The following is a 57671-nucleotide window of genomic DNA, read 5'->3' on the forward strand; positions in this document are numbered from 1 at the left end:
GGCGCGGCGATTACGAACACAGCGACGGCTAATGCAACGCCGTCTGGCGGGACTTATACACCTGCGACAGATACGGAAACAGTTACGCCTGAAACACCAGTGCCTGCTATGACTCTTGCCAAGACAGCCTCTGATACAACAGATGTTCAAGCAGGCGATGTCATCACATATAGCTATGCTGTGACGAACACAGGTAATGTGAGCATGAGCAATGTCACGATCTCTGACGCCCATAGCGGGGCAGGGACTCTCTCTGCAATCTCTCCTGCCAGTGTGGCCACGCTTGCACCTGGTGCTAGCACGACCTTCACAGCAACCTATACAGTCACGCAAGCTGATATTGATGCCGGAGCTGATATTACAAATATAGCGACCCTCAACGCGGACCCTTCAGGCGGAACATATACGCCTGTGACAGACGATGAGACCGTGACCGTAGAAGCGCCTTTGCCTGATGTCACTCTGGCAAAAACAGCGTCTGATACGACAAATGTTCAAGCCGGAGATGTGATCACTTACACATATGAGGTGGTCAATACAGGTAATGTGTCCTTAAGTGACGTCACGATTTCTGACGCCCATAGCGGTACAGGCACTTTATCTGCCATCACGCCTGCCTCAGCAACTTTGGCCATTGGTGAGAGCGTTACATTCACTGCCACTTATACGGTTACGCAAGCTGATATTGATAGCGGCGCGGCCATCACGAACACAGCCACAGTGAATGCGACTCCTGCCGGCGGCACATTTACGCCCGAGACTGATGATGAAACTGTAACAGTTGATGCTCCAGTTCCGTCTATGAGCCTTGCCAAATCAGCCTCTGATACAAGCAATGTCCAAGTAGGTGACGTTATTACTTATACATATGATGTTGTGAACACAGGTAATGTGACCCTTAATAATGTCAGCATTTCTGATGTACATTCTGGTACGGGAACGCTTTCTGCTATTAGCCCGGCTTCACTTGCCAGCCTTGCGGTTGGTGATAGCGCAAGCTTCACAGCGACTTATACGGTTACGCAAGCCGATATTGATAGCGGCGCGGCCATTACAAATACAGCCACGGGTAATGCCGATCCTGCAGGCGGAACATTTACGCCGCCGACAGATACTGAAACAGTTACGGTAGATACGGCCGGTCCGTCTCTTGATATGACAAAGACACCGTCACAAACGAGCGATGCGGCTGTTGGTGATGTGATCACTTACACATATGTCGTAGTTAATGATGGTAACGTCACGATGTCAGATGTTACGGTATCTGATGTCCATAATGGTAGCGGCACACTTTCAGCCATTACGCCGGCCTCAGTTGCAAGCCTCGCAGTAGGCGATAGCGCGACTTTCACAGCGACATATACTGTGACGCAAGCCGATGTCGATAGCGGCGCACCTATTACGAATACAGCCACAGCGGACGCAGTTCCTGCAACGGGTAGCTTTACACCTGTTACGGATGATGCCTCGGTTTCAACAGAAGCGGCAGCGCCTGATTCAACGCTTACAAAAACGGCGTCTGCTGATACAGATGTGTCCGTTGGCGATGTGATCACTTACACCTATGTCTTTACCAATACAGGTAATGTCAGCCTGGCAAATGTATCTGTTTCAGACGTTCATAACGGCACGGGCACGCTCGGCGCAATTTCGCCAGCAAGTGTGGCTTCAGTTGCCGTAGGTGAAAGCGTGAGTTTCACAGCGGATTATACAGTCACGCAAGCTGATATTGACAGCGGCGCGGCGATTACAAATACGGCAACAGCCGATGCCACACCTGCTGGCGGCACTTACACGCCCGCGACAGCAGATGAGTCTGTTACGCCGCAAACACCTGCCCCTGATATGACACTGGTCAAAACAGCGTCAGACACAAGCGATGTGTCTGTCGGTGACGTGATTACTTATACATATGAGGTGGTGAACACAGGCAATGTCACAATGAGTGATGTGAGCATTACGGATGTGCATTCGGGCTCAGGAACATTGTCAGCCATTAGCCCAGCGGCGCTTGCGAGCCTAGCTGTTGGTGATAGCGCGACCTTCACGGCGACTTATACAGTCACGCAGGATGATATCGATTCCGGCGCGGCCATTACAAACACAGCTACGGCGAATGCTACGCCTGCGGGGGGCACTTATACGCCTGCCACGGATGATGAGAGCGTAACGCCGGATGCGGGCGCACCTGAAATTACCTTTACAAAGACAGCTTCAGATACAAGCAATGTCCAAGTGGGTGATATTATTACTTACACATATGTCGCCGTTAATACGGGTAATGTTACAATTAATAATGTCAGCGTTTCTGATGTTCACGGCGGTAGCGGAACTTTATCCGCTATCACGCCTGCGACTGTTGCAAGCCTGTCCGTTGGACAAACAGCGACTTTCACAGCGACCTATGAAGTTACGCAAGCTGATATTGATGCGGGCGCCCCAATTACAAATGAGGCGACGGTCTCCGGTACGCCGAGCCAAGGCACATTACCGCCTACAACAGATACAGAAAGTGTCACGCCAGATGGCGCGGCGCCAGAATTGAGTATTGATAAGCGCGCTGTAAGCACTGATTTTGCTGCTGTGGGTGATGTCCTGTCATATGAATATGATGTGACGAACACAGGCAATGTGACGATCTCAGGGCTTTCAGTCTCAGATGATAAAATTGCGACTGTTAATTGCCCTGTGACAACATTGGCGCCAGGCGAAAGCACGACTTGCCTAGCGGATTACACCGTCACTCAAGATGATCTTAATACAGGCTCTGTTACAAATATTGCCTCTGTTGACGGCACCCCAGCCGGAGGTACATTGACGCCTCCGACAGATACGGAAACAGTCGGCGGCACACAAAGTCCTGCCTTTACGCTAGCGAAATCTGCTGTTGATACAGACTTTGCAGCTGTAGGGGATACCTTGGATTACGAATATCTCGTGACCAATACAGGTAATGTCGAGATCACAGGGATTGCTGTTTCAGACGATAAAATTGCCTCTGTCACATGTCCTGTGACAACGTTAATGCCAACAGAAAGCGTAACCTGTACCGGGACTTACACCGTGACGCAGGCAGATCTTGATGCTGGCTCTGTTACGAATATCGCTGAAGCTACAGGCACACCAGCGGGCGGTACGTTAGACGCTGCGGGTGATACAGAAACTGTTTCAGGCACACAATCACCTGAGCTTGCTATTGCAAAAACAGCCTTGAGCACAGATTTTGCGGCTGTTGGCGACATTCTTGATTACGAATATGTTGTGACCAATACGGGTAACACAACAATCATTGATGCAATCACTGTTGATGATGATAAAATCACGCCTCCGGCTATTGTGTCATGTCCTGCGCTTCCAGCGGGCGGCCTTGCTCCAACAGCAAGCCTGACATGTACGGCGAGCTATAGCGTTACGCAGGCTGACTTGGACTCCGGTTCAGTAGTCAACGTGGCGAGCGCAACTGACGGAAATGTCACCTCAGCGCCTGACACAGCGACCGTAACAGGTACGCAAACGCCGTCTATGACGCTTGTGAAAACACCTGTTGAAACAACTTATAACGCTGTTGGTGATATTCTGACTTATGAATACACCGTTACGAATACAGGTAATGTCTTGATGACAGATTTAGTTGTCACAGATGACTTAATCGACACAGTCACGTGTAATGTTCCGGCCATAGGAAATGGCGATGCGAATTTCGATCCGGCTGAAGTCGTTGTCTGTACAGCGAGTTATGAAGTTACCCAAGCTGACTTGGATAATGGGTCCGTTACAAATAATGCGACCGCTGACGCGACACCTGCTGGCGGAACACTAACACCTCCAACAACAGATGCGACAGTTGACGCCGAGCAGCTTCCTGCCATGACTATGGTGAAGTCAGCGATTGAAACAACATTTGATAGCATTGGTGATGTTCTGACTTATGAATATGAAGTCACAAATACAGGTAATGTCCTGATTGCTGACTTGGCCGTCACGGATGATAAAATTGATACAGTTGTTTGTGATGTTACTGCCATCGGCAATAATGATGCGAATTTTGATCCTGCTGAAGTCGTTATTTGTACAGCGAGCTACACCGTGACCCAAGATGATTTGGACGCGGGAAGTGTTATCAATAATGCCGCGGCCACAGGTACACCTGCGGGCGGGACTCTGGTGGATGCCACAGCGGATGAAACTGTTGATGCAGACCAAAATCCTGCGATGGAAACCGTTAAGACAGCAACGGATGTTAATTTTGAAGTTCCGGGTGACATCACGACTTATGAATATGTCGTCACCAATACGGGTAACGTCACAATCACAGACCCGATTACAGTTACGGATAACCTGATTGATACGATTAACTGTCCTGCACTTCCGGCTGGAGGTCTTCTGCCGGGTAACAGCTTAACCTGTACAGCCAGCTATACAGTGACACAGGCTGATTTGGATGCTGGTTCTGTCACAAACTTGGCCTCTGCGACTGATGGGACGACGACCTCTCCGCAGACCTCAGAAACAATTCCAGCGGATCAAAATCCGGGACTCTCTGTTGTAAAATCAGCCTTGTTTACAGATTTCACCACAGCAGGCGAGGTTGTCGATTACAGCTTTGAGATTACAAATGATGGTAACCTCACGCTGACAGGCACAACACGTATTGAAGATGATAAAATCGGAACGATTGACTGTTTTGTAGGTAATTTCGTGCCGGGCTCGACACAAACATGCACAGCCTCTTACACAATAACGCAAGCCGATGTGGATGCTGGCTTTGTCACGAACCAAGCCTATGCGCAAAACGGCTCTGTTACGTCAGCCCCTGTTGACGCAACAGTTTCAGCAACACAGACGCCGTCTCTTGGATTTGTGAAACGTGCTGTTACATCGACATTTGTCAATGCAGGGGACGTTATCTCTTATGAGTTTGACGTTGAAAACACCGGTAATGTGACGCTTACAGGCGTGTCTATCTCGGATGATAATATTGCCTCAGTTAGCTGCCCGAAAACCGTCCTAGCACCAGCTGAGACAATGGTGTGTAGCGCTGATTATACAGTCACCCAAGCCGATGTTGATGCTGGCAGTGTTGTTAATAACGCCTCTGTCTCTGGTAACTCTCCAGATGGCGGTAGCGTCGATACACCTAGTAGTGCGACTGTTGATAGTGACCCAATGCCGTCAATGGCGTTTGAGAAGCGTGCGATTAGTTCAGACTTTGCGCAGGTCGGCGATATTCTCAGCTATGAATTTGATGTTGAAAATACAGGATCTGTAACCCTTAGTAATATCGTCATTACAGATGATTTGATTGCGAGCGTATCCTGTCCGCTCAGCAGTTTGGCACCAAGTCAGTCTATGGTCTGTTCGGCGAATTATACCGTTACGCAAGATGATGTGAATAATGGCTCTGTCACAAATAATGCCTCTGCTGCTGCTGACCTGCCAGATGGAACGGCCCTTCCGCCTGTAGCTGACACAGCCATAATTGATGGTACACAAACGCCGTCTCTGGACATTGATAAGCAAGCCGTGGATACAAGCTATGCAGCTGTCGGTGATGTGCTAGATTATACATATCGTGTGCGCAATACAGGCAATGTTGATATTACAAATATATCTGTCACAGATGATTTGATCCCAAGCCTGTCTTGCCCAGCAACAGCTTTGGCTCCGGCTGAAGAGTTTACCTGTACAGGATCTTATACTGTGACGCAGGATGACATTGATAATGGCTCTGTCACGAATATCGCGACTGCGAATGGAACACCTGCCGGCGGGACCTTACCGCCTGCAACAGACCAAGCGACTGTCGATGCTGACCAAAACCCGGCTTTGACAACGGTCAAGACAGCCACAACATCTGATTATGATTCTGTCGGCGATACGATTAATTACGACTATCTTGTAACGAACTCAGGTAATACAACAATCATCGACCCTATCACTGTGTCAGATGATAAAATCGCCTCAATTTCATGCCCAGCCCTGCCAAGCGGCGGGCTCTTACCCACACAGTCTATTACATGTTCGGCGACATATGTTGTCACGCAGGCTGATATTGACGCCGGCTCTGTGACCAACGTTGCGACATCCTCAGATGGCACCGTGACGTCACCGCCAGTCGATGAGACAGTCGGCGCGACTCAAGCTCCGTCTATCTCAATGACAAAAACAGCAACGCCGCAAAGCTTTGACACTGTGGGCGACACAGTGAGCTATGAATATGTCATTACCAATACAGGTAATGTAACATTGACAGATGCTCTGAGTGTTTCCGATGACCGTATTGCAGCCGTGACATGTCCGGCGCTACCTGCGGGTGGTTTGGCCCCGGGGGCGAGCTTGACTTGCACAGGAACGGATACTGTTACGCAGGCAGATATTGATGCGGGTTCAATCACGAACACAGCAAGCGCAACAGATGGATCTGTGAGCACGCCGCCTGTCTCTGAGACAGTGTCTGCTGTTCAAACACCATCGCTCGCGATTGATAAGACAGCTTTGACAGCTGACTTTGCTTCTGTCGGCGATCTGGTAGATTACGAATATCTCGTGACGAATACGGGTAATGTTACGATCACAAACCCGATTTCTGTCGCGGATGATAAGATCTCTTCAGTGTCGTGTCCGCCGCTACCAAGTGCCGGTTTAGCGCCTAATGCGACGCTGACATGCACAGCGACATATTCAGTCACTCAGGCTGACATTGATAATGGCTCAGTGACCAATGTGGCAACAGCTTCAACACCGGGCGCAACGTCTACCCCGGATACAGAAACTGTTGATGCTGTTCAGACGCCTGAACTTGCCATTACGAAAACAGCGGGCGAGAGCAGCTTCGATGCCGTTGGCGATGTTCTGACATATGAATATCTTGTTCAAAATACAGGTAATGTGACGCTAACAGGCGCAATCACAGTTGCAGATGACCGCATCAGCACTGTTGCCTGTCCTGCGCTTCCAATGGCTGGTCTCGCGCCAAATGAAACCCTGACCTGCAGCGCGACATATGTCGTCACACAGGCGGATATTGATGCAGGTGAAGTTATCAATGTGGCGTCAGCTTCTAATGGCGGCACAACGTCTCCGACAGATAGCGCGACCGTTACAGCAGATCAGCTTCCGGCTCTGACAACAATTAAGTCAGCTCTCAGCAACACATATAACGTGCCAGGTCAAATGATCGACTATGAATATGAAGTCATCAACTCGGGTAACACAACGATTACAGACCCGATCACAGTCGCGGATGATAAGATTGCATCTGTGAGCTGTCCAGCGCTTCCGGCGGGTGGTCTTGTGCCCGGTGCGAGCCTGACATGTACGGGCACTTATGAAGTCACTCAAACTGATATCGATAACGGCTCAGTTGAAAACATCGCCTCTGCAACAGACGGCAATGTAACGTCGCCTGAGGTGAGCAAGAGAGTCTTTGCAACGCGTACCTCTACGCTTCAGATTGAAAAGACAGCCACGAATGTGAACTTTACTCTTCCGGGCGACATCACGACTTATGAATATGTCGTCACCAATACGGGTAACACAACCATCACAGACCCGATTACGGTCAATGATAACCTGATCCCGAATGTGAATTGTCCGGCTCTACCGGCGGGCGGATTGCTTCCAGGTGATGCTATCACTTGTAGCGCGGATTATGTTGTGACGCAGGATAATCTGGATGTTGGCGTTGTAACAAATATTGCGTCAGCCACGGACGGAACGATTACCTCTGCGCCTGACTCAGAGACTATTCCGGCTAATGCTAATCCTGCCATTGAAGCGCGCAAAGCGTCTGACGATGTTTCTTATAACTTTGTCGGTCAGGTTCTGACTTATAGTTATGAAATTGAGAACACAGGTAATGTGACCCTGACAAATGAGTTTGAGATTGTTGATAATAAAATCGGCACATTTGTTTGCTTCACAGGAAACCTCATCCCGGGTCAAATTGAAAGCTGCACGGCGACTTATACCGTCACGCAAGAAGATATTGACAACGGCTCTGTGACCAATGACGCTTATGCCATGCATTCGCGTGCCAGTTCGCCGCCTGTATTTGTGACAATTCCTGCCGAGCAGAATCCTGAGCTTAGCCTCGCGAAAACAGCTCTTACTGCAGATTTCACAAATGTCGGTGACGTGCTTGAATATAGCTTCGAGGTTACGAACACAGGCAACACAACAATCACTTTCCCGATTGAGGTGTCTGATAACCGTATCGCGGACGTTATGTGTCCAGCACTGCCCGCGGGTGGTCTGCTCCCAGGCGCAAGTCTAACCTGTACAGGCACGGATACCGTTACGCAGGCTGATATTGATGCAGGTTCTGTTGTGAACACAGCTTCAGCGACAGATGGTAACGTGACTTCAGCAGACGATATGGCAAGCGTAAATGGTGTTCAAACACCATCTATGGCCGTCAATAAAATTGCCGGTAATAACGACTTTACGATGGTCGGTGATGTGCTGAACTATACCTTTATTGTGACCAATGACGGTAATGTGACACTCACACAGCCTATCTCAATCGAAGATGACCGTATCGGAACAATCTCATGTCCTGCGCTTCCAGCAGGCGGTCTTGAGCCGAACCAGACGCTGACATGTACAGCGTCAGATACAGTCACTCAGGCTGATATTGATGCTGGCTTTGTCACCAATACAGCGACAGCGACTGACGGAACAACAACATCTCTACCGGATGACGAGACTGTTACAGGTACGCAAGATCCGGCTCTGAGTATTGTGAAGACAGCAAATGAGACAGAGTTCTCAGCTGTCGGTGATATCCTGACATATGATTATGTTGTCACCAACACGGGTAATGTAACCCTCATAGACGCCATCACAGTCTCTGATGATAAGATTGCGACGATCAATTGTCCTGCGCTTCCTGCAGGAGGTTTGCCGCCAACAGAATCCATCACATGTAGCGCAAGCTATGAAGTGACACAGGCTGATGTGGATGCGGGATCCGTGACCAACGTTGCGAGCGCAACGGACGGAACAACAACGTCGCCCACAGATGATGCGGTTGTCTCGGCAACGCAAACACCCGAGCTGTCTGTTGCGAAAACAGCTACGACGACAGAGTTTAATATGGTGGGCGACACCCTTAGCTATGACTATGTCGTGACCAATACGGGCAATGTAACAATCACAAGCGCCATTACGATATCTGATGACCGTATTCCGAATGTGACTTGTCCAGACCTCCCTGCGGGCGGCCTGATGCCGGGTGCAAGCCTAACCTGCACAGGAACCGATACTGTCACGCAAGAGGACATTGATGCCGGTTTCGTGACGAACACTGCCAGTGCGACTGATGGCACAACAACATCAGAGCCTGTCAACGAGACCGTTACTGGTGATCAAGAGTCAAACCTAAGTCTTGATAAGGTGGCAACATCCAATGACTTTACAATGGTTGGCGATGTTCTCAGCTATGACTTTGTCGTGCGAAACACAGGTAATGTGACCGTGACAACACCGATCACAATCCAGGATGACAAGATTGGAACGATTACATGTCCGGCGCTACCAGCGGGCGGTCTTGTTCCTGGCGCAACGCATACATGTTCGGCTGATTATGTCGTGACCCAAGAGGATATTGACGCGGGTGAAGTCATTAATATCGCGACCGCAGAAAGCGGAGGCACAACATCTGCGCCGGATACGGCAACGATCACAGGCACCCAAGAGCCAAGCCTGACACTTGTCAAATCTACGACGTCAACAGAGTTTACGGCTGTTGGTGATATTCTCAGCTATGAGTATCTGATCACGAACACAGGTAACGTGTCTATCACGCAGCCTTTGACGGTCTCAGATGATAAGATTGCGGATGTCACATGTCCTGCGCTTCCGGATGGCGGTCTTCCGCCTGCAGGAACGCTGACGTGTAGCGCTGATTATGTCGTGACCCAGGCTGATATTGATGCCGGATCTGTCACAAACATTGCGAGCGCAACGGACGGAACAACAACATCTGATACAGATAGCGTAACGGTCGACGCGATTGTCACCAATGGTCTGTCCATCGTGAAACGCGGGGTGACTGAAGGCTTCTCAATGCCGGGCGACATCGTGTCGTATGAATATGACGTCACCAATACAGGCAACGCAACGCTTCTAACCGAAGTCACCGTTACGGATGACAAAATTGATACAGTTATCTGTCCTGCCCTTCCAGATGCAGGACTCATGCCACAAGCTGTCCTCACATGCCGTGCGGATTATGAAGTGACGCAAGAAGATATCGACTCAGGTTCTGTGACAAACCTCGCGACTGCGACATCTGGTGATGTCACGTCACCTGAGGTGTCTGAAACAGTTGAGGCTGTGCGTGAACCGTCTATGTCCGTCACGAAATCTGTCTCAGAGATCGTTCAAATTGGCGGCCCGATTTATGACGTCACATATCAGATCGTGATGGAAAATACAGGGAATGTCAGCCTGACTGACGTTCAGCTTGAAGATAATCTTACAGCAGCCCTGTCTCCGGCAGAAATATATGCCGCCCCAACAGCTAATATAAGCGGCTTTACAGGTGGTAGCGTCAATGCTGATTATGATGGTGTGTCCGATATCCTTCTCCTCTCTGGCGAGCCTGAGCTTCCTGTCGGTGATGCGGGTGTTGTGACAATTATTGTCCGCATCGACACAACGAATGGCGGTCCAGCGCAAGGTAATACAGCGGTGGGTAGCGCACCTGAGCTCCCGGCTGATGTTCCGTCAAATGATCCGAACGTCACGCCAGATACAGCTGACGATACCAATCCAACACCGCTCTCTATCATTGATACAGATGGTGACGGCGCACCTGATAACTTTGAGAGTTCGACGGAAGACCGTGATGGTGACGGAATCCCAGACTCCGCTGATTATGATCCAACGGGTTACTTCTATTGTGAAGAGAACGGCACGATCCTGACAGGCGGCGGAATCTCAATCTCTGGCCCGAATGGTGTTAATAGCAGCGTCGGTACAGCCAATGACATTGTTATCGTCCATGATGGGTCTAACGGGTTCTTCCAGTTCTATGTCACGGCGCCGGGTAATTACACAATGACGCCAACATATCCTGAAACTGGCGTTCCAAGTACGGACCGCGTTGTTCAGTCAGACGCTTTGGACGCGACAAGCTTGCTACCGGCAAATCCGGCTGTGCTTGGCTCTTCCGAAGTTGGTGATACAGGTGTCCTCGCCGATGCTTCAGCTGCGGCGAACCCACGCTTCTACTTTGACTTTGAGTTTGAAGCCGGAGATCCGTCTATCCTGATGAACAACATTCCGATGAAGTTCTGCGGCGTCTCAGAGTTGAGCCTTGCGAAATCAGTTATCGGTGATCCGATCAGACAGGGCGATGGTCGTCAGCTTATCACTTATGAGTTCGACATTTCGAACACAGGTGAAACGCAGGTCGACTCCATCCAGATCTCTGATGACTTGGGTGATGTTTATGGCGATGCAAATGTTGTGGTTCAGTCAAATGAAATCACAGAAGAGCCAACAGCCTTTACCGGAGCGGAAAACACAGCCTATGACGGCGTGAATGACATTACGGTTCTAGATGGTCTCGGCTCACTGAATGCAGGTGAAGCCATGACGGTACAGTTGCAGGCACTTGTCGCGCCTGAAACGGCTAGCACTTTCATCAATAAAGCGACTGTCGAAGGGGCTAACCCGCTGACAGGGGACGTTGTCTCTGCTGATGATACAGCTGCGATCGAGCTTATTCCTGCGGCTAAGGTCAATGACCTGATTGTCAGAAAGACAGCACGCCCGAGAACCGTACAAATTGGTGACCCTGTGCTCTACACAATTGAGGTCACGAACTCTGGTGTCGGTACAATCTCGAATGTCGATATTGTTGACCAAATTCCATATGGCTTTGCTTATATTCCAAATAGTGCAAATGTTTCAGATGGCACCACAACTGTTACTCTTGAGCCAAATGTGGCTGAGAGACGCAGACTGAACTGGACAGTTCAGCCAGGCGCGGAAGCTCCGCTTGATACACTTGCGCCAGGTGAAACGATCTCTGTGAATCTTAACCTCTTAGCTGGTCCAAATGTCGAGTTTGGCGCGCATGAGAACCAAGCCTTTGCACAGAGCCTTGATACAGGCGAGCGATCAGAAATTGCCACTGCAATTGTGGACTACATTCCTGAGCCAAGCTTTGATTGTACGCCTGTTATTGGACGCGTCTATGATGATGTGAACCATAATGGTTACCCTGATGACGGCGAACCCGGACTACCGGCTGTGCGTCTCGTGACGGTGAATGGCGATATCATCACAACAGATGAATTTGGCCGCTACCACATTCCATGTGCTATCATCGCCAATAATGAGCGCGGCTCTAACTTCCTGCTCAAGACTGATGTGCGTACATTGCCGCTAGGTTATTCTCCGACAACCGAGAACCCGCGCGTCGTTCGCGCTACACGCGGTAAGTTTGTGAAGATGAACTTCGGTGCTGCGCATCGTCCTAAGCTTCGCATCGACCTATTCACAGCGGACTTTGATGCAGAGTCAGGTTTACTTATGCCTGAAGCTGCTCGCCGTATAACGTCGATCCTTGCAGAAGACAGAATTTCTGACCGCGCTATCATCGTTTACCATGCGGATGAGCTTGAAAATGTCGATACAGCTCAAAATGCGCTGTCACTGACAATGAGAATGGTCCGTGATGTAGCACGCAAGCAGTTTAAAGACATTGCGATGGAAGCCAGCTGGGGGGATGCGAAACCCTTTACGCGGGATGGAGACTTGTCTCTTGGCCAAGTCTTTGATGGACCTGCCGAAGGTGAAGTCCGTGACCGTGTGGCCTTCTTTGCCAATGATAATGGTAATATTGAGCGCACCGATGCGGATGAGTTTGATGAAAGAGCCAGAGGCCGCGAAGCAGGTCTGCGCGGCGGCGAAGGCTCTGAAGCTCTCGCCGGCGACACACGCCGCTCACCGAATAGTTTCGGGGGACGCCGTGATGCAGGTGAAGCTGAATCGGCACGTCCAGGACGTCTAACACGTTGGGTCGGATGGGGTAATAAAACCACATCCTATGCTGAAGGCATGGAAATTGAGACGACAACCACAGCGCTAGATGTTGTGAAGCGTCTTAATGCTCAAGCTAATGTTGTTGCGACGCCTGAGGGCCGCGTTATCCGCGCTGAGGGTTACTGGAACTATGATGCCTTTATCGAACGTGCTGAACTTCGTATCTTTGATGCGGATAAATCAACACGGGGTGCACCTGTCCAGAAAGCCAGCTTCTATAATGGCACGGCAACACTGAACGTGAATAGCAGCTCAGATGCGGCTGGAGACAATACGCCTGAAACTATGGTCTATGTTTTGCGGGCTTATTCCGCGGATGGAAGCTTTGATGAGACGGCGCCGAAAATATTGGTTCTGGGCGAAGCTGAGTATGATCTGACAGAGGAAGAGTGGAACGCTGAGTCCCGCACAGCCTTTGGCCAGAATACGCTTCAAGTTGATAATATCCGTGTTCGCGGTGGATCAGTACGGGTTTACGGCCGAAATGTTGGCGGAGAAACCGTTCAGGTCATGGGCCAAACGCTGACTGTGGATGCTGATGGTAAATTCATCACGGAGCAAATCCTTCCAATGGGTGAGCAATCTGTTGAAATCAAAGTTGCAGGTGAGAATGGAACAGAAAACCGTATCTTGCGCACTGTTGATGTTAAAAACAGAGACACATTCTATGTTGCGCAGATCGAAGCCACGATTGGCCAGAACATTGCTGAGGATGCCGCAGGTGATCGCAGCTTCGAAGAAGGCCGTGTGGCGTTCTATGTCCGTTCACGCCTGAATGACCGCTGGGCTGTTACAGCCACGGCTGATACAGGTGAAGCTGAGATTGAAAACCTCTTCAGCGGATTGGACGATAAAGATTTAGGGCAGCTTCTACGCCGTCTTGATCCAGAGCGCTTCTATCCGACTTATGGTGATGACAGTACGATTGAGCAGGATGCCCCGACATCTGGGAAATTCTATGCTCGCCTGGAACGTGATGATGACTATGCCTTATGGGGTAATTATCAGACCAACTTCAACGACACTGAATTCGCCCGTGTCCAGCGTACACTCTATGGTGCCAAGCTGCATTGGGATGAGAATGGCAATACGACTAAGTTCGGTGATGACCGTACACGCTTGACCGCCTTTATTGCGGAGGGTGGATCTCGCCAGGGCCGTGATGAGCTTCAGGGAACCGGCGGTAGTGTCTATTATCTACGCAATGGTGATATTGCGATTGGCTCAGAAATCCTGCGCGTTGAAACACGTGACAGTGTCTCAGGCCTCGTGATTGAAAGCCGCCGTCTGGCTTATGGGACTGATTATGACATGGACTTTATCCAAGGCCGCGTCATCCTCAACCAGCCTCTCGGTAGCCGTACAGATGATGGCCGACTCTTCAGAGATGGTAGCCAGTCAGGTAACGAAACTATCCTTGTCATTGATTATGAGTTTACGCCTATCTTTGGCGAAACAGATGATGCCGCCGTTTACGGTGTGCGTGGATCGCGTTGGCTCGGTGACCACATCAAGCTTGGCGCAACCTATAATCACGATACGGATGGCGGCGTAGAGTCTGATCTCTATGAAGTTGACCTGACCCTGCAATATGCCGCCGGGACTTACATCAAGGGTGAATTTGCCAGAACAGAAGGTCTGGGTGTCCAAACCTTCCGCTCTATCGATGGCGGCTTTACCTATAATCCTCTGGATCGCGGCGGCTTAGCAGATAACACATCTGCGGATGGCTATGCGGTGGAAGCAGCTGTTGATTTCACTGAAATTGACGGGTTCAATCTGGATGGTAATTCCTATGCTTACTGGCGCAAGCGTCAGGCCGGATTTGCGGGTTACTCTGAAACAACTAATCAGACGATCGAGCAATTTGGCGGCGGGTTGAATGTGAACCTCTCAGAGGGCCTGAACCTGACAGCACGTGCGGATGTGTCTGATGACAAGACTGTTGGAACAAATAGTTTTGCAGAGGCTCGCCTGGATTATGAAGCCAATGAGAATATCACAGCCTCTGTTGGCCTGTCCTATAATGATGATGCCCGCGGAAACTCAGGTACATCTGTTGGTGCACGGGTTGATTACGAGTTCGATGATGAGAGCAAAATCTATGCTTATGGCCAAGTTGGTATTGAAGGTGAAAACCTCAGAACAACTGACCGTATGGGTGTTGGCGCGGAAGTTCGTCTGTCCAAGAATGTTCTTGGCGGCGGCGAAGTGTCCACGGGCGAAGATGGCCTCGGAGCACGTGCATCACTGCGCTATCAGTATGAAGATGGTGACGAGTATTACCTCGCCTATGATCTGCCGCTGAATGCTCAGGCTCAATCAAATCTCGGAACGTTTAACTTTGGAGCTCGCCGCCGTTATAATGACGTCCTGTCAATCTATGGCGAAGAGCGTCTGCAGTTTAACGACCTTGGACTGAACGGTGTGACCCATGCTTATGGCGTCGATTATAAGCCGGGTAATTGGAACTTTGGTCTCTCAGGAGAAGTTGGCCGTGTTGATAATCTTGACCGCGAAGCTTTCTCTGCAAGTGTTGGATATGCGTCTGAGCGTATGAAAGCCGGCTTTACAGGCGAATGGCGTGAAGACGAGAATATTGATACAGGTGATGAGCGCCGCACATGGCTCCTACGCTCTACAGCTCGCTACCAAGCGAGTGAAGAGCTCAGCCTGCAAGGTAAGCTCAATCTGGCCTTCTCTGATCAGTCGCGTCCAGATGCTGACCTTGGACCACAAAGCTTTAATGAAGCTGAGTTCAAAGAAGCATCTCTTGCGGCGGCATACCGCCCGATCTGGGATGACCGTTTCAACTTACTCGGCAAGCTTGTCTGGCTAGAAGATCTGTCTCCAACGTCACAGCGCTTTAATGGCGAATCTCTTAACTACCGCCAGAAGAGTACAATTGCGTCGGTTGATACAAGTTACGATGTCTCGCCAAGATGGACGTTGGGCGGCAAATATGCCTATCGCTCAGGGTCAGTCACAAGCAATCGTGAGAGTCTTGACTTTACAAAGTCCGAAGCTCAGCTAGGTATCCTACGCCTGGATTACCACGCGACCCATAAATGGGATGCTGTCCTCGAAGGTCGTATCCTGGATATCGGTAATGGTACGATTACCCGTCAGGGCGGCTTGGCTGGTGTCTATCGTCACGTAAATGACAATGCCAAAATCGGTGTTGGCGTGACATGGGGCGGCATCGAGGAAGAATATCTCGCAACGATAGGCGAGGAGGACGATCTCGGATGGTTCCTCAACGTTGTCGGTAAATTCTAAAAACGGGACCATTTAAACCTAAAAGCCGTCCGGTTCTCCGGGCGGTTTTTTTATGTTTGAATTGATTTTATGCCAGCCCTTCGAAATCTCTGAAGACGCGTTAACCTCTCTTTAACCGTTTATTATGGTTTATAGAGTATTGACGTTAGGGATCATAATTGGAGGACGTTTCAATGAAACCTTATGTCATTCAGGCGATTGCCGCCCTTTCAGTTTGTTTTGCGGCTTACGCATCACCGGCCAACGCGCAAAGTAATACGTCTGCAGATACTGCGAATAGCGCCCCGGAGCGCTCAACAACACGCCGTATTATTAAAAAAATAGAGCCAATACCTTATTGGGTTGATGCGGATCAGCTTCGTGTCAGAGATAATCCCGTGGCCGGAGATGTCATTGGCATGCTCAAATTAGGCGAAAAAGTAAAAGCCTATGACGTTTTTGAAAACTGGATTCGCGTGAGTAAGCCCGGCGGAAATGAGCAATGGGTCAATTCTGACTTCTTAACGAGTAACCAAGTGACATGGGCACGGTTTAACAATGATACACGCCGGCGTAATATCGGCTTTAGCCGCGCCACAGCTGCCAATGATGTCACATTAAAGCGGATCAGGGTTGAAGGAGATAAAGACGCTCGGATTTATGCAGCAAGCCTAAAGCGGACCTCAAATAATAACCGCGTTATCGTTACCCGTCAGAACTTTCGCTCCGGCCCTTATTTCGAAAAGCGTCTTGTGGCTTGCGGCGCGGATAAGTCCGCAACTCATTTTCAGCTGCTAGGCGAAGGCTATAATTACATCATGATGGAAAAAGACATTCGGGCCCAGACTGTTGACGTAAACTCCGCGCAGCCGCGTGTTGAGGTTACAAGTAGTGATGCCAGCCCCAAATCTGTTGCCATTGCGAATTTCAGCTGCAAGACCTCAAAGCTAAAATAAATCAGATTATTTTATCTCTTCTTGAGCGTTCATAATTATAAGGCCTGAACTCGTCTTAGCAGGGAATTGAGCCGTTTTAGCTTGTGCCTTTTCAGAGGCAGGACTTCCGATATTTACGGCAAGAGATAATGTGCGGCGGCTGAGCGCACCTTGCGGGCTCTCATAGATGGCATCTAAACTAATAAAATGCGTTCCGTTTTGACGTGAGGAAAACTGAACAGGTATAGAGAGCTTGGATCCTGGCGTAAGCCGAAGGCTTTGCGGCGTTGTACTCGACATCATATCAAGGCCTTGACCTGTTTTTAGAGACAAGCTCAGAAACCCGTCTTGATATATATACTCAAGCCTAAGAGTGATATATTCAATTTCTCCCGGCTCTGTGTGTCCATCATAATCATGCGTCATAGAGACAGCCGCGCCAGGTTTAACAAATTCTGTATGCGAATGAGCGCCTAATGCGTGAGGTTTGTCCTCCGCATAGGATGCATTAGAAAACGCGGCGGAGCCTAATAAAAAAACGGCTGATATGATTACATTACGTCTCATAGTCTTACCCAGTCACGCTAAGATTAAAGCAGCCATCTCCGCGCTTTGACCCTGTTCCGTTAATATTGAAAAAATCAAAAGCCTCGATGATATATTCCCCAGCAGCCAAGCGGTCTGAAAAGGTTTCTTCCCCTTTTTTGGAAGAGGTGGATTCGCTGATAAGTTTATTGCCTTGCCAAATTTTGAAATCCGGATCGCGGTTTTCATCGCCGCTTATTTTTTCCGCTTTAATCGTCACATCTGTTGCAGTTGGCAGGTTTAGGAAAATAAACTCCCTATTGCCCAATTTATTGAATGTGCCGGCATCATCTACAGAGCAAAGCTGAGCAGGTGTGCCGTTTAAGCTTACCTCTTTATAAACGGGCAAGGCAGAACGTATGGCGCCGCTATTATTTTCTCCTTGGCCATTGGGGCCTTCGCCAGAGATTTTGTGACTCTCCAAAAGCCTGTTTAAGGCCGCAAGATCAACACCTGCTTCTTTGCGTAACCCATCCGCAAGGGAAAAAATCGTAGAGAAAACGCTATCCGTCTTAAAAGATTCGCTGCGCATAACAGCGTAAAGCGGTTTAAGGCCAGCGGATATTGTGTCGGAGCCATCGGCGGCGTCATCATAAATATCATATAAAACGGTACTGATTGTGGCCTCATTAAACCAGCCCGGCATATTTACAGTCTTTGTTTCAAGATTAAATGAGAAGCCAGAATTTTGGGCGTTGCCTGAACTGTCCCGATAGACAGGATTACCCGTTATTATGGCCGATAAAGCATTGCTCCACCCTTCACTAAAGGCCACGCGTGCATCGAGCCTGTCTTGAAGAGAGTGTAACCCGCCAATCGAATCTTTGCGGGAGAGTTGATCCTCGAAATAATGGCCCCATTCATGAAGAATAACATGTGGGTCATATTCATCTGTATCGCGGTTTTCTTCGCCCAAAATATAAATTGCGCCGCCGCCTTCTGCCGTTGAATAGGCGGATGTTCCGATTTGCCCTAAAGATTTTTGCCCTATCACGGTGCGGTTGTTTGGGCTCCAACGGAGCTCCAAAGGCGGAAAGTCTATGGCGGGATCAATGGACGTAAAAGCCTCCACCGCGCTATAGATCGTATCAATAATAGCAAAAGGCGCTGCGGCTCTGACCTCTGTATAGGATTGCCCTGACCATCCATGCGGGGCATGAAGATTGCGGGTTTGTTGCGCTATTCCGCCTGTACTGGCTAGGCTGCCCTGCAAAACATAGAGCTGATTTTCCTGCGTATTATCTGTGACTTTAAAATCCCAGGATGCTGTACTTTGCGATAATATCTGCGCTTTCGTACGAATACGGATATCTATATTAGGATCGAGTGTGAGTGTGTATTGCCCGTTACTGTCGGCTGTTGTTGCAGCCACTATTTCATCAGCTGAGTTGAGCGCCTCAATAACAACGCCGCGCGCGGGGCTTTTGGCTGTATTGGCGTAATCTAATCCTGATGTGGATGTGTGCGGAACTCGGTCATATGTGATTTGACCTGAGACTTTAACAGAGCTGACGGGCTGAGATGCAGGAGAAGGCGTAGCGGCGACGCTTTGCGGCGCAGGGCTGCTGCTCCCGCCGCCGCAAGCGCTCAGTAAAACTGTAAAGGCCCCGCATGCGGCTAATTTTATGTTGTGCACCGACTTCTCCTGAATCGCCCGTCACGAAGACGATGCAATTCAGATGCCAAGGCGCCATCTAACCCTTGCGAGGTTTGGATCTATTACGAGTTAAGATGTAAGAGAAAAATGGTTATTCTGCTTGGCGTGCCGCGCGCACCCGCACCAGACCTGCTTGTGCATCCTTGTAGGTTGGGTAGAGTTTTAAGACGCCATCAAAATGCCATTCAGCCTGATCCAGATTCCCTCTGAATAATTCCAAATATCCATAAGAGACGCGGATATCGGCATTATCCGGATAAAGATAGGCCAGAACCTTAAATTCGCGTTCAGCATGGTCATATAACTTTGCCCATGTCAGGATGCGGGCTTTGGTAAAGCGAAACTCATATTGCGTTTTTATCGCCGGATCTGCGCTTTCAAGACGGCTGAGCGCGGCCGCATAATGACGGGTTTTCGCAAGCTCAAGGGCTGAGGCGACGACGTCTTTATCTGAATTTGTTGGGCTTTGATATTGCCCAGCCGCAAGCGGGGCAAACCCTAAAGTGAGCAAAAAGGTAGCCTTAATAATATGAAGCTTTGTCGTTTTCATTTATATAATTAGCCAGCCCATATTGTGATGCTATTAACGTCTATCGCATGTAATTTATAATATAGGGTTACGATTGATTTAATTAATTATAGCAGAACCCCCATAATATTGGAGGTTTATGAAACCCGGCTCAAAATATTTCTATTTTCTTAACTAAAAACTCTAAGCGTTTGAACATTTTCCTATGGTTTAACTGACCTATGGGAACTGCATGAACTCATTTGAGTTTGTGAATACTTTGGGAAATATATTGTGGCTTTTGCTATGCAGCAAGCCAGGCACAATCAAGTCAGTCAATATTACTTTGGCTATTTGTCCGATGCCGTGGCAAAATTAGAGAGCGCTTTACCGCGTTTGCCATCGCGCGAGCATTCGCACGATGCCCTAGCTCTTGCCACAGACATAGCCCACCGCATTAAAGGCAATGCGGCCATGTATGGATATTCAGAGCTAGGCCTATCTGCTGCTAAGCTCGAAACACTCTTAAGAACACAAGAAAAAAATATAGATGCGGCGTTAATCGCGCCGAAGATTGAAACCTTTATTGGTGACATCAAAAATATTTGCCAAGGTCTTGGCAATGTTGAGACGCCTGCTTGGGGCAAACATATCCCCACGCCAGATACTCTTACGATCAAAAAGCCGATCCAAAAACCGGTCATACAAGAAACCGCAAGGCCTTCTGATCGTAAGAGTATAATTGTGGCTTATCGCGATATTTGGTTATGCGACTTAATGGCGAGCCTGTTAGAGCCTGAGTTTAATGTGATCAGCTGTAATACTGAAAATGAACTGGCTCTTGCCTTGAGATTTCCGGTCATAGATATGTTGGTACTTGAACACAGCTTCGGAGATGTGTGCGGTATTGAACGCATTAAGACATTGAAAGCTTCGCGTAAAACTAACAAGCTTCCCATATTTTTGGCGCTTGATCCCAATAGCCCTGATGAGATCGCTGAAGCTATCAGTCTTGGCGTTGAGGGGTTTGCTGAGGATAAACACGAAATCCTGGATATCGTGAATTCAACTAAGGGCTTTCTGAAGCAGCCGGCCAAGCGTGTGCTTGTCGTTGATGATGACCCTGTCGTGAGAGAGATTCTGACTCATGCGCTTAAGAGTGCGGGTATGACCGTTGACACGGCCAAAGATGGCTTGGACGCACTTAATTATCTGTCTGAGGAAGAGCCCGATCTTGTGCTTTTAGACCGCTTTATGCCACGCCTTGAAGGCGGGACTGTTCTCTATGAGATTCAACAAAAAATTAACCTAAAATCCATTCCTGTTCTGATACTTACCAGTATGGTCAATCAAGGTGAGGCCCAAAGTTGGTTTGCACGCGGTGCAGCAGACTTTATTCCGAAACCCTTTGACCCTGAGGAAGTAATAATGCGCGTGAAGCAGCATTTAGACAGAAGGCAAAGTGCAAGATGACACCCAGCGCATTGAAGAGCTTTATAATTGCCCTTTCATTGACGTTTACACTCGCAGAAACAGCGCTCGCTAACCAGGTCAATGACCGCGCAATGGAATTGGCGGGCCAGCAAAAGTTTGATGAGGCCTTGGTGCTTTTATCACAGCAAGATTCTGCTCTTGTGACAGGATATGAACACCGGTTCTTGAAAGCCAGAATTCTGTCTTGGGCCGGGAAATACGCCCAAGCCGAATCTGTCCTGAACAGCCTCATTGCAGAAGACCCTGATAATCCGGATCTTCGCCTCGCTATGGGCAATCTGAATTACTATCAGGGGCGCTTAAAGGAGGCGGAACGAGATTATCAGCAGGTTCTAAAAGATTATCCTGACTATCAAGATGCCCGAAACGGCCTTGCAAACGTTCGGAAGGCCCAAGACGCGGCACAACGAGACCTTGGTTTTGCGGGGGATCATGTTTGGCGTATTGACGGCGGAGTGGGTCTATCTGATTTTGACCGAGATGACATCCCTGAATGGGATGACCAGTTCCTGCGCGTTGAATATAGCCCACATAGCCTCGCTTATCACGGATCAGCACAGCGTTATAAGCGGTTTGGAATTACCGATATTGAGTTTAAAGCGGGGATAGCTGACGCTGTTCGAGGCGGATGGGATTGGGGACTGGAAGCGGGGTTTACGCCAAACGCGACATTCAGGCCTGACTTTAATTTTGGCGGGCGGCTTGGCCGGGCCATCCAAACACAAAAAGGCACAACCTTCTATCCGCAACTAACATATAGCTATGACGATTATGCGGCTGGCGTGATTCATAATATTCAGCCCGGCCTGACGAGTTATCTTGATAACGGCTTGGTTCTGAGCGGCCGCTTAATTGCGACGCTGCAAGAGGCCGAAAAGGATCAGCTTGGCTGGCTAATTGAAGGCCGCGCCCCGATTGCGGACAGGTGGCAAATACGAGCAGGTTATGCAAATGCGCCTGAAGCCATTGACGGCATCGCGATTACAACCAAAAGCTTCTTTGGCGGACTCACTTATATGGTCAGTGATGACTTGGACCTTCACCTCAATCTTGCCCGGGATGACCGCGAGGATAGCTTTGTAAGGACCAGCGGAAATGTCGGCTTCACATATAAGCGCTAATAACGACCTGCTTATAATATTTTGGGTGATAACCCTCTCAATGTTAGGGGCTGCCTTTTTTCTGTGTTTTGGCGTGATTATTCGGCGCATTGTTAGAAATCATCAAGCGGTCACGCGCGCTCAAGAAAAGGCGATATTTCAAACCTATTTAAAAGAAGCCTTAAAGCGTGATGTAGATGAGCAAGGCCGATTGGAAGATGCTCCATATTGTAGCCCGTCTGAAATGGCGGATGTCTTGCTCCACTATTTCAGAACATTAAGGGGCGAAAAACTTGAGCAGTTAAAGGAAATGACGTCTGGGTCAGTTTTGGAAGACAGCTTAGTCAAAGAAACCTTTAAGGGTATTCGGGGTTCCAGAATGAGAGCGCTCAGAACCTTATCCTATCTAAATTCACAAAAATCCCTTCAGGTTATTGTTGATAATCTGGACTCGGAGGATAAATATGTTCGCCTAACAGCTGCGCGCTGCCTCGTTCTTCGCGAGAGTGATTGGTATTTAAATTCGATCCTAGAATCAATTCATGAGGCTTTCCCGCAAGATTACAAATTACTGGCGGGTATCTTGGAAGGGTTTGGCGCAGACATTGTCGAGCCCTTAGAAGATTACATCGTCATGACAGAAAATAATGTTCTTAAAACAGCCTGTCTAGAAACCTTAATTTTAATACGCCCGCCCCAGACCTCTTTGGACCTGAATGCGCTTATGCATAATGACGCCGAAACAGTTCGGGCGGCGGCGCTCGCATTATCTACGATGGCCCGTTATGACTCAGGCCGCGGTTCGGCCGAAGAAGACCCTCTGCGATTGGGACTCAAGGATAAGGCCATATCTGTCAAAATCCGCGCCGCTAAAATGGCCTGTGCGGTAAGAAGGCAAGACATTATTTCAGACCTTTATAAACTTACCGAAGACCCGGTCATGTGGGTCAGATATTGGGCGTTGCGAGCGATTTGGATGTCAGGTCAATCAGGGCAAAAATTTGTGGAATCTCTGGTTAAATCAAATGATATGGCCGGCAGTGTCGCGCGGGAAATGACCTCCGGTTATGTTTGATCTTATTCAAGACGCTGCGGCCAATCCGAATTTTAGATCCTTTGTGTTTTGGGTCAGCCTTTTTGTTGTCGGCATAGGCTTTCTACAAAACCTCATTTACGCGTGGTGTATTCCGCAGGCCTGGATGGAGCTCAATAAGCATAGCCAGAGAGAAGATGATTATGCAGGATGGGAAATTCTGCGCTCAAGATCTGCTATGCCCATATCAATTGTTGTGCCCGCTTATAATGAAGCCAATACAATTCGCGAGAGCGTTATGGCACTCCTTGCGCTCCATTATCCCGATTTGCGGATCATTGTTGTCAATGATGGGTCCTCCGACGCCACAGCAGAAACTATGGTCAAAGCTTTTAACATGACTGAGACTTATGTCGTGCGCGAAACTGAAACGATTACCCATAAACCTATCCGCCAAATTTACCGCTCCCATATTTATCCATCACTCTTATTTATCGATAAGGAGAACGGCAAAAAAGCGGACGCGATCAATGTCGGCCTGACATGCGTTAGGACGCCTCTATTTTGCGTTATTGATGCAGATTCTCTATTGGAGCCAACAGCCCTGTTAAAGGCAGTGCGCCCCTTTATGGAGACGTCTGATAATGTTATTGCGGTTGGCGGCACAGTAGGGATTGTTAATGGCTGTAAGGTCGAAAACGGACAGGTCACGGATTACAAGCTTCCCAAAAATTTCTTAGCGCGATTACAAGTGGTCGAATATATTCGCGCCTTCTTAATGGCGCGTCTGGCGGCGAGCCGTAAAGGCAGCCTTGCGATTATTTCTGGGGCATTTGGCATTTTCCGGCGCGACATCGCTGTCGCCGTAGGCGGCTATGACACGACAACGGTCGGTGAGGACATGGAACTTGTGCTGAAAATGCACCGCATGATGTTGGAATCAAAGACGCCCTATGCTGTACGTTATGTGCCTGAACCCGTTTGCTGGACCGAAGCGCCTGAAAGCTTTAAATTCTTATCCAATCAGAGAACGCGATGGCAGCGCGGCGCATTAGAGTGTTTGAGTCGTCACCGCAAAATGCTTTTTAATCCGCGTTATGGGCGTTTGGGCATGATCACTCTACCGACATTTCTTTTAACGGATCTTATCAGCCCAATAGCCGAAATTTTGGGCTATATGTTGATGATTATTTTTGTCTGCTTGGGCTGGCTGGATGTGAGGTTCTTCATAGTCATTACCGCGTTGATTTTCAGCTATGGTGTTTTGATATCTGTTTTATCACTCTTATTGGAACAAGATGAGATCGAACGTTTTACCCATCCCAAGGATTTATTCTTTGTGTTGATAACTGCTATTGTTGAAAATTTTGGCTTTCGCCAAATCTGCTCTATCTGGCGCATTAGGGGCCTTATACAGCATTTCCGCGGCATGAAGCCCACTTGGGGAACCATGGAGCGGCGCGGTTTTAGCGTCTCTTCTGATTGAACAATATGACATTATTTAGTCGCTTTTATTCTTATATCCTTATTTTGGTTTTCGGGGCTTTTTTACAGGCTTGCGGACAAACTGTCTTCGTCTTTGATGATTTGGAAGGCCCTCAGACACAGGCTGTTATGATGGAGCCTGAGGATTTAGGTCCTCGGCAATTTGATGACGGGCAGGCCAGCCGTTTGGCGGTCCTCATTACAGAGGATGACTCACATTGGCTGGCTCTCGCCACGGGTTTAAAAACAATTGGAATTCCTTTTAGAATGACCACCGATGTTCGAGAGGCATTGGCCCACGATATTGTCATGATTTATCCGCAAGTCACGGGGTTGAATTTGTCAGGTGGAGAACTCGGCGAAATACGGGATTATGCCAAGCAAGGGGGAACCCTCATTGGCACAAATATATTAGGCGGCGGGTTAGCTGATATGTTTGGGTTTCAATCCATAGCGGAAAGTAAATCGCGCTATTATTTATCTTTCTGGGAAGGACATGTTGAGACAGAAGAATTCTCTGAAAAGGGTCTTACTGATATAAAGATAGGGAGCGCTGAACAAATCGATGCCAACCCTGGGACAAATAGCTATCTTGGCATAAGCGGCGAGGTTTTAGCGGCCTATGAAAATGGCGAAGCCGCTATTGTTAAAAGTCAATATGGGACAGGAACAACCTATGCCTTGGGCCTCGATATTGGGCAATTATTATCCAAAGGTTATAATAGGCGCCAAGTTGATATTCGCCAATACTATGCCAATAATTATCAGCCAACTTTGGACGCGCTTTTAATACTTCTTGAAAATATCTATAAGCAGCAAGCCTCCCTGAAAGTCACATTAGGAACTGTGCCTGATGGGAAGTCTCTGAGCTTTATCATGTCCCATGATATAGATTTTTCGAGGAGCCTCATAAATGCCATTCCTTATGCAAAGCAACAAAAGGAGGCAGGGATTTCCGGTACATATTTTATTCAAACAAAATATGTGCGTGATTATAACGACGAAATATTTTTCAGCGATGAGGGCGCAAGTCTCGTGCGAGAGCTTGACGCATTGGGTGCTGAAATTGCAAGCCATAGCGTTGCGCATTCTAATGCGATGTGGGACTTTGAGATTGGTGATGGCTCTGAAGCCTATCCGGAATACCGCCCTTTTGTTCGCACAAAAACACGAACAACCGGCGCAACGCTTATTGGCGAAACCCGCATTTCCAAATTCTTGCTTGATAACTTTACGCGTAAGCAAGAGGTTGAGTCTTTCCGCCCAGGGTTTTTAAGTAATCCCAGTCAAATGCCTCAAGTACTGGCTTCGACCGGATATAAATACTCTTCCTCTTCAACGGCCAATGTCTCGCTAACTCATCTGCCGTTTCAGCTCAGTTATAACCGCGCCTTTTCTGCTTTCACGCCAGTCTTTGAATTTCCCATCACGGTCGAAGACGAAATTGAAGCTCCGATGATAAACCGTCTGGATCCAGCGATTAAGTTGGCCCGTCAGATTGCGAAAATTGAAGGCCTTTATGTTGTTTTGATACATACAGATGCGGTAGATACACGGCTGGATTTTCAAAAAGCCATTATAGACGAAGTGCGGCCCTATGCCTGGATGGGCACATTGCGTGAGTTTGGGCAGTGGTGGACGGCCAGAGATGATGTGAGCATTGATATAAAAAATATGGGCTCTAGGCTTTACCAAATTTCACTGAATTCTGAGACGTCCATTAAAGGTTTAACGCTAGAGCTCAACGGCCCCGCCAAACTTATAGAGAGCTCGATACCGCTTGAGCAAATCCAAGTCTTCGAGCAAGGATTATTACTGCCGAAATTTTCAGGACCCCAAACGCTTATGGTTCAGCGTTAAGCCCAATTTTTAGTCTCTATCCAGAGTGCGCTTAATCACATCCGCATGGGCCGCGTCATAATAAATAAGAGGCGCCGCGCCTATATCAACGTGATGCGTAGTGAGCTGCCCACTTTTCCAATGATGCAGCGTATAGCTTGGAGGACTATCCTCTACGAGCGCGCGCCCATCGACTTTGTTCGGGTCAATGGCAGAGAAATCAAGGCTGACTTGAGGGGCCACCGCGCCTGCAACTGACAGCGTCGTACCCGCATAGCTTAAAAATATCGAGCGGTGAATGTGCCCGCACATAATGTGAACGACATTTTTATGCTGCTGAATTATAGTTTTAAACCGCTTGGCCCAAGGTGAATCTTCGCGTGTTGTCATCCATTCAATACCAATATCCGCAGGCGGGTGATGCATGGCGATAAGCGTTGGCTTGGAGCTTTCCTTACCAAGCTCTTTATCCAGCCAATCAGCGCGATTCTCGCAAAAAGCGCCCCCATGACGGCCAGACAATGTTGTATCTAAAATGATAAACCGCAGATCTGGAAAGTTTATGCTGTAATTTAGAAACCCATCCGCAAGTTTTACGTAAGGAAAACAAGCCGCCAGATTTGCGGCATTATCGTGATTTCCCATCGCTAAATAATAAGGAATGCCCAATAATGTGAGTTCGGTCTTGAGCGCTTTATAAGACGCCGGATGACCACCTTCACTTAAATCACCTGTGATCAGAATTGCGTCAATCACATGGGGGCTGTCTTTGATGTGTTTTAGAACGCGCCGTAAGCGGTCAATATTTTGGCAAGACGAAGTCTCGCCTGGCGTTAAATGCAGGTCTGTTATTTGCGCGATCAGCACATGGCCCTCTTCCCTCACATGAAATTTGTGTCGTGTCTCATGACAGGCGAGAGCATCGGTTTCTGTGACTTAGGTCACAATATTTATCCAAAGCCGAACTTGTCAGCAGGCCCGCAACATGGTTCTCTGCAAGTCTTGGAGGGGATTATGAAAAAAATACTACTGTCGCTTATGGGGATAATAGCATTGGCTGCGGCATATCTGGCGCTTTGGCCTGTTCCTATTGACCCCATATCTTGGGATGCGCCAGAAAATAAAGGCTATGTCGGGGATTTTGCCCCTAATGCGGATCTGGCCAATTTAGAGCGCCTCTCTATTGGGAATATTCATGGCCCCGAAGATGTCGTCATGCATGAAGGTAAGCTGTTCGTGAGCTCTCAAGAAGGCAAGATCATCGAAATTGATCCAGTTGCGAACACACACAGCGAATTTGCGGATACAAAAGGTTCAGCGCTCGGCATGGAAATGGACGCGCAAGGTCACCTGATTATTGCGGATGCCTTTCGCGGATTACTTTCCGTTTCGCCTAGCGGTATCGTGACTGTCTTGACCGATGAGGTAAACGGCACGCCCATAGCCTATGCGGATGATTTGGATATTGGCGCAGATGGCGTGATTTATTTTTCAGATGCTTCGGTAAAATTTGGCGCTGAGGCTATTGGCACAACATTAGAGGCGAGCCTTCTTGAGATTATGGAGCATCAAGGCACGGGACGTTTACTGGCCTATGACCCGGCTACGAAGCGTACGCGTATTGTCCGCGACGGCTATGTTTTTTCCAACGGCGTGGCGATGACGTCTGATGGTGATATTCTCATGAATGAGACAGGCACCTATCAACTCCACCGTATTTCGCCTGACGGCACGTCCCGCGTGATTATGGATAACCTTCCGGGATTTCCTGATAACATCAATCGCGGTCCCAAGGCAGCGGATGGCTCTGATACATTTCTTCTAGGGCTAATTTCGCAGCGCTCAAAATGGCTTGATGATAATTCAGCCAATACGGGCGCGCGAAAAATAGCAATGCGGCTGCCGGCCTTTATGCGGCCAAAATCGGTTAGCTATGGCCTGATTGTCCATATTGACGGCGAGGGGAATGTACTTAGGACTTGGCAGGACCCTAGCGGTGATTATCCTAATGCGACGGGCGCAATCATTGCACAAGACGGTTATATGTATGTGTCCAGCCTAACCGCGCCTGATCTGGGCCGCTTGAAACTAAAATAGGAGATTGAGAATGAAACGCGGATTACAGATTGTCTTAGCTATATTGAGCCTAATCCCTTTATTTTTTGCAGTGATGGGGTTGATTGGCGGCGCAGAAGCCAACAATGCAGGCGAAGCTGTTACGGCGGGACTGGATAATCAATTTAGATATTTATCGGCTTATTATCTTTCGCTCTTCTTTTTGATTTGGTGGGTTTTACAAGACCTTGAAAACCGTGGTGCTGTCCTGCGTTTACTTGTTTTAGCTATTTTCTTGGGCGGACTTGCGAGGCTATTCAGTTACCTTACGGTTGGCCCGCCGCCAGCAAATGCGATGATGGGGATGGTATTAGAGCTTGGTTCGCCCTCGATTGTACTTTGGCACAATATAGTGGCTAAAAAAGCCTAATCATTTGCGTCCCTAAATCTCATATGCAATAAGTTGCATATACTTAGAAAAAGAAGAGAGAAATTTATGTCGCGTGAATTTGATGTTGTTGTTTTTGGAGCCACAGGTTTTACGGGCCGCTTAGTCGCTGAATATCTAGAGGGCCAATACGGATCTGATGTCTCTTGGGCGATGGCAGGGCGGTCACAAGAGAAACTCGAATCTGTACGTGATGAAATGGGCGTCTCTAAAGATGTTGCGCTTATTGTGGCGGATTCCTCTGATGCCGCGTCACTTAACGCTATGGCTGCGCGAACCAAAGCTGTTTGCACCACGGTCGGGCCTTATCAGCTGTATGGCGACTCCCTTGTCGAGGCCTGCGTCAAAGCAGGAACAGATTATGTTGATCTGTCCGGTGAGCCGCCATGGATGGTTGATACGATTGCAAAATATAGCGATGCGGCCAAAGAGAGCGGCGCACGGATTGTTCACTCTTGCGGCTTTGATTCCATTCCCTTTGACCTGGGCGTTTACTTCCTACAGCAACATGCCATGGCTCATCATGGCGGGCCCTGTGCCAAAGTGCGCGGGCGTGTGCGTAAAATGAAAGGCACATTCTCTGGCGGGACAGCGGCCAGTTTTGGCGAGACTATGAAGCGCGCCGCGAAAGAGCCGCACGTGCTTAGCTGGCTCAAAGACCCGTTCTCACTTGTTCCTGATTTTAATGGTCCGCCCCAACCGACAGGACATAAACCGATTGAAGAAGAAGATATTGGCAGTTGGTCAGCGCCTTTCATTATGGCTTCCATAAATACGAAAAACGTCCACCGCTCTAACGCATTGCTTGGCCATCTTTACGGCGAAGATTTTGTCTATGACGAAATGGTTCTGACGGGCCCTGGCGAAAAGGGCAAAGCCGCTGCGGAATATGTCGCTAAAGACGATAGCATGGCGAAAAACCCGCCCAAGCCAGGTGAGGGCCCCAGTAAAGAAGAGCGAGAAACAGGCTTTTATGATGTCATGTTTATTGGCGATGCGCCTGACGGGACACGTATTATTGCGGGGGTTACAGGCGATAAAGATCCAGGCTATGGCTCCACCTCCAAAATGATCGCGGAATCCGCGCTGTGCCTTGCTAAAGATATCAGCCGCGAGGAAACACCGGGCGGCGTCTATACCTCGGCCCCAGCGATGGGCGGCGCGCTGATTGACCGCTTAGTGGCGAATGCAGGGCTTACGTTTAAGATTGAGAGCTAAAACCGCGTAGCAGATAGAGGCAAATATGTTATCTTCAGTATCAATGACGCTTGGGCGCGCTCTCTTGGGGCTCTATTTCTTGATACCAGGATTGCAAAAAGCCGCTAATGCAGCTGAAACGCTAAGCTATATGAAGAGCCATGACATCGTGTTTGCGGAGCCATTAATGTGGTTCTCCACGAGCGTGAATATAGTTGGCGGACTACTATTAATGTCTGGGCGTCATATTAGAGTCGTCGCTTATGGTTTCGTAATTTACATTTTACTTGTGAATTTTCTTTTGCATGACTTTTGGACGATGCAAGGGGAAGGGGTAGCCCGTGAAACTCAAAATTTCTTCAAAAATATGGGAATCTTAGCTGGACTTCTTGTGCTTGCGGGGCATTCTCAAGCAAGGAAAATTTCGTTATCAGGGTGGTGGCGAAGTGATAAGGTGATTCTGCGCTAATATGCGTGTTCGTTAAGATATTTGCGAAAGTAAATCTATTTAGGTTTTATCCGACACGAAATCCTTCAATAGTTCCGCATACCCCTCACCATGTGTCCAGTAAGGCGTGATTTGTATCAGCGTCATAAACACCCCTTGATCAATGAGCGATTTGGGCGGGCCACTATATCTTGAAGAATGGCCGTGGCGTAGATCGTGATATTGTAGCCAGAATGTAAAATGCTGCGCGATGCGTCCGCCGAGGGCCGTTTTTTCGCCTTCATCAAATGTAAGATGGCCTTGTTCTTCCAATGTGGAGAGCAAGGCGAGGGCGGTTTGTTCTTTAAGTGATAATATTCGCGCAAATTTACTGCGCAGAGCTGGAATACGGTCGATGAGTTCTGATTGATTTTTATAGAAAAAGCGGAAGTCGAAAATCTCTTCAAAAATAATATAAAGATAAACCCAATTGTCCTCGAGCTTTAACGGCTCTCTGACGGGCGAGCCTAAGACTTGCCGAATCTCTTCCTCATAGTCCGCGAAAAGTTCGACGATAATCTCGTCTTTGCCTTTGTAGTGATAATAAAGATTACCGGGACTGATACCGATGACAGAAGCAATATCGACGGAGCTAACAGCGCTTTCGCCTTCATTATTAAAAAGGCCAAGGGCTGTCTTAAGTATTTTCTCTTTGGTTTTTGAGCGCTCTGCCACTTATTTTTTTGTTGTCGGTTTTTTCGCGGCTGTTGTCTTAGCTGCAGGTTTTTTTGTCCGAGCTGTTGTCGCTCGCTTTACTGGTTTTTTCCGCGCTGGCTTTTTGGGCTCTAGCAGGTCCAAGATACGGTCCAGCTTCGCCTCTATGGCAGAGAGGCGGTCTTCATAACCTGCTGTCTCGCCTTCATCTTTGCTGCCGCGTGATAGTCTCGAACGCATGGCTTTGATGCGATCATCAATATCAAAATCTGGCATATCAAAACTTGGCATTTGCGCTTTTTCCAAAGCTTCTTTACCTTTGGCTTTGCCTACCATTTCCAGCATTTCGCCTTTTTGGACCAGCTCGTCAAAGACCTCACTACCTTTACCCGTGACGTCTTTTAGGGCTTCTTGAGCTTCTGTGAAGGCGCGTCCATAAGCGCCAATCCCCGCGAGCCAGATACGGCGGGCCGATTCTGTTGAACTACGTTTCTTTTTATCTGTCATACTTCACTCTTTACCAAGGCAGGATCAAATTCATTCTTATGATTATAGGCCACAGCCACAGAGGGGAGCAAGACGGGATCGACATGCGGCATGGGGACTTCGGGCTCGCCAAAGAAATCGCGAATAAGCTCAACCGTTTTATCACGGCGCGTTAAGAGGAAGAGATGCCCCGCGCCGTCCAAAATTTCGAGGCGGGAGTTTTTGAGGGCGTAATGTAGGATACGGCCATTAATAACGGGCACAATATGATCGTTGCCGCCCATGATAACGAGCGTTTTAGCTTTGATGCGGCGAATAAAGGGGAGAGTGGAATATCCGGCCATAGCCGCCAATTGATAGAGATAGCCCTTCACACTGGGCGGCACCATATTGACGGAAAAATCATGTACGCCTTCACTGGCTGCATCGCCGTAAAGCGTCTCAAAGTTCTTGGCGAGGAAGTCACGGTCAATATAACGCTTGGGAGAGGCCATTTTTGACAGCGCCTTGGGATTGCCCGGCACCATAGTGACGCCCGTCGTCGTTGCACATAGGACAAGGTTGCGGGTCATGCGTTTATATTGCCATGCAAATTGCTGAGCGGGCCCGCCGCCCCATGAGACACCGAGCACATCGACTTTTGTATAGCGGTTTTGCAGAAGGATATCTTTGGCGGCTTTCGCGACCCACCAAGGCCGGTAAGGAATTTTAGGATCCGGTGAGCCTCCAACGCCAGGCATATCGAATGTAATGATATCGCGGCCTGTAAAGGTATCGGCAAAAGCTTGTGCGATTTCTAGGTTTGCGCCAATACCATTAAAAAATAGAAGCGGCGTGCGCTTTCCATAACCCTTATCTGTTCCTGACCAGATTGCCGTGCGCAATGTCTGGTTTCCGATTTTCGAAAAGAAAATACGGGGGAGGTTGGGATGAAAATCCGGATGTGCATCAGCTGCCATGTCTGGCCTTTCGGGCGTTATCTTGCGGCGCTCATGGCAGAAACCATTATGCGCCTATCTATGAGGTGGGCGCCGGAGCGCCCAATGTAAAGTTTCCCACTGCATAAACTGTGAGGAGAAGCGCTTTATATTAAGTAAAGATATATTCACCCGGCGCTTGCGAAATAGGCGGATGCGCCTTGTTGCCCAAGCTTTTAGGGGCTGCTTTCATGTCGCCTGAGCGTTCGGACAGCCATTCATTCCATCGTATCCACCAGGATTGATTATGGCTCTCAGCCGCTTCAAGCCAGCGGTCGGCGCGGGCCGGGAAATCCTTATTCGTGTAATATTTAGCCTTTGGGTTACCGGGCGGGTTTATCAGCGATTGTAAGTGCCCTGAGTTTGAGAGGATAAATTCAGTCTCTCCGCCCATGAGCCGTACATTTCTATAACACGCCTTCCATGGCGTAATGTGATCTGTGACGCCGGCGACCATAAATCCGTCCTGCGTGACGGCGGAGAGGTCAACATCATGGCCCATAAAAGGTATCTTTTTATCGGGGCGGAAGCGGCGATCTTGGAAAATATCCAGATAATCAGAATGAAGCTGCGCAGGCAGGTTCGTGCTGTCATTATTCCAATAGAGAACATCAAAGGGCGGCGGATCTTCGCCGAGCAGGTAATTATTTACGACATAATTCCAGATCAAATCATTTGGCCGCATCCACGCAAAGGCGCGTCCAAGCTCATCCCCTGTCAGAATGCCTTTTTTCGCGCTTTGGCGCCGCGCGGCTTCAATGGCGCGGTCATTGACGAAAAGCCCGACTTCGGAGTCTGATTTCTTGCCGTCCAGCACGGAGACCATAAGGGTATAGCAATTGACGCGGTTATCCCCGCGAGCTGCAAGCTCTGAGAGGAGCAGTGCAAGCGTGATGCCGCCGGAACAGGCCCCAGTGACGTTAATACGAGGGCTGCGCGTGATTTTGCGAACCGCATCAGAGGCCTCAATCAGCGCCTCCACGTAATTTTCAAGTCCCCAATGCGAATGTTGACGCGTCGGATTGCGCCACGAGACGGCAAAGACCTGATATCCCATTTTGGTTAAAAACCGCACCATGGATTTATCAGGCGCTAGGTCGAGGGCATAAAATTTGTTGATTTGCGGCGGAATCACCATGAGCGGAATTTTATAAACTTGCTCCGTCTTAGGTTGGTACTGAATGACTTCGAGCATCTCATTTTTAAAGACGACTGCACCTTTGGAGTTCGCAACGTTCTCGCCGATTTTGAACGGACGGCCATCAACTTGGCTGGGCATGCCGCCATTATTGCGAAGGTCATCATAGGCATTTTTCAGCCCGCGTGCGAGTGAAGCCCCTCCGGTTTCAAAAAGGCGCTTCATAGCCGTCGGATTGCCGAGCAGCGTATTGGTCGGGGCCAAGGCATCCACAATTAAATCGGTGACGAATTTTGCGCGCACCTTATCTGCAGGGTGCATGCGCGAGTCGCTAATCCACCCATCAAGCTCTTTGCGCATCGCGAGCCAGCTCTGCATACCGCGCTTGTAAAAGGCATTTGTTTGCCATGTTTCGTCTTTGAAGCGGCGGTCGCGTTTATCGGGCGCCAATTCTGATGTGCCTTTGGCAACTTCGAGTAATTCGCCCGCATAATTCTTAAGATGTTTGGCAAAGGGTCTGGGCTGTTTCGCGGCATATCCTGCAACTAATCCTAAAGATTTGATCACCTCTGAGCGGCGGAAGCCAACAAGTGTATTTACAGCTGTTGTGGTTTCTGCAGCTTTCTCACCAACTTTATGTTTTTTCGTCGCCATTGAATTTCCCTACCTTCTTTTCCTGTCTTTAAAGCAAGACTAAGGCGGCTGTGCAAGCGCCATAAAAAAGGCGATGCGTGAAGGGGGAGGACGCGCATCGCCATAAATCAATCGAAGTCTTAGATATTACGCCTCAGAAAACTGCGGGTAATTTTAGGGGAGGGAAAGACATTCGATTAATCTAACTTTATAAGCTCTGTAAAATTAAGCCGCTTTTGTGACTGTCTTTTCAGTTGTCATTTTAACTTTTTTGACAGGCTTTGTGGCTTTCTTTGTCATCGCCGCGATCTTTTTGTTCAGGGCTGTGACTTCGGCTTCAAGCTCAGATACACGGTCATTTGACGCTGTTGGCATGACGCCGCGAACTTTAGCAGTCGTGTCTGTAAATGTTTCAGACGCTTTGACTTGCGCAACCTTGGCAAGGTCAGCGGCTTTGGCTTCAAGCTCTTCGCCTTTTTCCACAAATGTGTCGAAAAGTCCGTCTGTAGATGTGCGAACTTGCTCAAAACGGAACTTAGCACGCTCATAAGCTGCGCCGTGTAGACCGACATAGGCGAGAACGCCTTTACGAAGAAGAGCTGTAGCTTTCACAGCTTCTTTTTGAGTTGTTTTGGTTGCTTTTTTAGCAGTTGTTTTCGATTTTGCCATGATGGCCTCCTGATTGGGCGAACTTTATTCGCTGTGTTCGATGAGACCTAGATATGAAGAAAAATTAGAAAGCGCGTCCTAAACTCGGCATAGCGTCAAAATCTAAGGCTTTCGGGGCGTATGACTTTAAGCGACCTGTGCCGCTTGAGTGTCCTCCGTATGCCGCAATAACAGGACATATTGCATGGCATCGATAAGGTCACGGGACTTAATTGGTTTTGTCAGGAAAATATCAACGCCCGCGGCCATGCACTCCGCATTATTTTCAGCTGAAACATCTGCGGTTAAAGCGATAATGGGTGTGTTCTGATATTCCCGTCCTGAGTCTCTTATAGCCCGGGTTGTTTCAATTCCGTCCATTGTTGGCATCCGAATGTCCATCAATATGATATCAATGGCTTGCGTGTTCAAAACATCCAAGGCTTCTACGCCGTTTCCGGTACACAGCGTTTTGCAGCCTTGCGGGTCAATAAACATCCTAATGACTTCTTGGTTCGCAGGTTCATCCTCCACAATGAGGACTTTTAACCCTTTAAGCCTTTCCACTTCAGCAACCGCCGTGCGTTCTATGGGATGTGCGGTCTCATCATTCCTTTCTTCGGCAAAATAGGAGTTGCTTATAACAGTTTCAGTCTCTGGCGCAGGCTCGGTAGCTGGTAACTGCGTAATTTCTTCCTGTACTTCAGGTTCAACCGCTTCGCTTTGCGGACCGCATAATGTCAGTTTAAATTCTGATCCGCGGCCTTCCGCCGATATCATCGTTACGTCACCGCCCATCATGCGCGCAAGGCTTTGCGTGATAGCAAGACCGAGGCCAGATCCGCCATATTTACGCGTCATAGTGCTGTCGGCTTGCACGAAAGGTGTAAATAATTTGCCTTGTACCGCCTCGCTCATGCCTTGGCCTGTATCGGCGACAATGGCCGTGACCTCAGTCTCAGCATTGTCCAATTTCTTAGACGTCACGTGAAGATGAACGCGGCCACGTTCTGTAAATTTAGCAGCGTTGGATAAAAGATTGCTCAAACATTGTTCCGTGCGGACTTTATCGACTGTGATGTCACCGCTTAAGCTGCCTTCTACAAAACATGTAAAGGTAACACCTTTAGCCTCTATGGCCGGACGCCACTCTTGCTCTAACTTTTTAACCAGAGCCTGAATATTGGTCGGCTCAGGATAAAGCTGCATTTTATCGCCATCTATGCTCGACATATCAACGATGCTTTCTATCACATGTGTCAGCTTGTTAGAGCTGTCTAAAATTATCCCGGACTTATGACGCATGTCAGGGGTCGGGGCTTGTGTGGATAATAAATCCGCAATACCTACAATTCCGTTAAGAGGGGTGCGCAGCTCATGACTGACCATGCCCAAGAATTCAGACTTCATGCGATCTGCATCTTCAGCTTCCGCCGTCTTAATTTCGAGCTTTTTGGAGATATTGTGGCGGTAGCGCGCGAAAACTATCGCAAGACTTGCTGCCAAGGACAATATCGCAAGTAAGACAAGCAGTAGCTGATTTACGCGTTTGCTTTGCTCCGCTTTGGCACGTTGTAAATTAGCTTCGCGGGTGAGGTTCGCCTCCCTTTCGGCTTGACGTTCTTTGGTGTTTTCCAGACTCGCGACCAGTTTTGAGGTTCTGGTACTATAAGACTTTAAAAGGTTTTGGGTTGTCAGGTCGAGTAATTCATTAGTGAACTTATAAATTTTGCTCTTGTCATTTTCCTGAATCGCAAAACTAAGTTTGGTTCGATTTATATAAGCCCGAAATATATCATTTGATTTTTCGGATTCAGGAACATTTTCCAATAAGAGTATTTTTTCTTTAGCTTCAGCAACTCTGCCTAACCCTAAAAGACTGTTGACCTCTAGGAACTGAAGGTGCTTCCTAACAGAAGGTAACTTCGCTACCTTAAGCCCGTTATTTATATGTGTTAAAGCGACTTTATACTCACTTTGTTGGTCATAAAGGCGAGCGACCCTTAATTCTGTTAATCCAGGTGTGTTTGACCCAACCTCTTTTTCTATATCAAGAACAAACTGTGAGACCTGAGTTGAGACTTCGTGTTCTCGCCACATTGATAGAGAGTATATGAGATTATTGAGAAGGCTTGAACCGTCAATCGGGTAACCCGCGGCTTGCATTCGCGCTATAAGGTCAGCAGTGTTTTCAATTGCCAGCTCGGTATTGAGCAAAAGGTTATTCAAATAAGTTGTGCTGGTCAGAGTCAAAATATGCGCGTCGGTCACATAAGGTGAAATTTCAGTAGGAATCTTTTTAAAGGCCTCTTGAGCTTGCTGTAAGGCTAAGGAAGGATTATTCGAAAATGAATTGACTACACTTAAGAGTAGCCAAGCATTGCTTGCAACAAACCAATCTTTATCATTTGCCGCAATTTCGAGGTCATTTATCAGGTTCTCACGGTCAATATTTGGATCCAAAAGATCAAAATTATCGAGCATGCGGCGATGAAGGTCATAAACAGCGAAATCTCTTTGGGCGCCCGCTTCTTCTAAAGTACTTTTATAGAGCGCCAGAATTTTATCGCGGTCAAAATCATTACTATGTGCAATTCTGCCATGAGCGTGTTGACGGATATGACGAAGGCGGGTTTTGGGCGGAAGAGATGCTAGGTTTAAAGCCTCTATGGAAGCTATATTTTCAGTAAGAAGCTTTTCAGTTTTAATTTTTTCGCTAAAGGCAACGGCTTTTTCCATTGCCTCCTCTGAGATAATAGATTGCGCGTAAGTTTGGGTGGGTGTGCAGACAAGTGCTGACGCTGCTAGAAAACTAGATATAATCGTCTTGATATGTTTTCTATGTTTTTCCAAAACCAGACCCCGGCGAAGGGTTTGGTTTAGGGTAAATATCTTAACAATTTATGGCGTTTATAAAGAGTTTACGCATAAAAAAACCCGCCTTGGGCGGGTTCCACATAGTTGATCAAATTGGATCAGAAATCCTAAAAGTCAATAATGATTGGCATCCCACCAGTTACGACTTCGATTTCTTCAAGAGTTAATTCACGCATTGAATTTTCCTTGTTCTGCGTTTCCGGAATTGGAAACTATCAAATAAATGCGCCATTTTCACTTAAAATCAAGTTAAAAAGTTACAAAATGGAACATTACAAGGTTAATACGCCTTAAAAGTGAAAAGGTTGCATTAACAATGATAAAATTTATCAAAAATAATACTTAAATATGCAAAACTTGGTTTGAACGCTGAATAAAGGCAGGTCTGTGGGCTACAATTAATCTGGTAATCGGCATTTTTGCAATGATATCGACGATAATTTCCTCGGTTTTAGCATCCAGATTGGCTGTGCCTTCGTCCAAGAACAGGACGCTGGGTTCGTGATATAAAGCGCGGGCTAATAAGACGCGTTGTTTCTGACCGCCTGACAATATCGACCCCATATCCCCGACCATAGAGGTATAATGCATGGGAATAGCCATAATCTCATCATGAATTTGCGCTTTACGCGCGGCAGCGGCGACTTTTTTCATGTCCATTTCAGGATCAAAAAAGCTGATATTATCAGCGATCGTTCCAGATAATAACTTATCATCTTGCATTACAACGCCAATATGTTCACGCCAACGGCGAATACCAATCTCTTGCAAAGGACGTCCATCTATCAAAATACGTCCCTTTGTTGGCTCATATAATCCCAATATAAGCTTCATAAGCGTCGTCTTACCGCCGCCAGAGAGTCCTGTCAGAGTCGTCATTTGGCCGGGCTCTATCGCCAGACTATAATCGTCAAAAATCCAGCGATCTGTGTCTGAATAGCGAAATGAGATATTTTCAAGCTCAATGTGACCCTTAAACTCAGCACGTCCAGCTTCGCCGTCCTCTAGCTGTTCTTCTTCAGAGAAAATGATATCCGATAATCTGTCCAGATGAAGTGAGAGAAGCCGAAATTCGATACCCTTTTGCAAAAGCTGCGTGACGCTATCAGTAAAATATTGACGGTAAGCCAGAAACGCGACCAGCATGCCGAGCGTAAAGGCATTGCCATCCATCATCATCATGGCGGCGGCCCAAACCACGATGACGATCTGTAAGCCTGTTAAAAGCGTTTCCGCAAATTTCTGCCAGATCGTGAACTTTCCATACTCAACATTTGTATTGATGAAATCCGTATAAAGATTTCGCCAGGCCGCTTCGCGCTGAGCTTCTCGGCCAAAAAGTTTAACTGTTGTGCTGGCGCGGATACTTTCAATCACATGGGTGTTTTCTACGGCTTTGGCATAGATGCTCTCTTCTTGCGTGCGGCGTAGATGTGGATAGATCAAAAGTGTGGAGAGGGTGAGCAATAGAACGCTTATCAGGATAATTGTCCCGAGCAGAGGTGAATAAAGATAGAGGATTATCAACATCAAAATGGCCATCACGCCGTCAATCAAAACGGCAACAATCGATTGAGTCAGCGCCTCTTGGATCGGCACAGAGCTGCCCATGCGCGAAATAATGTCCCCGACATGACGTTTTTCAAAATAACTTGTAGGCAAGCGAATGAGGTGGCGAAAGACATTGCCGACCATCTGCAAGCTCATTTGATTGCCGTAAACTAGGATAGCCCAGCTACGCACAGCTTCACTGACCGCGCGCAAAATCATAAGACCGCCAAATCCCAGGGCGAGGGCTTTTAGCAAGCCATAATCATTTTGCGCCAGAGCGCCGTCCACAACGAGCTGTAAATAAAAAGGTGCGGCTAAAACTATGATTTGCAAAATAACAGAAAGCGTGAGCGTTTGAAATATGGCGCGCTTTAATCCGACAAGGCGTGACCAAAGCAGCGAAAGATGCGGCTTTAATCGTGCGTCTATAGGCGAAAATTCTGCTGTCGGGGTTAGCTCAAGCGCAATGCCCGTGAAGTGATCTGAGACTTGAGAGAGCTTTAAGTTTCGAAGTCCAATACCCGGATCGACAATTTGAACTTTGTCGCCTTTAACGGATTTTAGCACGACATAATGGTTTAAATCCCAATGCAAAATGGCCGGGAGCTGGAGTTTTTCCAATTGGTCTAAATCAACTTTCAAAGGCCGCGCCGCGAGCTGAAGCCCTCCTGCGATCGCGATAATTGATTTTAGGGATGCGCCCGTCATAGAGACAAGGTGACGTTTTCGGAGCACATTCAAATCAATATTATGCCCGTGATACTGGCCTATCATTGCAAGGCATGCCAGACCGCACTCAGTCATTTCGGTTTGAAGAATAACGGGAAGTGTTTTGCGGCCAAACATTACTTAGGCCCTCTAGACAATATCCAGTCTAGGAGCCTGATGGAGTCTCCATCCGTTTCGACCTTTAAGAAAAACAATCCCGCAATAAATATAATCATCACCAGAATGAGGAGAACGGTAATAATCCAGGAGGCCACACTATTTCGAAGCCGAACCTCGCCAAACAGGGCACGGGAGCGATGCTCCAAGGCTTCTTTACGAAATAAACTCATGGTATTTGGCTAAGCCAATTCTAAAGGGATGTGAAGCCCTACTGGGGCCCTAACTACAAGCCGTCTTGGCCTTTTTGAGTGCCGCTGTGATTCCCTTAAGCGAGAACGCATAACTCACATTGGTTCCGCGTGCGCTGACGGCCTTTAGGTTCATGGTTGCTCCTGCCTTCATTTTTGCAACAAGGGCGCGTTCATCATTTGAGTTTTCGATGAAGCTCTCATTTTCAGCCACGAACATTTTATATTTAGCTGAGCCGACACGCGCTTCGGGCGCGCGGTTTGCTCTTAATGGAAAAGCGGCCATAAAACTGGGCTGCTCCTTAGCTGCGCCGGACTGCCAATTTGAGACCATAAAGTAAATTTCACCATGGCGGACCGAGCTTGGAGATTTGGATCTAGGCTCAGAGATAGCGTAGCAAATTTTGTCATTACCTTCCGCGCGAGAATAGACCGCCCAGTCGCTATATTTGCCCTCAAGCTTAGGCGCGGCTTGTGCCGCAGATGGCATGGTAAATGCCGCCAAAAATATGATTAAGAAAAGAGGTCTCATTTCAGCACCCAATAATTTGTCCCTATTGGTCAATATTAAGGTTAAAACAGCCTTAATTTTTGCAAATTTTCAAGACGCAATTACAGTATATCCAATTTCCGCTGAATTTCTGTATGTTCCTCGCGCGTCATCTGATAGCGCGAGAAGCAAAACAGGCTTGCCAGGCCAAAGATGAGCGCCGTTAAAAGAGACGCGGTAGCAAGGCCGTCTATCGTGTCTTGGGCCACTTGGCTGGGCTCTAATTGTTTCGGGAAACTAAGCACCATTAAGGTCAGGCTCGCCACGGCCAAACCAACGGCAAAAGTGAGTTTCTGAGCAAATGAAAAAGCTGCATAAAGCAAGCCTTCTTGCCGTTTGCCGGTTCGAAGCTCCATCATGTCGGCCACATCAGCAAGCATTGAATTTGAAATCACCAAAACCCCTGTCAGGCCTAAAAAGCCAAGGCCATTAAAGGCGGCGATAATCCACATGAGGCGGCTATCCCCAATGGGCGGGAGCCAACCCATCAGATAGGCGGCAAAAGGAATGAGGTTACAAAGCAGGTAAATCGCTCCGAATAGTAATGTTGCAGGCTTTTTGTCCATTTTCGCCGCCAGAACGGAGGCCAAAATAACAGCCGGAATAAGCAGTAAGAACGGCGCTAAAGTCACAATTGTTTTCGCGCCTTGAGAAAGTTGCCAAAGATAGACGCCCATATAAAGGCTAAGCGAACTTCCCGCGCCATATAAAATAAGGATGAGGCTATAGCCGCCCGATAGCCAGATAAAGGGGCGAATATTGGCCGCTTTTTTAAGCTCTCTGAATGTCTCGCGCCAATGGTTGCGGTCATCACCCTTATAGCGGCGAATGTCAGTGACTTTATGCCGTGTTCCGAAAACCGCGATCAAGCTCCCAATGACGCCAATAATTGTCATGGTCAAAACGAAAGGCGCGTAGCCTGCCTGGTTCATCATGCCGTCTTCAAAAGCGGGACTGTCCGGCAGGAAAATGATAAAACCAATGAGGAAGACAAAGATATTGAAGGTGTTGTTAAACAGCTCTCTGACAGAGACAATATTTGTGCGTTCATTATAATTCGTGGAAAGCTCGGCCCCAAGGGAGTAATAAGGCACGCCGTAAATGGTGAGTCCTATGCGCACGACTAAAAGGAAAAACAGCATCCAGAGGAATAAACCGTTCGCGCTAAGGCTTGTTGGCGGCGCGAATAACAGCACTAAGGCAATCGCGGTGGGAATAATGCCCCACAGCATGAATTTATGTCGCCGTCCCCATTTTTCATTGCGATAATTATCAGAGATTTGTCCCATAATCGGATCGGAAAAGGCATCGACGAAAAGCGCAATCATCGTCGCGATAAAGACAAGCCCTTCTGATACGCCTAAGACATTTGAAAAATAAAACAGGAAGAAGAAATGAAACAACATATTCTTCACAGAGATTAAACCCTGACCCGCGCCGTAAGCCGCTTTGGTCGGGATAGAGACTTGCCGTATTTTTACGGGTAGAGCTGTTTTAGTCGAGGCCATATCAGAATCCTTCAAGAGACTAGCGCTTACGCTTAGGGCGAGACCACGTCTCATCAGGGCCGCCGACTTTGACGGGTCGATCAGGATATCCGCCCATCATGATGGTGCGATCATAGAGGGCGAGGGCGCAAGCCAGGCTAACATTGATACAAAACTTAGTCGGTATTTTGACAAGGTAGTCACAGCGGGCTTGCATATCATCCGACAAATTCCCTTTCTCGGGCCCAAGCACATAAACGCAATTTGTCGGGTGGCGAAAGCTTGGCAGTTCTATCGACTCATCGGTCAACTCAACTCCGACCATTTGGCAGTTCTTAGGCAGAATAAGATCGCCGGGCGTGTCCCATTCATAAAAAGGCATATGGGTGTCCGAGCGTGATGTGTCAGTACGTCGGACTTCGAGCGCCTTATGCGTGGCGCCTATGGTAAAGGCAAAGCTTGCGCCAAAGGCATTAGACGTGCGCAGTACAGCGCCTAAATTATAGGATTTGGAAATTCCTTCAACACCCACACCGAAATAACCTCTCATGACCTAGCTCTCCAAATGAACATAACGTTCAATGGGGTTAAACGTGCGGTAGATGGCATAGGCGGCGACTATGGCGCTGCCAATCACAATCATAACAAAAGGCATTTTTGGCGCGACTTTCATGGCCGCAAGTCCAATGAGGCCAAAGGTTGTTATGTTGACAAAGAGGTTTAACAAAACAGATCCTGCGCTCATCAGTTGCGCCCGAATATTCGGGTTGGCCCGCCTTTGCGACATGGCTTGCAACGGCACCAGGAACAGCCCGTTACAGATGGAGGCGCCGACGATCGCCGTCATAAATAACGGCATATGCGGATTTTGCGCAAAATCACTGACGGGGCCGAATGTCTCCGCCCCCATATAAGTCGGGCTTGGTATCAAGCAAAGCATAAGCACGAATAGCGTCACCCCCGTAATGCCAAAGGCCGACAGGCCTACGGATTCAGGGCCCCAGATCTTCCAGCCGCCAATAAAAAGCGTCAGGAGCGAGCCGATTAAAATTGAGATCGTCGAACTGGCCAGCATCATCATCAGCACGCCCTCTTCATAGCGCATAGTTGTGGCGACATAATCAGGGAAGGTCGTAACAAAAACGGTGGAGAGGCCATAAAACCAAGCCACCCCCAAGAGCGGCCGCAGCACATCTTGATTGGCAAAGGCTTGCTTAAGAACGTTGACCGTCGCCGTAATGGGATTGTAATTGACCTTTAATTTGGGCTGCGGCGCGGGCGCTGCGGGGGTCATTTCCGCCGCGATCCAGCCTACAATAGCGAGCGAAAATAAAAGTCCTGAAATGACAGGCGTTCCAAATTTCAAAACGCCAAGGCCCACGACAGTGCCGACCAAAAGGATAGAGAATTGAAATCCGCTCATCAGCGCATTGCCGGTAATGAGCTCTTTCTCGGACAGCCATTGCGGCAGCACCGCATTTTTCGTCGGCGAGAAAAAAGCTGATTGCGCCCCCATCAGCCCCAAACATACAGCAAGGATATGCACATTCTTAAGCGCAAACCCCACAGCCGCAAGCGCCATAATCAGCGCCTCGGCGCGTTTGACCCAGCGAAAGATTTTGCCGCGGTCAAATTTATCCGCGATTTGTCCGGCTATGGCGCAGAGGATCGTAAAGGGCCCCGTAAAGATCAGCGCCGCCACAGGCACGCGCACCGCGCTGGGCAGGTCAGAGAGAAAAGCAAAGCCGCCAAATGTGATCATCGCAATCAGTGCATTTTTGAGCGTATTGTCGTTAAATGTGCCGGTTTGGAAGAGGGTGAAAAGCGGCAAGAACCGCCTTTGCACCAATAATTTTCCCGCGAGTCTTGCGCTCATGATGTCTCTCCCTTTTCGGCTTCCGCCTCGCGGGCCTCACGTTTGGCGCGGGCCACATCATTCTCTTCGGTCTTGCCAATATCATCAGGGTTTAGCGCCCCGAGATTATCCAAGTCCAGAAGCGCAATAGAGCGCGTTTCGATGTCACTTTCAAGCCGCGCCATAAATTCCTCTTTGCCAAGGCCCGGCATGATGGGCGGCAAGAATTCAAGGCTTGCGGGGCCGGGATGTTTCACCCAATCATTTTGGTTCCAGCGCTGCCCTAAATTACTGGCGAGCGGGACCACAGGACAGCCAAAATCCTTATACAGATGATAGACGCCTTTGCGGTATTTATGCTGCGTGCCAATCTTTGAGAGGTGCCCCTCAGGATAAATCAGCAATCTACGCCCTTGCTCACGCACAATGGCGGAGGTCTCAGCCATTTTTCGGCGCTGATCCACGCCGCCGCAATTATTGATCACCACGGCATTCATTTTGGTCAGGATGCGCCCGATAAAAAGAAATTTCGTAATCGCATCCCCCGTCACAAAGGATAGGTCAAAAAATTGCGAAAAAACGACAAAGCCGTCGCCATAGCTCTGATGCTTGGCGGCAATAATAACGGGCCCGTCGGCGGGGATATGTTCATGCCCCGTGACCTGCACCTTAATCCCAGCAATCACCCGCATCCCCCACACCATCAGGCGCGTATAGCGGCGCAAAGAGGCCATCATTATTTTCCGCCCCGGAAGCAGCGAGAGGATGACGCAAACCACCGCATAAATGGCCGTCACAGTCAGGAAAAAGACGTTAAATAATAAAGAGCGCATGACTAAACCTCCTCTTTCTGTTTAAGGCCGAGCACAGCAAAAACACCCGCTTCAAAAGCGGGGATATGCGCCGAGAGCGGCCCGTCTATGGCGCCCAGCACTTTGGCTTGGGCAGGATGCAAAACAACGCCCAAAGCCATGGCCGAGAGGAGGCTCGCATCACCTTTCGGCATAGCGCCCCCATCCATCGCTTTTTGCAAGAGTTTCACCGCCGCCATATGGGGCGAATTCGGCCACTCTCCGGCTGGCGCATCGGAGAGCGCCGGGAAGTGATGCAAATGCAAAATATGATAGCGGAACAATGTCCAATCATCATCGGCAATCTCGCAATAATGGCGCACGATAAAGCTTACCTGATCGGCAAGGCCCTCCTCGCGCGCAGAGGCGGCCATAATCATCTCGGTCAAGCGAATATGAATGGCCCGCATCAGCTCCCGCGCCAACGTGTCTTTGTTTTTGAAATAACGATAAAGCAGACCCTCAGACACACCCGCTTGCTGCGAGATGGATTTGGTCGAGACCCCATCCACGCCATGCTCAGCGAACAGCCACACCGCTGCCCGCTCAATCTTAGCCTTATTCGTTCCGTCCACAGCCGAAACGCCCCGCCCAGGCTCATGATACTTTATTGTGCTCATGCTCATCTCCTTAGATAGTGCCTTAGATAAGTGAGTAATCACTCATTTATAGCGTGATACAGAGAAGGATGGGGGAGCGCAAGGGAAAAAATGAGTGATTACTCATTTTTGGGGTTTAGGGTTAATGAGGGGTTAAGAGGGAGCGGTGCAGTGGCAACATCCTCATTACGGTCCATAGCCTAGATCTTGGATTGAATTGCTATAGTGGGGTCACTTAATCGTTGGGACGGAATACCATCCTAAGGGAAAACACATGGCAATTACAGAGAGTCATGTGTTTCTTAGCCTTTGATCTTGCCGTAATAATATCTGTTTTGACTATCATACAGTTCCATTTTGCCGCCACCCTTTAGCTTCCCATAATAATATTGGCCGTTGTGGTCATACAGTTCTATTTTGCCATTATCCTTCAACTTGCCATACCAGTAATTGTTTTGCGGATCATATATTTCGACCTTGCCACCAGCTTTTAGCCTCCCATAATGGTATCCATTATCTGGGCCGTAAAATTCAATTTTTGCCATTGCTATTTCCAATCTCGCTCAGTGAACTAGTAACCACTATCATTTATACTAACTAGCCGTATCAGGTTTTTGAAAAATTGCTTCTTCGGGATTGTTTAAAGCTGAGAGAATATTTTCAGCAACCTTTTCAATCAATTTTTCTCCCCAAAAGGGGTCATAAATATCATAATATATTACACGGATATGTTTTAGATCGAACGGTACATCTTCTTCATTAGAAGACACAAGCACCACAGGCTTTTGTAGGGCGTGTGCCAATCCTAACTCATAAAAGACATTTGGATTTCTAGATGTGAGTTCGGCGATTAATACTTTAGCTTCGGTAATACCCTTCCACACTTGATCTATAATTTTACCTGTCCCAAAAATATCGTCATCGGCGCGGACTGGATTTAACCCCGCTTTTTTGACGGCTGGCTCATAGACAGAGGAATAGTATGATCCGAGCGGATCACCAAAGGGCATCATCACGAAACAAGTGTCATTTGCCCCCACTTTGACAGACTTACCTAGTTTTCGAATTCGATCTGACTTTAAACTTGACGTCGCCGCTTGATGAGAGAAATCTAATACCCGTTGTTTTCCATTATGGTCCTCAACGAGTTGAGCAAATTTTAAGTTATCAAAGAAAATTCCTTTGAAATCAGAAACCTTTTCCCTTGGAATTTTGAATTTATCAACAAGGGTGTTTTCGAAAAACTGGGCATCAGGAATGTTCTCTCCGCGATAATGAAGATATACATCGGCAATATCCACTGCATCAGTAACAGCTTTTCGGCGACCTTCTAACTCATCACCGGATGATTGTGGCCGCAATATTTTCTTCGCTAAATCGGTGACTTCAATCTTTCTTGTGGCAGGAGCCGATACTAATCCGTACTTTTTTGCAGAGCCTATTTCAGACTGATATGGACCGTTGTAACTCACACCAACAAATTCAGCCGACTCTTGATCTGTACATGCTTTGCCTGCGTTTTGATCCAATATAGCGCGAGGTATTCTGAGGGCTTTCTCAAGTGAATGTCTTGGATATTTTGCTGAATTTACTACAGTATTCCTTTTCCGCGGAGTTTTCTTTGCTGCCTTCTTTTTAACACGCTTACTAGGTTTCTTAGCGGGCTTTCTAGCGCTCACGGATGGTTCTAAATTTTTTTCGTCCTCGCCTAACATAGCCTTGCCTCAGGTTTATTGCTTATAAAAAGCACTTTTTACATGTAATAATATTTTATCATTATCATAAATTGATAACTAGTACAAATAAAGAACATCTAATTCTTGTGGATAGTATACTACAGGTAATATAATATTTTGTGTCTCCTAAGCCCCTCGAATTGAAGTCAATCCTAAGAAAAACCCTCTCAAAACCCAACCACAGTGCCAATTTAAAAAACTAAATCCTCGTTTACTCCAACCTGCGCTATATTACTGATGTTCTCGATAATTGTGAAATTGCTAACGCAAGTTTCACTTGGGCAGGCAATCGCGTAGGTTTGTTATTATCGGGACGGTGAGGCTAAGCGCTGCGATTTACGCGCGCGGAAAGCTGGCCTCGGCGAAAGTCACTTGAGACGCCGCCGATAAAATCACCGCCGCAGGGTGTCTCCTTGTGTTTATAGTTATCCCAGGTGTGCCTCAAGGCGATCACCCTGCGGGCGTCCATCTTTTATGACGGATTGCCTATGTTGATTTTTCCGAAAAGAAAATTCAACGAACCAACCCAATCCGTGTTGGCTGGCAATAAAAAGTTAGGTTTCTTTCAAAAAAACCGAGTCAGCTGGCAGGGAAGGTGTAACTATGCTCCGTATTCTCAAACTCGTCATAGCCCGACTTGATCGGGCTACCCATTCGGTAAATTTACAACGGAAGTTAATATTACGATTTATGCGCTTAAGCGTCCCTGCACCGCATGGGTCACCCGATCAAGTCGGGTGATGACAGGATAGGGAGCTAGGTGATGAGAAAGGGAGCGGCCTCCGAGCCCTCACGCCCAATTCGCCTACTTCCCATTTGCCATTATGTCAAACCCCGCTATCACTCTGCTATGGAACATTATGGTCTTCTTTCGCTTCTTCCGCCCCTTATCGCGATTGGGCTTGCGCTTTGGACGCGGCAGGTCTTTTTGGCTTTGCTGCTCGGCATTGCCTCAGGGTTTTTAATCCTTGCGGGCGGTAATCCTCTGCAAGGGATGATTGGCACGATGCAAGGTTTCGTCAAAGTCTTTGAGAGCAATTATAATACGGAAATTATTATTTTTACCCTTTTGATTGGCGCGTTGATTGCCCTGATACAGCGGGCGGGCGGCGTCGAAGGTTTTGTCACCCGTGTGGTGAACTGGCTGCAAAAAAAGGCCGAAAGCGCGGATAGCAAAGGACAGCGCCGCCGTGTTGAACTCCTCGCCGTGGCAACGGGCATATTGATCTTCGTTGAGAGTAATATCTCGACCTTAACGGTGGGCACGCTTTATCGTCCGCTCACGGATAAGCTCGGCATGCCGCGCGAGAAGCTCGCCTATATTGCCGACAGTACTTGCGCGCCGATTTGTATTCTCATTCCGCTTAATGCGTGGGGCGCTTACATAATGGGCTTACTGGCTGAGCAAGATGTAGAGAAACCTGTCTCGATGCTGTTCAGTGCGGTGGCGCTCAATTTCTATCCCATGCTCGCTATCGGAATTCTTATTTTTGTCATTATGACGGGCCGCGATATTGGCGAAATGAAGCGCGCTGAAACACGCGCGCGAGACGAAGGCAAGATTCTGCGCGACGGGGCTGTCCCGATGATTGCAGGGGACATCACCATGATGGAGGCCAAAGAGGGCGCGGCGCCCAAAGCGCGTAATATGGTGTTACCGCTACTGACACTCGTTGTGCTGATGCCTGTCTTTTTGCTCTATACAGGGTGGGGCAATGGCGCGGATGAAGCCAATACGCTTTTCGAAATTATGGACAGGGCTTCTGGCTCTAAATCCGTGCTCTATGCGGTGTGCGGCGCGATGCTTGTCTCAGTCGGTCTCTCCAAAGCGCAAGGCATAATGGGCATCCGCGAAATGGTGGATGTGATATTAAAAGGCATGTCCGGCATGGTCTCGCTTGCTTTGCTCATGGTCTTTGCTTTCGCGCTGGGGAATTTATGCGGGGAACTCGGCACGGGAATATTTGTCGCTGAGCAAGCCAAGCCATTTCTCTCGCCTGCTCTAGTGCCTGCGCTTATATTTATCATCAGCGCGTTCATCGCGTTTAGCACGGGGACAAGCTGGGGCACTTTTGCGATTATGATCGCCATCGCTGTTCCGCTCGCGACAGGCATGGACACAAATGTCAGCCTCGCCGTCGCGGCGGCGCTAGGCGGCGGCGTCTTCGGAGATCACTGCTCCCCCACCTCCGACACCTCGATTATAACATCAATGGCTACAGCCAATGACCACATCGATCACGTCAGAACGCAGATACCATATGCGCTGATAGGGGGCGGGATAACGACGGCGCTTTATCTTATTCTAGGAGTCTTCGGTGTTTAGAAAACTTGGGGTGTCTATTGGGGCACTGGCTTTATCGTCTTGCGCACAAGCCCAAGATACCCAACCCAACCTCTTCGAAGGTCAATGGGTCAATGACCGTGATTCCGCCGTGACGTTTGACGTCACAGATGGTTTGCTTTCGGGTCATTATCAAACCGCATTAGGGCAGCCTGATAAATCTAAAAAATTCCCGCTCACGGGATTTGTCGAAGGCGACCAGATTACGTTTACGGTGAATTTCAAAGGCTATGGCTCTCTGACCAGCTGGACAGGACAGCTCACAGCGGATGAACAGGGCGATTATATCAGAACGCTCTGGAACTTAACGCGGGACGTCGAGGATGCGGCTGAAGATGAGGATCTTTGGCAATCTATCACCTCAGGCGCGAGTGATTTTCGGCGGATGGAGGATTAATTATTTCGCGAGCCAATAACCCGCAATGGCGCAGAGCGGGAGGGCGATAAATTCAGCTAAGGATAATGTCGAGACTGAAAACTTTAGCGCTTCGATAGCCCCCGTAAATACCGCGCGATGCTCGACATAGTGACTTTTAAAACCGCCGATAAATGTTGGTACAGGGATAACGCAAATTCCCGTTATAAGCGCCGCAAGCGCTCCGCCGATGGGGCCTTTAATTTTTGGGGTTATGATGGTCCACCAAAATGTGGAGAGCGGCAATAGAGCCAGAAAAATGAGGAGGCTTAGTTTTACAACATCCGATAACGCATCGGCTTGATGCCCGAGCAGACGAAAGGCCAAAACCCCGCCATAGATGGTTCCGAGGCCCGTTAGGACAGCAACGAATCTAAAGCGTTTGGAGAACGTCATGAGCTTGGAATTTAATCGACTAAATCATCCCAGAAGCGCCGCGCTTTGCTAAAGAAATTCGCGCTTTCGGGACTAATCTCATCACCAGAGACTTCGGCGAGTTCTTCGAGGAGTTCGCGTTGACGCTTATTTAGCTTGGACGGTGTTTCGACGGAAAGCTCGACATACATATCGCCGCGCTGATTAGCGCGTAAAACGCTCATGCCTTTTCCGCGAAGGCGCATGCGTTTTCCAGATTGGCTGCCTTCGGGAATTTTGATTTTGGAACGTCCGCCATCAATGGTCGGGATTTCAATATCTCCGCCCAAAGCGGCTGTCGTCATGGGCACAGGCGCGCGGCAGAAAAGATTAGCACCCTCGCGTTCAAACAGCTCGTGAGGTTTGACAGAGACGAAAATATATAAATCGCCAGGCTGTCCACGACCGCGTGGGGCTGCATCACCCTGACCCGATAAGCGGATGCGCGTGCCGTCTTCAACGCCTGCAGGGATAGTGACATCCAATTCGGTCTGCTGGCGTGTCTGGCCTTGGCCGTCACATTGTTTGCAAGGATTGGAGACATACTCGCCTTGTCCGCCGCAAGTCGAACACGCCCGTTCCATTGTAAAGAAACCTTGCTGCGTACGAACGCGCCCTGCGCCGCCGCATGTGCTACAAGTCTCAACAGACGCCCCGGGCTCCGCGCCTAATCCGTCGCAGCGATCACAATCTCCGGCGATAGGAACAGTGATATCAATTTCTTTTCCGCCAAAAGCTTCTTCGAGAGAGATTTCCATTTCATAGCGTAGGTCAGAGCCGCGGGCTTGTTGCTGACGGCGTCCACCGCCGCCGCCGCCAAACATATCAGCAAAGCCGCCACCCGCCGCGCCGCCGCCAAATATTTGGGAGAAGATATCGCCAAAGTCTTGGAAGCCGCCCGCGCCGCCGCCCATTCCGCCCTGCTCGAAGGCGCGGTGACCCATGCGGTCATAGGCTGCGCGTTTCTGTGCGTCGGATAATATACCGTAAGCTTCGTTCAATTCTTTAAAGCGGGCCTCGGCTTCAGGATCATCAGGGTGGCGGTCAGGGTGGCATTCCATCGCTTTCTTGCGAAAGGCTGATTTCATTGTCTTTTCATCCGCCGTTTTAGCGACGCCGAGGATTTCATAATAATCGCGTTTAGACATGGTTTTTCTCTACTGCTTCCAAAGCTTCTTTAGGAGAGGCCTTTTTAAGAATAGTGTTCATTTTTGTGCGTTCAGTCACGACATAGTCATTTGCTTCGCAAAGTTCAATTAAGGGCGAATTCGCAGCCCGACCTGTTTCCAAAATCAACAACTTGGGGTGAAGCTTCGAAGACGCATCCTCAAAAAATGTTGTAAGTGCTTTCAAGTCATGCCCTTCAATATCCACTTTCATCGCATCAAGACGCGTTAGCCCCAAGGTACGCGCGATACGGGGGAGGGTATCAACAACAACGGTCTCAGTCGTATCAGATTGCGCTGACAGCTTGGCTTCACCTCGATTTACGTCCCCGCCGCCAAGATATCCAGTTCCCGGGGCATCAGACACAGCGGCGCGGATTATTTGAATATTGGCGTCATTCACGGCAATATTAGCTTCGAGGCGGGCGCAGGTCTGAACGCCAGGCTCTATGGCAATAATTTGCGCGGCGCGATTAGCTTGAGCGGCATAGGCATTCACGTAAAGTGAATAGAGGCCTACATTCGCGCCAACATCTAGAAAAACAAAAGGCACGTCTGAATGGTTTTCTATTTCAGATTTAAGCGCAAGGCGTTCGTTAAGGTCCCAGACTTGAACACCGGCAAAGGCGCGTTTTTCACAACGGTTACCGCTCGGATAAAGCCGCGCAGAAATGCCGTCCTCAATCTGAATATCAAAAGGCCCTGTTTCTCCCGCGAGTGCTTTCTTACGCGCGCGTGATATCAAGGCACGGCCAATGCGCGTGTCCCCATAGCCATCTGCTTTTTTGCGCCACGCTTCACGCGCGGGCGGGAGAGCATATGTGCCAAATGGAGGAGTAATATGATATGTCATCGTTTAAACCAAAAAACCCCGAATACACTGAAATCCAGTATATTCGGGGCTCCACCTGAAGACATAAATGTCATCCGGTCTGGGGGAACTTAAGCCTTGTCGTCTTCATCAACGTCTTCGAACTCAGCATCGACGATATCTTCGTCATCAGCATCATCCGCTTGCTTGGCAGGACCTGCATCCTCATCAGCAGAGGCATTTTCATACATCGCTGCACCCATTTTCATGAGAGCTGCAGAGAGGACTTCGGTCTTATCTGTAATGTCAGCCGTATCATCTGAATCTTTAAGTTCTTGCAGTTCTTTCACTGCCGCTTCGATATCAGCTTTTAGATCTTCTTCGGCTTGGTCGCCATGATCTTTCAGCGATGTTTCGGCTTGGTGAATCGCCGCTTCAGCTTTGTTACGGGCTTCGGCGAGTTCACGGCGAGCTTTGTCTTCATCCGCGTTCAGCTCAGCATCTTTGACCATCGCTTCGATATCTTCATCAGACAGGCCGCCTGAGGCTTGGATACGTATCTGCTGTTCCTTGCCTGTAGCATTATCTTTGGCCGAGACGTTGACGATACCATTGGCATCAATGTCAAATGTGACTTCGATTTGTGGCATACCGCGAGGTGCAGGCGGGATACCCACCAGATCGAATTGGCCGAGGAGTTTATTATCGGCCGCCATTTCGCGCTCACCTTGTGAGACACGGATGGTCACAGCGGACTGGTTATCAGCCGCTGTAGAGTAGACTTGAGACTTTTTCGTCGGGATTGTCGTGTTACGGTCAATCATACGTGTAAATACACCACCTTCGGTTTCGATACCGAGGGAAAGCGGCGTTACGTCAAGAAGTAACACGTCTTTAACGTCGCCTTGCAGAACGCCCGCTTGAATAGCAGCGCCCATGGCCACAACTTCGTCTGGGTTCACGCCTTTATGAGGCTCTTTACCGAAGAATTTGGTCACTGCGGCTTGGACCGCCGGCATACGTGTCATACCGCCAACGAGCACAATTTCGTCAATATCGCCAGCTTTGAGGCCCGCATCGGCCAGAGCTTTCTTACACGGCGCGATGGTGCGCTTAATCAAGTCGCCAACAAGTGTTTCGAGCTTGGCGCGTGTCAGCTTCATGTTGAAATGCTTAGGACCAGACGCATCAGCTGTGATGAAGGGAAGGTTCACTTCATAGGAGGAAGCTGTTGAAAGTTCCTTCTTGGCTTTTTCGGCTTCTTCACGAAGACGCTGGAGGGCAAGCTTGTCTTTCTTTAGATCAATGCCGTTATCTTTTTTGAACTCTTCATTGAAATATTCAACGATGTGCATGTCAAAATCTTCACCGCCGAGGAAGGTATCGCCATTGGTGGCTTTCACTTCGAAAACACCGTCACCAATTTCGAGGATAGAGACGTCAAATGTACCGCCGCCAAGGTCATAAACAGCAATGGTTTTGCCATCTTCTTTATTCATGCCGTAAGCGAGCGCTGCCGCTGTTGGTTCATTGATAATACGAAGAACTTCAAGGCCTGCAATTTTGCCAGCGTCTTTGGTCGCCTGACGCTGAGCATCATTAAAGTAAGCTGGAACCGTGATAACGGCTTGTGTCACGTCAGAACCGAGGAAGGCTTCCGCTGTTTCTTTCATCTTGGTCAGAATCATCGCAGAAATTTCAGAAGGAGATAAAGCTTTTTCGCGCCCTTGAACATAGGCATCGCCGCCTTTGCCTTTAACAATCTTATATGGGACGAGTTTGGCGTCCTTCTTGACAGCCGGGTCGGTCATGGCGCGTCCGATGAGGCGCTTGACTGCGAAATATGTGTGGTCAGGGTTTGTGACCGCTTGGCGGCGGGCCGTTTGTCCGATCAGGCGTTCGCCATCATCTGTAAAGGCAACAACTGAGGGAGTGGTGCGCACACCTTCTGAATTTTCAATGACCCGGGCCTTATCACCGTCCATAACAGCGACGCATGAGTTAGTCGTTCCGAGGTCAATACCGATTACTTTCGACATTGGTTTTCTCCGTTTTTGGGCCTTTAAGAAGCACCCGTGAGGTTTAAAATTCGTGGACAAAGCCGATTAAGCTTGACCGTTGGCTGAGATATGGGAAGCAAAATCAAGGCTTCAAGGGCCAAGCCTTGAAAAGACTCACTTTTTTAAGCTCTTTTTTCAGTCTGTTAGACGTATATAGGACTTAATTCGGCCAAGCCGTACTTAGTCGATAACGGGCGGGGCCGCTTCACCCGCATCAATCAAGAGCTGCTCTGCTTTCCCTTGCAGGGCATCTGAGGGCATCAGAACTTTGATCACGTTCATGATGTCATTACCATTTCGCGCAGCCATGGCGTCAATCTCAGGCTTTACTTTACTTTTTAGCGGCTCATCGCCTGAAGCTAGCGCGGCCAGATAGCTATAAACGGGCGCATAGTAATTCTCCCGTTCTGTCAGCTCAGTCGCAACCTTAATCATGGCTTCGCCGTCGCCATCCTCCAGCGCTTTCATATAAAAAGTGTAGTAATATTGCGACGGGGCTTCGGGGTTTCTGTCGAGCGCTTCCTGAGCAAATTGCATGGCGCGATCCCATTTTCCAGAATGAGCTAGACACAGGCTAAGCCATGTCAGATTATCCGGATTGGCAGGGTTCTCCAGAACCGCCATTTCAGCATGCATCAACCCGCCGGGAATATCGCCGCTGCGTATCTTGAGTAAGGAAAGCGCTTGCTGCGCCCATGAATTATCAGGATTGATGCGGATGGCCTCTTCGATCATTTTAATGCCGACTTTATCATCAATATCCGGATTGACTGAGCGCGCTTTTAAAACGGGTTCATGAGAGATGGCGCCAACATAGGTGATCCAGCCAAATGAGGCGAGTAAGGTCGAGTTTTCAGGCGTATCCTTCAGGGACGTTTCAAGACAATTATAAATCGTTTTATATAGCTCAGGCGAGGGGGACTGCATGAGCGTCCCGACCAGACTATGACACTCAAAAGCTTCAAGATTGGCGATCTCATTTGTATCTGCGGCAATTTTTTTCTGAATACTGCCCAGACGCTTTTTTATAATCACGCCCTCAAGTCCTGCAAAATCGCCGCTTAAATCTGAGACCATGTCGTAAAGTGCCCGATAATATTGAGATTGCCCTGGCGCGCGGCGCAAGCGATTTTCATAGATAATCTCGGTTTTGCCCAAATCGATAAGCTTGATATAAATATCAATTTCAGGTTCGACGCCTAATATCACGCCTGTGATCGCATAATCATAATTTTGCGGTACCGCACGTAGAAGGGTCTCGTAATTTTCCTCATGGGCAATAGGCCGTATCAGGCTGAACCGTGTCAAATCCTCAGTCATTTGGGTTTGCAGGGCTTGTTCCAGAAAATCAAAGGCGGGGTCATCTGTCTGGTTGGTGAACCTCATAACCGCAATACTTGGATAGGACGAAATCAGGTGGCTATATTCACTGGTAGCCGCCTCTGAAAGCGTTTTCGGAGCTGGCTCAGTACGGGCTTGTAGCGGTTCGGATTGTATATTGGGTTGGAGGGGCGTAAAACTTCGCAGGGCAAAGACAGCGGCAAATATCAACGCCAGAAGCCCTGCGCCCAAGGGCCAATAAGAGAACCAATTATTTCGTGTTGTGGAGACATCAGCAGGCAGTGTTACTGTTTCTACGGTGCCATTTTGTGCAGGGCTCGGCGTGACAGGCTTTGAGGCGCTGATAGGGATAGGACTGTCAAATTGTGGGCGATAACCGCCTTTTGGGATCGTAATGAGGATATCGCTTGGATCGTTTTTTTGGGCGTAATAGTCCTGTAGCATATAGCGCAAACGCCGCGCTGTGACGCGCACGACCGAGTCTTGCATGGGATCAAAGTCTGCATTTTTGCCAAAAACATCTTGGGCAATGGTTGTGCCGTTCAGGGCGTCCGCGCGCCCTTCAAGGCTTTCCGTCACAATATAGCGCAAAAAATCTTGAGCCTTGGGGCTGGCCGAAAATATCTTATCGGCTAAAATAGCCTCAAGCGTGCGCGTAATATCGCGATATTGCGGAGCGTCACCCATAGATGTCAGATGTTCCCTTTTTAACGCGACCCATATATCTTATGCCCTATTCCGAAAATGGGTCAATTTTTTTGCTGAATTTACATCTCTGAGGGGTTCATCAGTTAAAAATACACCTTTTGATTTAACAAGGCTTTTTGGCCTATACAGAGCTATGATTATACCCGACTCTTTA

At 48.6% G+C, this 57671-nt stretch carries 39 protein-coding genes (1 of these 39 cut by a window edge); 14 read left to right on the forward strand and 25 right to left on the reverse strand.

Going from position 1 to position 57671, the window contains the following annotated elements:
- Nucleotides 1-108 precede the first annotated feature (108 nt).
- Both F569_RS0115015 and F569_RS0115020 read left to right on the forward strand, forming a co-directional pair.
- Nucleotides 109-16338 (forward strand): DUF7507 domain-containing protein, encoded by a 16230-nt coding sequence (locus F569_RS0115015; protein ID WP_233353696.1) that lies wholly within the window; start codon nucleotides 109-111, stop codon nucleotides 16336-16338.
- A 173-nt stretch (nucleotides 16339-16511) separates the two neighbouring features.
- Nucleotides 16512-17273 carry an SH3 domain-containing protein gene (locus F569_RS0115020; RefSeq protein ID WP_026942869.1) on the forward strand — a complete coding sequence of 254 codons (762 nt, stop codon included), beginning with the start codon at nucleotides 16512-16514 and terminating at the stop codon, nucleotides 17271-17273.
- A 6-nt stretch (nucleotides 17274-17279) separates the two neighbouring features.
- Here F569_RS0115020 and F569_RS0115025 read toward each other — a convergent pair whose 3' ends face one another.
- The 3 genes from F569_RS0115025 to F569_RS0115035 all read right to left on the reverse strand — a co-directional run bounded on the left by F569_RS0115025 (nucleotide 17280) and on the right by F569_RS0115035 (nucleotide 20044).
- Nucleotides 17280-17819 carry a hypothetical protein gene (locus tag F569_RS0115025; RefSeq protein ID WP_026942870.1) on the reverse strand — a complete coding sequence of 180 codons (540 nt, stop codon included), beginning with the start codon at nucleotides 17817-17819 and terminating at the stop codon, nucleotides 17280-17282.
- A gap of 4 nt (nucleotides 17820-17823) precedes the next feature.
- Nucleotides 17824-19473, reverse strand: coding sequence for a hypothetical protein (locus F569_RS19200; protein ID WP_051279952.1), 1650 nt, complete (start codon nucleotides 19471-19473; stop codon nucleotides 17824-17826).
- Between the two features lie 112 nt (nucleotides 19474-19585).
- The gene (locus tag F569_RS0115035) at nucleotides 19586-20044 is read right to left on the reverse strand and encodes a tetratricopeptide repeat protein (protein ID WP_026942871.1); all 459 of its coding nucleotides are present in this window, start codon (nucleotides 20042-20044) and stop codon (nucleotides 19586-19588) included.
- Between the two features lie 264 nt (nucleotides 20045-20308).
- Here F569_RS0115035 and F569_RS19205 point away from each other — a divergent pair, with 264 nt between their 5' ends.
- From F569_RS19205 to F569_RS0115060, 5 genes are read left to right on the forward strand one after another with little or no spacing between them, the layout of a single operon-like run.
- Nucleotides 20309-21475, forward strand: a complete 1167-nt coding sequence (locus F569_RS19205) for a response regulator (protein ID WP_154813770.1) — start codon at nucleotides 20309-20311, stop codon at nucleotides 21473-21475.
- Nucleotides 21472-22617, forward strand: coding sequence for a YaiO family outer membrane beta-barrel protein (locus tag F569_RS0115045; protein ID WP_026942873.1), 1146 nt, complete (start codon nucleotides 21472-21474; stop codon nucleotides 22615-22617). Before F569_RS19205 ends, F569_RS0115045 begins: the two co-directional genes overlap by 4 nt.
- Nucleotides 22592-23671: a HEAT repeat domain-containing protein gene (locus F569_RS0115050; RefSeq protein WP_026942874.1), complete on the forward strand. Its 1080-nt coding sequence runs from the start codon at nucleotides 22592-22594 to the stop codon at nucleotides 23669-23671. Before F569_RS0115045 ends, F569_RS0115050 begins: the two co-directional genes overlap by 26 nt.
- Nucleotides 23664-25115 (forward strand): glycosyltransferase family 2 protein, encoded by a 1452-nt coding sequence (locus F569_RS0115055; protein WP_051279954.1) that lies wholly within the window; start codon nucleotides 23664-23666, stop codon nucleotides 25113-25115. Before F569_RS0115050 ends, F569_RS0115055 begins: the two co-directional genes overlap by 8 nt.
- Before the next feature lie 5 nt (nucleotides 25116-25120).
- The gene (locus tag F569_RS0115060; protein WP_026942876.1) at nucleotides 25121-26974 is read left to right on the forward strand and encodes a polysaccharide deacetylase family protein; all 1854 of its coding nucleotides are present in this window, start codon (nucleotides 25121-25123) and stop codon (nucleotides 26972-26974) included.
- Between the two features lie 9 nt (nucleotides 26975-26983).
- Here the strand turns inward: F569_RS0115060 and F569_RS18475 are convergent, their stop codons facing one another.
- Complete coding sequence (locus tag F569_RS18475; protein WP_051279955.1) at nucleotides 26984-27820, reverse strand: phosphodiesterase; 837 nt, start codon at nucleotides 27818-27820, stop codon at nucleotides 26984-26986.
- A gap of 147 nt (nucleotides 27821-27967) precedes the next feature.
- On the opposite strand from F569_RS18475, the gene F569_RS0115070 reads away from it, so the two are divergent.
- The 4 genes from F569_RS0115070 to F569_RS18480 all read left to right on the forward strand — a co-directional run bounded on the left by F569_RS0115070 (nucleotide 27968) and on the right by F569_RS18480 (nucleotide 31122).
- Complete coding sequence (locus F569_RS0115070; RefSeq protein ID WP_026942877.1) at nucleotides 27968-29050, forward strand: SMP-30/gluconolactonase/LRE family protein; 1083 nt, start codon at nucleotides 27968-27970, stop codon at nucleotides 29048-29050.
- A 10-nt stretch (nucleotides 29051-29060) separates the two neighbouring features.
- Nucleotides 29061-29438, forward strand: coding sequence for a DUF4345 domain-containing protein (locus F569_RS0115075; protein ID WP_026942878.1), 378 nt, complete (start codon nucleotides 29061-29063; stop codon nucleotides 29436-29438).
- A gap of 66 nt (nucleotides 29439-29504) precedes the next feature.
- Nucleotides 29505-30674, forward strand: coding sequence for a saccharopine dehydrogenase family protein (locus F569_RS0115080; protein WP_026942879.1), 1170 nt, complete (start codon nucleotides 29505-29507; stop codon nucleotides 30672-30674).
- Nucleotides 30675-30699: 25 nt separating this feature from the next.
- Entirely contained in the window at nucleotides 30700-31122 is a 423-nt protein-coding gene (locus tag F569_RS18480; protein WP_051279956.1) for a DoxX family protein, read from the forward strand.
- 39 nt (nucleotides 31123-31161) lie between these two features.
- Here the strand turns inward: F569_RS18480 and F569_RS19210 are convergent, their stop codons facing one another.
- From F569_RS19210 to F569_RS0115170, 16 genes are all read right to left on the reverse strand, one after another.
- A complete protein-coding gene (locus F569_RS19210; protein ID WP_051279957.1) occupies nucleotides 31162-31815 on the reverse strand; it encodes a TetR/AcrR family transcriptional regulator in 654 nt (217 codons plus the stop codon).
- Nucleotides 31816-32301 (reverse strand): phasin family protein, encoded by a 486-nt coding sequence (locus F569_RS19215; RefSeq protein WP_051279958.1) that lies wholly within the window; start codon nucleotides 32299-32301, stop codon nucleotides 31816-31818. It lies immediately after the preceding gene.
- The gene (locus F569_RS18495; RefSeq protein WP_051279959.1) at nucleotides 32298-33239 is read right to left on the reverse strand and encodes an alpha/beta fold hydrolase; all 942 of its coding nucleotides are present in this window, start codon (nucleotides 33237-33239) and stop codon (nucleotides 32298-32300) included. The genes F569_RS19215 and F569_RS18495 overlap by 4 nt, the downstream gene beginning before the upstream one ends.
- 130 nt (nucleotides 33240-33369) lie before the next feature.
- Nucleotides 33370-35049 carry an alpha/beta fold hydrolase gene (locus F569_RS0115105; protein WP_026942880.1) on the reverse strand — a complete coding sequence of 560 codons (1680 nt, stop codon included), beginning with the start codon at nucleotides 35047-35049 and terminating at the stop codon, nucleotides 33370-33372.
- A gap of 204 nt (nucleotides 35050-35253) precedes the next feature.
- Nucleotides 35254-35697 carry a hypothetical protein gene (locus F569_RS18500; protein ID WP_034389174.1) on the reverse strand — a complete coding sequence of 148 codons (444 nt, stop codon included), beginning with the start codon at nucleotides 35695-35697 and terminating at the stop codon, nucleotides 35254-35256.
- Nucleotides 35698-35823: 126 nt separating this feature from the next.
- Nucleotides 35824-38415 (reverse strand): response regulator, encoded by a 2592-nt coding sequence (locus F569_RS0115115; protein ID WP_026942881.1) that lies wholly within the window; start codon nucleotides 38413-38415, stop codon nucleotides 35824-35826.
- A 480-nt stretch (nucleotides 38416-38895) separates the two neighbouring features.
- A complete protein-coding gene (locus tag F569_RS18505) occupies nucleotides 38896-40950 on the reverse strand; it encodes a peptidase domain-containing ABC transporter (RefSeq protein ID WP_034389177.1) in 2055 nt (684 codons plus the stop codon).
- Nucleotides 40950-41162: a hypothetical protein gene (locus F569_RS0115130; RefSeq protein WP_026942882.1), complete on the reverse strand. Its 213-nt coding sequence runs from the start codon at nucleotides 41160-41162 to the stop codon at nucleotides 40950-40952. The genes F569_RS18505 and F569_RS0115130 overlap by 1 nt, the downstream gene beginning before the upstream one ends.
- A 49-nt stretch (nucleotides 41163-41211) precedes the next feature.
- Nucleotides 41212-41712: an invasion associated locus B family protein gene (locus F569_RS0115135; RefSeq protein ID WP_026942883.1), complete on the reverse strand. Its 501-nt coding sequence runs from the start codon at nucleotides 41710-41712 to the stop codon at nucleotides 41212-41214.
- Nucleotides 41713-41792: 80 nt separating this feature from the next.
- The gene (locus F569_RS0115140; RefSeq protein ID WP_084169059.1) at nucleotides 41793-43292 is read right to left on the reverse strand and encodes an MFS transporter; all 1500 of its coding nucleotides are present in this window, start codon (nucleotides 43290-43292) and stop codon (nucleotides 41793-41795) included.
- Nucleotides 43258-43767, reverse strand: coding sequence for an RNA methyltransferase (locus F569_RS0115145; RefSeq protein WP_026942885.1), 510 nt, complete (start codon nucleotides 43765-43767; stop codon nucleotides 43258-43260). The genes F569_RS0115140 and F569_RS0115145 overlap by 35 nt, the downstream gene beginning before the upstream one ends.
- 3 nt (nucleotides 43768-43770) lie before the next feature.
- Nucleotides 43771-45093, reverse strand: a complete 1323-nt coding sequence (locus F569_RS0115150; protein ID WP_026942886.1) for an MFS transporter — start codon at nucleotides 45091-45093, stop codon at nucleotides 43771-43773.
- Nucleotides 45090-45905: a lysophospholipid acyltransferase family protein gene (locus tag F569_RS18510; RefSeq protein ID WP_051279960.1), complete on the reverse strand. Its 816-nt coding sequence runs from the start codon at nucleotides 45903-45905 to the stop codon at nucleotides 45090-45092. Before F569_RS18510 ends, F569_RS0115150 begins: the two co-directional genes overlap by 4 nt.
- Nucleotides 45906-45907: 2 nt before the next feature.
- Complete coding sequence (locus tag F569_RS0115160; protein ID WP_051279961.1) at nucleotides 45908-46543, reverse strand: TetR/AcrR family transcriptional regulator; 636 nt, start codon at nucleotides 46541-46543, stop codon at nucleotides 45908-45910.
- 281 nt (nucleotides 46544-46824) lie between these two features.
- The gene (locus F569_RS0115165; RefSeq protein WP_034389180.1) at nucleotides 46825-47067 is read right to left on the reverse strand and encodes a hypothetical protein; all 243 of its coding nucleotides are present in this window, start codon (nucleotides 47065-47067) and stop codon (nucleotides 46825-46827) included.
- Between the two features lie 48 nt (nucleotides 47068-47115).
- Complete coding sequence (locus F569_RS0115170; protein ID WP_026942889.1) at nucleotides 47116-48237, reverse strand: hypothetical protein; 1122 nt, start codon at nucleotides 48235-48237, stop codon at nucleotides 47116-47118.
- 784 nt (nucleotides 48238-49021) lie between these two features.
- Here F569_RS0115170 and F569_RS0115180 point away from each other — a divergent pair.
- Complete coding sequence (locus F569_RS0115180) at nucleotides 49022-50584, forward strand: Na+/H+ antiporter NhaC family protein (RefSeq protein WP_233353698.1); 1563 nt, start codon at nucleotides 49022-49024, stop codon at nucleotides 50582-50584.
- Complete coding sequence (locus F569_RS0115185; RefSeq protein WP_084169061.1) at nucleotides 50577-50999, forward strand: avidin/streptavidin family protein; 423 nt, start codon at nucleotides 50577-50579, stop codon at nucleotides 50997-50999. The genes F569_RS0115180 and F569_RS0115185 overlap by 8 nt, the downstream gene beginning before the upstream one ends.
- On the opposite strand, the gene F569_RS0115190 is transcribed toward F569_RS0115185, so the two are convergent.
- The 5 genes from F569_RS0115190 to F569_RS0115210 form a co-directional block, all read right to left on the reverse strand.
- Entirely contained in the window at nucleotides 51000-51413 is a 414-nt protein-coding gene (locus F569_RS0115190) for a hypothetical protein (protein WP_026942892.1), read from the reverse strand.
- An 11-nt stretch (nucleotides 51414-51424) separates the two neighbouring features.
- Nucleotides 51425-52579 (reverse strand): molecular chaperone DnaJ, encoded by a 1155-nt coding sequence (gene dnaJ, locus F569_RS0115195; protein ID WP_026942893.1) that lies wholly within the window; start codon nucleotides 52577-52579, stop codon nucleotides 51425-51427.
- Nucleotides 52572-53450, reverse strand: a complete 879-nt coding sequence (locus F569_RS19220) for an FkbM family methyltransferase (RefSeq protein ID WP_051279962.1) — start codon at nucleotides 53448-53450, stop codon at nucleotides 52572-52574. The genes dnaJ and F569_RS19220 overlap by 8 nt, the downstream gene beginning before the upstream one ends.
- An 89-nt stretch (nucleotides 53451-53539) precedes the next feature.
- Nucleotides 53540-55447, reverse strand: coding sequence for a molecular chaperone DnaK (gene dnaK / locus F569_RS0115205; RefSeq protein ID WP_026942894.1), 1908 nt, complete (start codon nucleotides 55445-55447; stop codon nucleotides 53540-53542).
- A gap of 201 nt (nucleotides 55448-55648) precedes the next feature.
- Nucleotides 55649-57496, reverse strand: coding sequence for a hypothetical protein (locus tag F569_RS0115210; RefSeq protein ID WP_026942895.1), 1848 nt, complete (start codon nucleotides 57494-57496; stop codon nucleotides 55649-55651).
- A gap of 154 nt (nucleotides 57497-57650) precedes the next feature.
- On the opposite strand from F569_RS0115210, the gene F569_RS0115215 reads away from it, so the two are divergent.
- Nucleotides 57651-57671, forward strand: partial view of an alpha-ketoglutarate-dependent dioxygenase AlkB family protein gene (locus F569_RS0115215; protein WP_026942896.1) — the beginning only. The gene runs 627 nt beyond the window's last position; the window shows 21 of its 648 coding nt (coding positions 1-21); the start codon lies at nucleotides 57651-57653; its stop codon lies off the right edge, out of view.

This window comes from Hellea balneolensis DSM 19091, assembly GCF_000428525.1.
GTDB classification, from domain to species: Bacteria; Pseudomonadota; Alphaproteobacteria; order Caulobacterales; family Maricaulaceae; genus Hellea; species Hellea balneolensis.

Excerpts from the sequence above, each read along its gene's own strand:
- F569_RS0115015 (WP_233353696.1), top strand. The coding sequence starts at position 109 with ATGACTCTTGCCAAGACAGCCTCTGATACAACAGATGTTCAAGCAGGC.
- F569_RS0115020 (WP_026942869.1), top strand. The coding sequence starts at position 16,512 with ATGAAACCTTATGTCATTCAGGCGATTGCCGCCCTTTCAGTTTGTTTT.
- F569_RS0115025 (WP_026942870.1), bottom strand. The coding sequence starts at position 17,819 with ATGAGACGTAATGTAATCATATCAGCCGTTTTTTTATTAGGCTCCGCC.
- F569_RS0115035 (WP_026942871.1), bottom strand. The coding sequence starts at position 20,044 with ATGAAAACGACAAAGCTTCATATTATTAAGGCTACCTTTTTGCTCACT.
- F569_RS19205 (WP_154813770.1), top strand. The coding sequence starts at position 20,309 with ATGCAGCAAGCCAGGCACAATCAAGTCAGTCAATATTACTTTGGCTAT.
- F569_RS0115045 (WP_026942873.1), top strand. The coding sequence starts at position 21,472 with ATGACACCCAGCGCATTGAAGAGCTTTATAATTGCCCTTTCATTGACG.
- F569_RS0115050 (WP_026942874.1), top strand. The coding sequence starts at position 22,592 with ATGTCGGCTTCACATATAAGCGCTAATAACGACCTGCTTATAATATTT.
- F569_RS0115055 (WP_051279954.1), top strand. The coding sequence starts at position 23,664 with ATGTTTGATCTTATTCAAGACGCTGCGGCCAATCCGAATTTTAGATCC.
- F569_RS0115060 (WP_026942876.1), top strand. The coding sequence starts at position 25,121 with ATGACATTATTTAGTCGCTTTTATTCTTATATCCTTATTTTGGTTTTC.
- F569_RS0115070 (WP_026942877.1), top strand. The coding sequence starts at position 27,968 with ATGAAAAAAATACTACTGTCGCTTATGGGGATAATAGCATTGGCTGCG.
- F569_RS0115075 (WP_026942878.1), top strand. The coding sequence starts at position 29,061 with ATGAAACGCGGATTACAGATTGTCTTAGCTATATTGAGCCTAATCCCT.
- F569_RS0115080 (WP_026942879.1), top strand. The coding sequence starts at position 29,505 with ATGTCGCGTGAATTTGATGTTGTTGTTTTTGGAGCCACAGGTTTTACG.
- F569_RS18480 (WP_051279956.1), top strand. The coding sequence starts at position 30,700 with ATGTTATCTTCAGTATCAATGACGCTTGGGCGCGCTCTCTTGGGGCTC.
- F569_RS19215 (WP_051279958.1), bottom strand. The coding sequence starts at position 32,301 with ATGACAGATAAAAAGAAACGTAGTTCAACAGAATCGGCCCGCCGTATC.
- F569_RS18495 (WP_051279959.1), bottom strand. The coding sequence starts at position 33,239 with ATGGCAGCTGATGCACATCCGGATTTTCATCCCAACCTCCCCCGTATT.
- F569_RS0115105 (WP_026942880.1), bottom strand. The coding sequence starts at position 35,049 with ATGGCGACGAAAAAACATAAAGTTGGTGAGAAAGCTGCAGAAACCACA.
- F569_RS18500 (WP_034389174.1), bottom strand. The coding sequence starts at position 35,697 with ATGGCAAAATCGAAAACAACTGCTAAAAAAGCAACCAAAACAACTCAA.
- F569_RS0115115 (WP_026942881.1), bottom strand. The coding sequence starts at position 38,415 with ATGGAAAAAGCCGTTGCCTTTAGCGAAAAAATTAAAACTGAAAAGCTT.
- F569_RS18505 (WP_034389177.1), bottom strand. The coding sequence starts at position 40,950 with ATGTTTGGCCGCAAAACACTTCCCGTTATTCTTCAAACCGAAATGACT.
- F569_RS0115130 (WP_026942882.1), bottom strand. The coding sequence starts at position 41,162 with ATGAGTTTATTTCGTAAAGAAGCCTTGGAGCATCGCTCCCGTGCCCTG.
- F569_RS0115135 (WP_026942883.1), bottom strand. The coding sequence starts at position 41,712 with ATGAGACCTCTTTTCTTAATCATATTTTTGGCGGCATTTACCATGCCA.
- F569_RS0115140 (WP_084169059.1), bottom strand. The coding sequence starts at position 43,292 with ATGAGACGTGGTCTCGCCCTAAGCGTAAGCGCTAGTCTCTTGAAGGAT.
- F569_RS0115145 (WP_026942885.1), bottom strand. The coding sequence starts at position 43,767 with ATGAGAGGTTATTTCGGTGTGGGTGTTGAAGGAATTTCCAAATCCTAT.
- F569_RS0115150 (WP_026942886.1), bottom strand. The coding sequence starts at position 45,093 with ATGAGCGCAAGACTCGCGGGAAAATTATTGGTGCAAAGGCGGTTCTTG.
- F569_RS18510 (WP_051279960.1), bottom strand. The coding sequence starts at position 45,905 with ATGCGCTCTTTATTATTTAACGTCTTTTTCCTGACTGTGACGGCCATT.
- F569_RS0115160 (WP_051279961.1), bottom strand. The coding sequence starts at position 46,543 with ATGAGCACAATAAAGTATCATGAGCCTGGGCGGGGCGTTTCGGCTGTG.
- F569_RS0115165 (WP_034389180.1), bottom strand. The coding sequence starts at position 47,067 with ATGGCAAAAATTGAATTTTACGGCCCAGATAATGGATACCATTATGGG.
- F569_RS0115170 (WP_026942889.1), bottom strand. The coding sequence starts at position 48,237 with ATGTTAGGCGAGGACGAAAAAAATTTAGAACCATCCGTGAGCGCTAGA.
- F569_RS0115180 (WP_233353698.1), top strand. The coding sequence starts at position 49,022 with ATGAGAAAGGGAGCGGCCTCCGAGCCCTCACGCCCAATTCGCCTACTT.
- F569_RS0115190 (WP_026942892.1), bottom strand. The coding sequence starts at position 51,413 with ATGACGTTCTCCAAACGCTTTAGATTCGTTGCTGTCCTAACGGGCCTC.
- dnaJ (WP_026942893.1), bottom strand. The coding sequence starts at position 52,579 with ATGTCTAAACGCGATTATTATGAAATCCTCGGCGTCGCTAAAACGGCG.
- F569_RS19220 (WP_051279962.1), bottom strand. The coding sequence starts at position 53,450 with ATGACATATCATATTACTCCTCCATTTGGCACATATGCTCTCCCGCCC.
- dnaK (WP_026942894.1), bottom strand. The coding sequence starts at position 55,447 with ATGTCGAAAGTAATCGGTATTGACCTCGGAACGACTAACTCATGCGTC.
- F569_RS0115210 (WP_026942895.1), bottom strand. The coding sequence starts at position 57,496 with ATGGGTGACGCTCCGCAATATCGCGATATTACGCGCACGCTTGAGGCT.